The 42,318-nt window shown below is 59.0% G+C and carries 34 protein-coding genes and 1 pseudogene (1 of these 35 cut by a window edge); 7 read left to right on the top strand and 28 right to left on the bottom strand.

The annotated features are described in order from the left end of the window. Positions 1-432: 432 nt before the first annotated feature. The 9 genes from cas4 (U9R61_RS10590) to U9R61_RS10550 all read right to left on the bottom strand — a co-directional run bounded on the left by cas4 (U9R61_RS10590) (position 433) and on the right by U9R61_RS10550 (position 10,239). Positions 433-1,041, bottom strand: a complete 609-nt coding sequence (cas4, locus tag U9R61_RS10590; protein ID WP_322488786.1) for a CRISPR-associated protein Cas4 — start codon at positions 1,039-1,041, stop codon at positions 433-435. Next, positions 1,028-1,285, bottom strand: coding sequence for a CRISPR-associated endonuclease Cas2 (cas2, locus tag U9R61_RS10585; RefSeq protein WP_322488785.1), 258 nt, complete (start codon positions 1,283-1,285; stop codon positions 1,028-1,030). Before cas2 ends, cas4 (U9R61_RS10590) begins: the two co-directional genes overlap by 14 nt. Positions 1,286-1,297: 12 nt before the next feature. Next, positions 1,298-2,311 carry a CRISPR-associated endonuclease Cas1 gene (gene cas1 / locus U9R61_RS10580; RefSeq protein ID WP_322488784.1) on the bottom strand — a complete coding sequence of 338 codons (1,014 nt, stop codon included), beginning with the start codon at positions 2,309-2,311 and terminating at the stop codon, positions 1,298-1,300. Between the two features lie 192 nt (positions 2,312-2,503). Next, a complete protein-coding gene (gene cas6, locus U9R61_RS10575; protein WP_322488783.1) occupies positions 2,504-3,481 on the bottom strand; it encodes a CRISPR system precrRNA processing endoribonuclease RAMP protein Cas6 in 978 nt (325 codons plus the stop codon). Positions 3,482-3,483: 2 nt separating this feature from the next. Next, a complete protein-coding gene (cas3, locus tag U9R61_RS10570; protein ID WP_322488782.1) occupies positions 3,484-5,832 on the bottom strand; it encodes a CRISPR-associated helicase Cas3' in 2,349 nt (782 codons plus the stop codon). Further along, positions 5,810-6,547: a CRISPR-associated protein Cas5 gene (gene cas5 / locus U9R61_RS10565; RefSeq protein WP_322488781.1), complete on the bottom strand. Its 738-nt coding sequence runs from the start codon at positions 6,545-6,547 to the stop codon at positions 5,810-5,812. Before cas5 ends, cas3 begins: the two co-directional genes overlap by 23 nt. A gap of 232 nt (positions 6,548-6,779) precedes the next feature. After that, positions 6,780-7,871 (bottom strand): type I-B CRISPR-associated protein Cas7/Cst2/DevR, encoded by a 1,092-nt coding sequence (gene cas7i, locus U9R61_RS10560; RefSeq protein WP_322488780.1) that lies wholly within the window; start codon positions 7,869-7,871, stop codon positions 6,780-6,782. 100 nt (positions 7,872-7,971) lie between these two features. Next, entirely contained in the window at positions 7,972-9,471 is a 1,500-nt protein-coding gene (gene cas8a1, locus U9R61_RS10555) for a type I-B CRISPR-associated protein Cas8b1/Cst1 (protein ID WP_322488779.1), read from the bottom strand. 384 nt (positions 9,472-9,855) lie between these two features. After that, a complete protein-coding gene (locus tag U9R61_RS10550; protein WP_322488778.1) occupies positions 9,856-10,239 on the bottom strand; it encodes a hypothetical protein in 384 nt (127 codons plus the stop codon). 93 nt (positions 10,240-10,332) lie between these two features. Between U9R61_RS10550 and rlmN the strand changes: the two genes are divergently transcribed. The 6 genes from rlmN to U9R61_RS10520 all read left to right on the top strand — a co-directional run bounded on the left by rlmN (position 10,333) and on the right by U9R61_RS10520 (position 23,401). Beyond that, the gene (gene rlmN / locus U9R61_RS10545; RefSeq protein ID WP_322488777.1) at positions 10,333-11,430 is read left to right on the top strand and encodes a 23S rRNA (adenine(2503)-C(2))-methyltransferase RlmN; all 1,098 of its coding nucleotides are present in this window, start codon (positions 10,333-10,335) and stop codon (positions 11,428-11,430) included. 75 nt (positions 11,431-11,505) lie between these two features. Further along, positions 11,506-12,822, top strand: a complete 1,317-nt coding sequence (gene hisS, locus U9R61_RS10540; RefSeq protein ID WP_322488776.1) for a histidine--tRNA ligase — start codon at positions 11,506-11,508, stop codon at positions 12,820-12,822. A gap of 35 nt (positions 12,823-12,857) precedes the next feature. Further along, a complete protein-coding gene (locus tag U9R61_RS10535; RefSeq protein WP_322488775.1) occupies positions 12,858-14,123 on the top strand; it encodes a DUF58 domain-containing protein in 1,266 nt (421 codons plus the stop codon). A gap of 584 nt (positions 14,124-14,707) precedes the next feature. Next, the gene (locus tag U9R61_RS10530; RefSeq protein ID WP_322488774.1) at positions 14,708-15,766 is read left to right on the top strand and encodes a cobalamin B12-binding domain-containing protein; all 1,059 of its coding nucleotides are present in this window, start codon (positions 14,708-14,710) and stop codon (positions 15,764-15,766) included. Between the two features lie 134 nt (positions 15,767-15,900). After that, positions 15,901-22,212 (top strand): SdrD B-like domain-containing protein, encoded by a 6,312-nt coding sequence (locus U9R61_RS10525; RefSeq protein WP_322488773.1) that lies wholly within the window; start codon positions 15,901-15,903, stop codon positions 22,210-22,212. Positions 22,213-22,567: 355 nt separating this feature from the next. Further along, positions 22,568-23,401, top strand: a complete 834-nt coding sequence (locus tag U9R61_RS10520; RefSeq protein ID WP_322488772.1) for a hypothetical protein — start codon at positions 22,568-22,570, stop codon at positions 23,399-23,401. Positions 23,402-23,487: 86 nt separating this feature from the next. Here the strand turns inward: U9R61_RS10520 and U9R61_RS10515 are convergent, their stop codons facing one another. The 5 genes from U9R61_RS10515 to U9R61_RS10495 form a co-directional block, all read right to left on the bottom strand. After that, complete coding sequence (locus tag U9R61_RS10515; protein WP_322488771.1) at positions 23,488-24,531, bottom strand: NAD(P)-dependent alcohol dehydrogenase; 1,044 nt, start codon at positions 24,529-24,531, stop codon at positions 23,488-23,490. 13 nt (positions 24,532-24,544) lie between these two features. Then, positions 24,545-25,321, bottom strand: a complete 777-nt coding sequence (locus U9R61_RS10510) for an iron-sulfur cluster assembly protein (RefSeq protein ID WP_322488770.1) — start codon at positions 25,319-25,321, stop codon at positions 24,545-24,547. A gap of 12 nt (positions 25,322-25,333) precedes the next feature. Beyond that, entirely contained in the window at positions 25,334-26,380 is a 1,047-nt protein-coding gene (locus U9R61_RS10505; RefSeq protein WP_322488769.1) for an amidohydrolase family protein, read from the bottom strand. Positions 26,381-26,511: 131 nt separating this feature from the next. Beyond that, the gene (locus U9R61_RS10500; protein ID WP_322488768.1) at positions 26,512-26,772 is read right to left on the bottom strand and encodes a type II toxin-antitoxin system PemK/MazF family toxin; all 261 of its coding nucleotides are present in this window, start codon (positions 26,770-26,772) and stop codon (positions 26,512-26,514) included. A gap of 50 nt (positions 26,773-26,822) precedes the next feature. Beyond that, on the bottom strand, positions 26,823-27,068 hold the full coding sequence (locus U9R61_RS10495; protein ID WP_322488767.1) for a hypothetical protein: 246 nt from the start codon (positions 27,066-27,068) through the stop codon (positions 26,823-26,825). A 216-nt stretch (positions 27,069-27,284) separates the two neighbouring features. Here U9R61_RS10495 and U9R61_RS10490 point away from each other — a divergent pair, with 216 nt between their 5' ends. Further along, positions 27,285-29,540 carry a GAF domain-containing protein gene (locus U9R61_RS10490; protein WP_322488766.1) on the top strand — a complete coding sequence of 752 codons (2,256 nt, stop codon included), beginning with the start codon at positions 27,285-27,287 and terminating at the stop codon, positions 29,538-29,540. Positions 29,541-29,568: 28 nt separating this feature from the next. Here the strand turns inward: U9R61_RS10490 and U9R61_RS10485 are convergent, their stop codons facing one another. The 14 genes and pseudogenes from U9R61_RS10485 to pyrH form a co-directional block, all read right to left on the bottom strand. Continuing rightward, positions 29,569-30,789, bottom strand: coding sequence for an RNA-guided endonuclease TnpB family protein (locus U9R61_RS10485; RefSeq protein ID WP_322488765.1), 1,221 nt, complete (start codon positions 30,787-30,789; stop codon positions 29,569-29,571). Beyond that, positions 30,786-31,417, bottom strand: a pseudogene (locus U9R61_RS10480) (IS607 family transposase). The gene U9R61_RS10485 and the pseudogene U9R61_RS10480 overlap by 4 nt, the downstream one beginning before the upstream one ends. Before the next feature lie 374 nt (positions 31,418-31,791). Further along, entirely contained in the window at positions 31,792-32,100 is a 309-nt protein-coding gene (locus tag U9R61_RS10475; protein ID WP_322488764.1) for a hypothetical protein, read from the bottom strand. Continuing rightward, a complete protein-coding gene (locus tag U9R61_RS10470; RefSeq protein WP_322488763.1) occupies positions 32,097-32,348 on the bottom strand; it encodes a hypothetical protein in 252 nt (83 codons plus the stop codon). Before U9R61_RS10470 ends, U9R61_RS10475 begins: the two co-directional genes overlap by 4 nt. A 51-nt stretch (positions 32,349-32,399) precedes the next feature. Beyond that, positions 32,400-32,912, bottom strand: a complete 513-nt coding sequence (gene cas4 / locus U9R61_RS10465; protein ID WP_322488762.1) for a CRISPR-associated protein Cas4 — start codon at positions 32,910-32,912, stop codon at positions 32,400-32,402. Beyond that, positions 32,912-33,136: a hypothetical protein gene (locus U9R61_RS10460; RefSeq protein ID WP_322488761.1), complete on the bottom strand. Its 225-nt coding sequence runs from the start codon at positions 33,134-33,136 to the stop codon at positions 32,912-32,914. The genes cas4 (U9R61_RS10465) and U9R61_RS10460 overlap by 1 nt, the downstream gene beginning before the upstream one ends. Further along, a complete protein-coding gene (locus tag U9R61_RS10455; protein WP_322488760.1) occupies positions 33,136-34,302 on the bottom strand; it encodes a M50 family metallopeptidase in 1,167 nt (388 codons plus the stop codon). Before U9R61_RS10455 ends, U9R61_RS10460 begins: the two co-directional genes overlap by 1 nt. A 127-nt stretch (positions 34,303-34,429) precedes the next feature. Next, entirely contained in the window at positions 34,430-35,881 is a 1,452-nt protein-coding gene (locus U9R61_RS10450; protein ID WP_322488759.1) for a cellulase family glycosylhydrolase, read from the bottom strand. A gap of 21 nt (positions 35,882-35,902) precedes the next feature. Further along, positions 35,903-38,713 (bottom strand): alpha-L-rhamnosidase, encoded by a 2,811-nt coding sequence (locus tag U9R61_RS10445; protein ID WP_322488758.1) that lies wholly within the window; start codon positions 38,711-38,713, stop codon positions 35,903-35,905. Beyond that, positions 38,710-39,669 (bottom strand): alpha/beta hydrolase, encoded by a 960-nt coding sequence (locus U9R61_RS10440; protein ID WP_322488757.1) that lies wholly within the window; start codon positions 39,667-39,669, stop codon positions 38,710-38,712. Before U9R61_RS10440 ends, U9R61_RS10445 begins: the two co-directional genes overlap by 4 nt. A 59-nt stretch (positions 39,670-39,728) precedes the next feature. Continuing rightward, positions 39,729-40,568 (bottom strand): phosphatidate cytidylyltransferase, encoded by an 840-nt coding sequence (locus tag U9R61_RS10435; protein WP_322488756.1) that lies wholly within the window; start codon positions 40,566-40,568, stop codon positions 39,729-39,731. 4 nt (positions 40,569-40,572) lie between these two features. After that, on the bottom strand, positions 40,573-41,298 hold the full coding sequence (locus U9R61_RS10430; RefSeq protein WP_322488755.1) for an isoprenyl transferase: 726 nt from the start codon (positions 41,296-41,298) through the stop codon (positions 40,573-40,575). A gap of 25 nt (positions 41,299-41,323) precedes the next feature. Continuing rightward, positions 41,324-41,881 carry a ribosome recycling factor gene (frr, locus tag U9R61_RS10425; RefSeq protein ID WP_322488754.1) on the bottom strand — a complete coding sequence of 186 codons (558 nt, stop codon included), beginning with the start codon at positions 41,879-41,881 and terminating at the stop codon, positions 41,324-41,326. Continuing rightward, positions 41,881-42,318: the 3' portion of a UMP kinase gene (gene pyrH / locus U9R61_RS10420; protein ID WP_322488753.1), read on the bottom strand. It continues 297 nt past the right edge of the window; the window shows 438 of its 735 coding nt (coding positions 298-735); its start codon lies beyond the right edge, outside the window — the gene reads right to left on this strand; it ends in the stop codon at positions 41,881-41,883. The genes frr and pyrH overlap by 1 nt, the downstream gene beginning before the upstream one ends.

Below are 42,318 nucleotides of genomic sequence, written 5' to 3'. Positions count from 1 at the left end.
ATCGCACCAGACACGTTTCAGTGCTCTACCGTGAGCCGAAATTGTTGAAAGACAAAAAATACCCTCCGACCGCCCGCGTCCAGATGGCGGTTTCAGTGCTCTACCGTGAGCCGAAATTGTTGAAAGGGCCACTCTCTTTCTTCACCCACCCACGCTGTGATCACCCTCGCAACCTGCTTCCAGCTTCTCATAAGCCGTCCTACGCTGCCAGTATACTTCGTTTCGCGTCGCTTCGCAACCGCGATTGGCCATTTGCATCGCAAGTTGATGGCTGTTGCTAAACACCTGCGAGTTGCGAATGCCGTCCATCGCGCTCTGATGCGCATCGCGCCGATTCGACGGTTCTTTCAGGCGCGCCGGCAGCCGCTTGGCTCGACCGCCGGCGCGTGAGTTGCGAATGAACCGCTTAGCGCGCCCGTTTGGCCGCTGCTCTCAAACAACGTCGTTGCAGAAGCGGCGGAATTCGCAGTTGACGCATAACGCTCGACTGCTCGGCGGCGGCGGCAACGCTTCTGTCCGGATAGCTTGCTGTATCGCGTTGATCGCCTCGATCACGTTGCGCCGGAGTTGCGGACTGATTGGCACTTTTTCCGCTTTGCGCAGGGGAATGTGGTAGATCCAGCCTACTTCGACCGGGATGCCCCACACCTCTTCGATCAGCAGTGCATACGCTCCGACTTGCAGTTTGAAGTGCGGCCCCGCCGCCTGTTCGCTGTCTTTGTAGTCGATCACCACCGCTTTCGCCGCGGGGTCGCTCCGGTTGGGGACGGCAATCGCTAGATCGAGGATGCCTCTGACGCCGAGCCGCTCTGACCGCAGGTAGACGTTGAAGAACCGTTCGCCGCTTTTTAAGCCGTAGGTGCGCAGTGACCGCCGCGCTTCGCGATCTTCTTCCGCCCGATGGCTGGCCGCTCCCTGCCGCATGAGATCGGTCTTGGGCCGGATGGCCGGCAAGCAGTAGGCGTACCATACGATGCGCGGGCAGTAGCGCCATTGTTTGATGTCGCTGACTTCGATGGTGTCTAGATCAGGTATCGTCATAGTGTTGCTCCAGTGTCCGCCGTTCGCTCCACGTTTTGGCGTCGAAGGCGAAGAGTTGGACGTTGGCGGTGCGGCCTTTGACCCGGCGTGCGATTTCGCCGAACAGTGCGCGTTGGTGCGCGCGACTGAGGTTGCCGGCAAAGGCGCTGTACTGGATCCGTTGCAGGCCGTAGTCGAGACAAGCGTCGGCGACGCGCTGCCGCGCCCGGTCGTCGGGGATGTCGTAGATGACGAGACATTGCATGGCCGGCCTCGCTTACCAACCCATCACGAAGGGCGTGTAACTCTCGCGTTCGCCGCGCACAAAAGTGGCGATGTGGCGCGCTTGGCACTGGAGGATGTGCCGGAGCGGTTGCCGTTTACCTTCATACAGTTCGGTCGATTCGAGCCGTTCGAGCACTTTGCTGACGATCCGCTCGCGGGTGGCTTGATCGAGCCGCCCATCGTCTTCGCGCCCGATTTGCCAGCCGCGGGTAATTTGCCCTAACAACGGCCGGTCAACTACCGCTTGGCGGAATTCTTCGATCAGATCGAGCACCAGACTCGGTTTGCCCGGCCGGTCGGCATGCAAGAGACCGGCATACGGGTCGAGGCCGGCTAGAATGATGGCGTGTTCGACTTGGCCGTACAAGACGCCGTAGCCGTAGTTGAGTACTTGGTTGAACGGGTCGCTCGCGCCGCGGGTTTCGCGCCCCGGCCAGTTGAGTTCGGCCGGCACCAGTAGACCAATGGCTTGCCAATAGCGCGCCGCGTAACGGCCTTCGATCCCCATCAGCGCTTCACGCAGCTCGTCAACTGTCTCGCCCTGCAGCCGTTCAACCGCAATTTGATAGTCGACCACTTCGCCCGCAATCGCCATAAGCTGTTCGTAGACTTCTGGAGCCGTCTCTTTGCGGTTTTTTGCCGCGTAGCGCAAGAGGTTGGCTTGATTACCGAGTTTGCCCAGTGTGAAGGCGCGGGCAAGGGCGACGCCGGCCGGCCCCTCGTAGGCGCGCAATTGCGCGCGCCGGGTGAGGACGGTGCCGGTGAGGCCGGCGCTGTAGAGGCTGGCGTGCGGGGTGCCGTTGACGCTGATAAAGTGGATGGGAATACCCTCTTCACTGCACGCCCGCACGGCGTCGCTGCTGATCGCTACCCCGCCGCCGCAGATGATCACCTGCCGCAGGTGCATAATCGGCACCTCGCGTTTCTCGCCATTGTCGTTGGTAACTCGCAGCCGGCCTTGGTGTTTACCGACAAAACTGCCGCGTTCGCTAACGATGAGTTCCATGGCGCAGTCTTCCTTTCTGTACCGGCGTCGCCCGCAATGGGTGACATGCTGGTTGTTAAGGTGCAGAAACGATCATGTAGTGCGCTGATGGCTGCAATGCTGGCTCGGTTGTTGCGCACTGCCGGTGTGTTCACTGATACTCCGAAATGCCTGTCGTTGTCAAGTTCGCAAGGCAATGCCTCGCCGCTGGCGTTACGGCAAGACCTCCATCCCGACTGGGGTATACCAGCCGTCGCCTTTGACCGCGTTGCGCCCGACGTGGATCAGGCTACCCCAAACGATCAGCTCGCGCAGGGGCGCGAGCGGCCCGCTGAAGGTGGCGCTGCCGATCAGTCCGCCTACCGGGGTGCGCCGTTGCTGGCGCGACGAAACGCTTACCACGTCAACCCAGCGCGTCTGATCGACCGTCGTCGTGACCTGCTCGGCGATGGCGAGCAGGCCGCGAAAGTCGATCGCTAGCGGGCCGGCGCCATACGCCCGGCTGAGGTCGTCAAGCCGGCGCATGAGGCGCTGGATCAGCGGCCTCAGCGCGATCTGCTTCACCAGCCGGTCTTGGTCGATCAAGCGGGCCGGCGTATGAAAGGTGAGCGTGATCTGATCGGTCGGCAACCGCGCCGCGTAGTCTTGCACCGCCGTCGCATCGATCGGCAGGCTGGGAAAGTTGACGTTGCCGCCGGGCAGCGGGTAGAGCATCTGCCGCTCGCCGCTCAGCGGGTTGTACGCTTCAATCGCGTTGAGCTTGATCGTGCCGCGCCGGCGACCGAGTTCGGCCAAGCTGATGCCGATCCCGTCGCGTTCGAGTTCGCGCACGGCCATTACGATGAAGGGGAAGAAGATTTCGGCCTGACCAAAGAGGGCAAGGCCAAACCGGATGGTCTCGCCGGGTTGGTAGCGTTTCCCGCTGTCACGGGGCGGACGCACCACATACGGACGCGGGCGCTGCTCGCTGCCTTTTTCGTCTTCGCTGCGCATTGGCGCAACCAGCGCTGCGACCGGGCAATGCTGGAACAGCGGGCAGCCGGCGCAGGTGGTGGCGCTTTTGTTGGCGCAGAACCGGTTCCAGAGCGCGTTGGAAATTACGCCGCGCACGGCCGGCCCGCTGTGCGCGGCCAGCACGACCGGGGTGGCCGCGGTGGCGGTAAAGATGAGATGATGCACCGTCAGACTCATGCTTAACTCCAATCCGGATCAATCACGATGTCACTGAACGAGAGACCGTTACGCTCGTCGTAGGGAAGCTGCGCGACCCATACCCGCCGCTTGCCGGTCTCTTCTGCCGGACGCAGTTTGCCTTGGCTGCGCAAGATGGCAAACCGTTGTTTGCTGATGCTGACCAGATAGTTGTTTGCTTCGATAAATTGCTCCTCGACTAACCGCTCGATATAGTCGCGCTCGAAACAGTGCGGTACGACATCAACGGCGTCAAACATGCGCTCGAAGTCGTCTTCGCGCTGTTCGTCGCTCTGGAATGGGCGTAACCCGTTGATGATCAGCTCGACCTGCTGCGCCATCCGCCGGTAGGCCTCCGTCCATTGCTGGCTGAGCACAGGATCGGCGTAAATGCGGTCAAGCCACTCGTTGATCGCTGCCTCGTCGATAATCGCACCGTCATGCCGTTCGAGTTCGGCCAGCGTGACCCGCACGATATGGCCGGCGCGGGCCGGGTCGCGGTCACGACCATAGACGCCTTGCCCGTTATTGGGCCGGCGGAAGACGTAGACCGTGCAGATGCCTTTGGCGCCACGCCGGTTGGCGCGGCCAAACCGTTGCAAGAGGGCTTCCAGCGGGGCCGGGTCACTGTATACGGTATCGAGGTCAATATCGAGGCTGACTTCGACCACTTGCGTTGCAACCAGCGCCAGCGGCGGGCGCTGGCGAGCCTCGCTGGCGCACCGTTCCCGGATCGCCTGTTCGAGCCGGTTGCGGTCGCCGTAGGTAAACCGGCTGTGGATCACGATCAGTTGTTCTGCCCCCAAACCGGCTTGGACCAGTTTGCCGCGCAGCTCTTGCACCCGCGCTATCGTGTTAGCGCAGACCAGCACTTGCTGGCCGGCGCGCACTTGCGCCACGATTTCGCTGATCGTCGCCGGATCGGTCAGTTCGCCGTCGCGTAGGTGCAGGCGATGGCGGCGGAAGCGGGTAAAGGTTTCTGGCGTAGCACTGATGAACGCCGTCTCACCGAGCGCCTCGTCCAGACGGTCGCGGATGATCTGCGGAAAGGTGGCCGACATGACGAAGAAGCGGGCCGCGAACTGTTTGCGCAGATAGCGCATCAGACCGGTAATCAACGCCAGCCGCTCCGGTTCGTAGGCATGAATCTCGTCAAAGATGAAAGCGGCATGGGCGTAATCGGCCAGCATCGCCTCAAAGCCGCGCAGTTGGAAGAGCGCTTTGAGCAACTGGTAGGGACTGAGCACCTTGAGCGGGCGGGCATGCAGGATGTTCAGGTTTTTCTCCCAATGTACCCGCCGCGCCGCTGCCGCCGACCATTCCTCGCCCTCGCGGAAGCGGGCGTAGAGCGCCTGCGCCGCCCGGCCATGCTGCAAGCCAACCGCCTGATCGCCAAAACTGCGCCGGAGCCGGTCGTACATCGCGTTCATGCTGGCCTGATAGGGCAGGGTGTAAAAGATACGCGCCGGGGGTGCTGTGCCGTCACCGAGCGCCCAATAGAGTGCAGCTTCAGTTTTGCCGCTACCGGTTGGAGCCATGAGCAGCGCCGATTGGCCGCCGATCGCGCCGCTGCACCGCTGGTGCTCGTAGACCTGCTGCCCCGCCGGGACGAGGCGCTGCGCCAGCGCCGGCCACGCTTCGCTGATCGGCAGTGGTACGAGCTGCACATGCGCCGACGCCATGTGATCGGCGGTGGTGATCAGGCCGCGCAGCAAAATGCCGGGCAGGCGCGCGGCATAGTCATGCTCTAGCTCGGCTACCCAGTCGTGGTAGACCTGTAGCCAGTAGCGCACGCGCTTGGCGTTGACCGTCACCGGTTGCGGCGCGATTGACTCTGCCACCTCGGCCAATCCGAGTTGTTCGCGCCATGGGTTGGCGCAGGTCGCTAGCCACTCGGCCAGCAATCCGGCGGTCGCGGCATCCACTTCGTTGCACAGCTCAACCAGCGGGTCGTTGCGTATACCCAGCGGATAGGTCTGCGCAATCTCTGGCTCGTCGCGGTGATGGGAAACGATTGCAGCCACCAGCCACCGCTGCTCAGCGGCGCTGAACCCATGCGCAATCGCGTCCACAAAGGCCAGCGAGAGTACTTCGTGGCGGTGCGGCCACACTGGCCCGCTGCGTAGCCGGCGCTGAAAGCCGTGCGCCGCTTTGCCAAAATCGTGCAGAAACGCTGCCCAGTAGAGGCAGTGCCACAACCGGCTCTCGCCAGCGAGCTGCGGGCGCAACTGGTAGAGATCGGCCAGCCGGCAGAGCACCTGCCACGTGTGCGCCGCCAGCGTCTCGCCGCCGTGTTGCACACTCTTCGCCAGCAGATGATCGATAGCGTCAGGCCATGGTGATGGCTTCATCGGCGGCTCCCACAAAACTGTGAAACCATAACCCCAACGGCAACCCGTCTACCCGCGGTGCGGTCGGGTCGCTCCAATAGACCGGCTGCTGGTCGCCGAACCGCAGCATCTGCGCGCTCGTCACCCGCTCGGCCAGCATCAGATAGCGGGCAAAGGTTGGCCTCCGCCGGTCACGGTAGTTGATCCAGCGCGGCATCAGCGTCACCACGCCAGCCGGCACCTGCGCTGCCAACGCAAACGACAGCAGCGAGTGCTCGAAATAGACCTGTGCGGCCGGTTGCAGCTCGACGACCTCGATCTGGGTGTAAGCGGCCAAGTCTTGCGAACGGCCCAGTACGACTGGGTAGCGTGGCGAACGGAAGACGTCGATCCAGTCCGGCCGGTTCAGGTAGAGCACCAACCGTGGGAAGAGCAGAATATGGCGCTTGAACGGGTTGACGTTCCCTTCTAGCACCTTACGTTCGCCTCCCGGCAGCTTGCCCGATGCAGCGGATAGCACGTGGATGTGTTCGAGGTCTTGGCCCTCGCCGGCAACGGTGAAATGATAGGCAAACATCACCCCGTCTGGATCAAACCACTCACCAAGCGCACTGCATATATGGCCATAGATGGTCGCCGGTGGCGGTAAGGGGAACGTCGGCTGGACCCCCAGCATAAAATGCGGGTAGCGGAATGAGGTGGTGATCCCTTCGAGGACGATTTTGAGGACACGCATCGTTTCCTCCAAATGATTAACGCAAAGGTCTCTAACGCAGAGGCGCAGAGACGCAGAGATGTTAGGGCGCAAAGGGGTAAACGATGGAGTTTGTGAGCAAGGTTGGCGTCCAACAATATACAATTCTTCGCGTCTTTCGCGAACCCTGCGCCTTTGCGTTAACCCCTCTGCGCACTTTGCGCCTTTGCGGTTCAATCTTCGCGCCTCTGCCTACTCAGCGTCTCTGCGTTACCTAATCCAACCACTCTGGATGTGTATCACACGCGGCCACGAAACTCAAAAACGCCTCACGCGGATGGCTCAGCTCGATACGCGGCAAGCCATTCGCATCGGCATTCGCATTATGTTCGGCTACGAACTGCTCAAACGCCGCCCGTGCGTCATCGAGATACCCCTTCACCCAACCAACGTACACCGGTGAGCGGATACCATCGGCAAACACACGCAACGCCTCACGCAGGGCGTCGATTTTGATCTCAGGCTGACCAATACGATTCGCGCCTACGGTGTGGTGGAAGATATGATTCCCACCGTCGGTAACGGCAAACATGACCAATGCCGAGCTGACATCGGTATAGTGCAACGTTTGCTTAGCTCCACCCTCAAGCTGCGCCATCCCGCTGAACAGCGCCTTCACCCGTGTCAACCGTTCCTGCTTGGGTAAGCGGTATGACTTCTCTGCCTCTAAATGCTCGGCACCGGGATAGTCGCGGATCAGATTGAGTCGCTCGTCATCGAGATTGCGAAAACCGGTGCGATTAAGATACGAAAACGTGCCGCACGACCACAGATCAAGCGAGAAGAGACCCTTGAGCGTTGTGCGGTAGAACTGGTGCTCGTGCGGCACCGGATTCCCCTCGTGGCGCGACATCACGCCAAAATCGCTAGTCGGATTGACCGGCACAATCGAGACCAGCGTGCTCACCCGCAGCGGTGACGCCCGCGTGATCGTGTCCGTTACCGGCGTCGCATCTTCGAGCATCGACATCTGCTCACGACTCTTCTTAGCCGTATCCGACTTGCCCGGCGCGCGCATATACCCAAACAGGTCGTCATCCCAATACTTAATCGGGTTGGCATCGGTGTAGGCAATCTTCTCTTCACGGAAGATCGGCGATGCTTTCCATTCGGACACCCGCCGCTCGAGGGTGGTGCGCAACCAGTAGCGAAACGCTTGCGCCGAGACATAGGGAAAGTTACCGGCTTTGGTCGAGATCATTTTGACACCGACGGTGTTATCTTCCCGCTCACCGGGTGTCGAACCGAGATTGTTGAGTGCCGACGCCGGTGCGTCGATCAGAAAGAGACCGGTTACAAATGCCATTGGGTATCCTCCTTGTTGCTATCGTTTGTTCCTATCAAACAGTGCTTAGCGATCTTCGCGCCTTTGCGGAGCCAAACAGCCGTTCGGCTCTACCGCGCCGCTACGCCTCCACCACTTCCTCTTCGCTCGGAATGGCATCGGCGTTATTGGCGATCCAATCGCGCAACTGCTCAACCATGCGGATCAACACCAGATCGCGCATCAACCGCCAATCGCTGCGCAACACCTCCTCACCCTCCATAAACAGGGTAAGAAAACTATCGAGATCAAACAACGTCTCAGTTCCACGCTTATAACGTGTATAATCGATATTCGTCTTGTTCAGCAGGGTCAAAAAGTGATCACTCCGCTGCACGGTAAAGAATTGGCGGAAAAACCGCTTACCACCCTGATAGCGGGTATAATCGGCCAACTTATCGCCCAACTCTTTCAACTTCGCTACCCGATCATCGGTCATGAGCATTACCTCCTGCACAAAAAGTTCAACCAGCGGCCACGAAACAAGATCGGCTTCGCGACGCGTCGAATATTCGCGTCGCGGGTCATCGGTCGCGGTAGACCGATTGGGAATACGGAGAAAATAGGTACGGACAAACCGTGCTGCCTGCTGCGGCAACGTAAAGAGATCTTCGTACAGATAGTTAAACCGCGGTTCGGTTGGTTCAGCAACTTTTCGCCGCTTTGTCGGTGTTTCCAAACGTTGCCAGCTCCGCTGCACCAACTCATTCCAGATTGTGCGGTAGGCCGGAGTATGCACTGCCAGTAGAAAGCCGGTGATCTGCAACGGCAGATGGTAGATATCGAGCGAAGGTGACTGGCCGTTGTTGAAATAGTAAGCTGTCACCGTTGGCCGCCACTCGCGCCGCGCTTCCTCCTGCATTTGGCGACGGATAATCTCGGCCAGCGTCTCGATCAACAACGTCTTCAAGCTGCGCGCCGAGCCGGGCAGCTTCTCTTCGCCGGCGGCCTGCGCCTTGGCCACATCACTCAGGTTGCGTTCCAAGAAGCGCTTGGCGAAATCGATCGTCAACTGCTCGTCATCGCTATGCACCGCCAGCAAGCCGCCGCCAACCTTGGCGCAGCCGAGCGGCATCGCCTGCAAGGCCAAGATCGCTTCCGCCGCCATCGGCAAACCCGGATCGCCATTAATGAAGAAGTTGATCGAATCATCACCCTGCAACAACGGCATCTGCGCCCGTCCCACCCGGCCCGGTTGCAGCTTGCCCGACAACTCTTGCGGCGCTGCCGGCAAACCGGTAAAGAGACACGTCTCTAGCGAGGCCGCTGGTTGCGCCCACTGCCGCAAATGCCGCTCAGCCCAATACTGGCGCTTCTGGCGCGCTCCGGCCTGCTTTTCCGGCGTTAAGCCGGGCCGGTCAGGGTTAAACGCCGATTGGGCAAACCATGCGTTACTAGTAAACGCCATGGTCAGAAAGCTGCGCAACGGCTGCCGCACATAATTCGCTTCAATGTAATCGGCAACGCGCTGCAAATCGTTCGCATCAAGATCGACCAACCGGCACTTCCCCGCAAACGCGGCCATCGTCGCAAACCCTACATCGACAAATGGATGGCCGGTGTACGCTATCTGCTGCGCCATCGCTCTCCTCCCTCTTCCGATCTCCCCCCGCATCCGTTGCTGAGATTTATACCATCCCGCCATGACCAACTTGAACACTGCTAGTATAGCACATTACCCGTTCACAAATGTGGATTTTGTGACGCAAAGCAAACAAAGACGCAAAGGGCGCTAAGAGCGCAAAGAGTTTTGGCGTTGGCCTCAATTACGCTTATGCCTATCCGTCAACAATCCTTTGCACCCTCTGCGTCCTTCGCACCTTTGCGTTTGAATCCTTTGCGCCTCTGCCCCCTCTGCGCCTCTACCTCGTTTGCTCGACACTCATCAGGAACATAGAAACTCCCCCTTCTCCCGCGGGCGGGAGAAGGGGGTTGGTGGGATGAGAGCACTAAAGGGCTACACCCTCTAAATCGTCAACTGATACGCAGTGCCGTTCACAATGACTGTGTACTGGCCGGGGGAAAACGGCCCCTCCAGCGTTACTCGCTGATCGAGCAGCGGCGCAATCGCCGGACATACCTGCGCGCCGCTATGCGTCGCGCTTACCGTGATCGTGATCGTGTTGCCATCACGCTGCTGGGTCATACCGGCGAAGGTCGTGCAACCATCGCCGAGGTAGCCAACAATGTGCGCCTGTACTTGCGGCGGATTCGACTCCATCACCAGCAAATCAACCTTCTCAATCGTCACAATACCGGGCCGCGCCGTTGGCCCCGGGGCTGCGGTGGCGCAAGCGGTCAGCAGCAACATCAGGCTGGCGATGACGAGTAACATAATCCGGTGCAACATAATCGGTTCTCCTGTAGCAATCTGTCTGCAACTCATCTTCTAGACGGCGCCAAGCGCCGTCCAGTTCCATTGCGCTGGCCGCAACGTGGTACAATGCATAGTGCTATGGAACAACGTTGCCTGTATGACTACAACCTAACCGAACTCACCGAGTTGCTGCGCAGCTGGGGCGAGCCGGCCTTTCGCGCCCGCCAGTTCTACCGCCAACTTTATGCCAATCTCGCTGCCAGCACCGAACAGATGACCGACTTGCCGGCAACGTTGCGCGCGCGGCTGGCTGAAATGCCGCTCTCGACGTTGCGCCTCGAACGGGTGCAGATTGGCGACGAAGGTATGACTCGCAAGGCGCTGTTCCGCTTGCCCGACGGCACCGTAGTCGAGACGGTGCTGATGGTCTACCCCGACCGTTCAACCGTCTGCGTTTCCACCCAAGCCGGTTGCGGCATGGGTTGCGTCTTCTGCGCCACCGGCCAGCTTGGCTTGCTGCGCAATCTGAGCAGCGGCGAGATCGTGGCGCAGGCGATCTGGGCATCGCAAGAATTGCGCGCGATGGGGGCCGCTGGCCCCGCTGGCCGGGTGACGAATCTGGTCTTTATGGGTATGGGCGAACCGTTCGCCAATTATGACCGCTGGTGGCAAGCGGTTGAGCGGCTGCACGACCCGCAGGGCTTTAACCTCGGCGCGCGCAGTATGACCGTCTCGACCGTCGGCTTGGTGAAGGGGATCGAGCGACTGGCCGCCGAGCAGTTGCCGATCAATCTCGCCATCTCGCTCCACGCGCCCGACGATGCCTTGCGCAGCGAGTTGATGCCGGTCAACCGCCGCTATCCGATCGCTGAGCTGATGGCCGCCACCCGTAAGTACATTGAAAAGACACGGCGGCGCGTCTCGTTTGAATATGTGCTCTTGCAGGGCAAGAACGATCATCCGCACCAAGCCATCGCTCTCGCTCGCCTGCTCCGGCGCGAAGCGCCGCGCGGCCCTATGCTCTTTCACGTCAACCTGATCCCATGGAATCCGGTGCCCGGCACGCCGCTTGGTCGTTCCGAATGGGAACGGGTCACAGCCTTCCAGCAGATTCTGACCGATTACAGCATCCCTTGCACGGTACGGGTCGAGCGCGGGGTTGAGATTGCCGCTGCCTGCGGCCAGTTGGCCGGACAGCAAGTGGTACTGGTACCGCCAAGCTAAGTATGGAGTGCGGCAGTTCCAATGCCGTATCCTTATAATAAGGATGACGTTTTCTACAGCGCAATTGAGAACACTATGCCCGTGATTCAAAATGTCAAAGGAATGCGCGACCATCTGCCGGCAGATATGATGCTGCGGCAGTATATTGTCAACACCCTCACCCGCATCAGCGAAGCCCACGGTTTTGAGCCGCTGCAAACGCCGGTGATCGAATATGCCGAGACGCTGGAAGGTAAGTTGGGTGATGACGAGAAGCTGATTTACCGCTTTGAAGATCACGGCGGGCGCCGGTTGGCATTGCGCTACGACCAAACCGTACCGCTGGCCCGCGTCACCGCCCAATACGCCAGCCAACTGGCGCTGCCGTGGCGGCGCTACGCCTACGGGCCGAGCTACCGCGGCGAACGGCCCGCCCGTGGCCGCTACCGCGAGTTTTACCAGTTCGATCTCGATATTGTCGGCAGCGCCTCGCCGCTGGCCGATGCCGAGATCGTCGCGATTCTGTGCGAGGCGCTGGCGGCCCTTGGCTTCCCCGGCTTTGTTACGCTGCTCAACCATCGCCAGATCATCGGCGGCATCGCCCGCGTCAGCGGTTTGTCGGAAGAAGCCGCCGGCGGCGTCTACCGCGCGATCGATAAGTTCGACAAGATCGGCGCCGAGGGTGTGCGCGCCGAGTTGCTTAAATCGGGGGTGGATGAAGCCGCCGCTGACCGCATCCTCGAACTGGTGCAGATTGAAGGCGCACCAGACGAGGTGCTGGCAGCGTTGGAACAGCGCCTTGCCGGGGATGAGCGCGCGCTGGCCGCGATCGCGAATCTGCGCGCCGTGATCGCCGGCCTAACTGCGATGGGAGTGCCGGCTGAGCAGTATCGGGTTGCGCCGCGCTTGGCCCGCGGCCTCTCGTATTACACCGGCGTTGTCTTCGAGGCGATCACCCCCCACTGGCCAGAGGGTTCGCTGCTCGGCGGCGGACGCTACGACGATCTCATAGGTCTGTTTGCCGGACGCAACATTCCCACCGTCGGCCTCGCTTTCGGTATCGACCGCCTGCACGACGTGATGCTCGAACTCAACCTCGGCCCGCGCCCGCGCACCACTGCCGTTGCCTTTGTCACCCTGTTCGGCCCCGAACAGGTCACCGACAGTCTGGCACTGGCCGCCGAACTGCGCGCCGCCGGGATCAATACCCTCATCGCACTCGAACCCGGCAACCTTGGCAAGCAATTCAAAGAAGCCGACCGGCGCGGCGTCCGTCTCGCGCTCGTGCTCGGCCCCGACGAGATCGCCCGCGGCGAGGTGGTAGTAAAAGATTTGCAGCGCGGCGAACAACGCGCCTTACCGCGTGCCACCATCGCCAGCCTCCTCGCCGAAGCGTTGACCGAAGGCGCGTAGGGGCATTGCCCGCAATGCCCCACCAAAGGTATCCCATGAACTTCACCCGCCCGTTGCTAATCTTGCTCCTCGCCGGCGCGAGCTATCTCGCCGCCCAAACTACCGGCCAGCGGCTCTTCTTCCACCTTAGCTATATTCTGGCCGGCCTGCCGCTGGTGGCGCTCGTGTGGACCCTGCTCAACCTCTATGGTCTCAGGATCGAGCGTGAACACGCTAACTTACGCGCCAGCGTGGGCGAATCCACCCGCGAGCGGATCACGATTGAAAACCGCTGGTGGCTGCCTAAACTGTGGATCGAGCTGCAAGACGAATCTGACCTGCCGAACCACGAATCCGGCTTTGTCACCTATTTGGGCGCTCGCGAGGCGACCCGCTGGACGACCCGCACCCTCTGCACCCAGCGCGGTCGCTTCCGGCTCGGACCAACCCGTATTATCAGCAACGATCCGTTTGGCCTGTTTCGCTTCTCACGCCTGATCCCCGGCAGCGGCGAAATCATTGTCTATCCGCCCACTGAAGAGCTTACCACGTTTCGCCTCCCCGGGGCTGAATTATCAATCGGATCGAGCAGTCTGATTCGCGCCCATAGTATCACCCCCAACGTCGCTACGATCCGTGACTACCAGTCCGGCGACAGTTTTAACCGCATTCATTGGCGCAGCACAGCCCGACACGGGCGGTTGATGGTCAAAGAATTTGAGCTTGATCCCGCCGCTGATATCTATCTCGTGCTTGACCTCAACGAACGGGCCGTCGTGCGCATGCCGACCGAACCAGCCCCCATCGACGAACGCGCAATCGTGCCGTGGTGGCAACACCAGCCGCCGGCGCGCCGCCGTCCACCTCCTGATTCAACCGAAGAGCACGCCGTTAACGTCGCCGCTGCGCTGGCCCGCACCTTGCTGACCCAAAACCGGATCGTCGGCTTGCTGGCATGGAGCGAACGGCTGGAAGTCATTCCTGCCGAACGCGAAGAGCGCCAACTGTGGAAGATGCTTGAACTGTTGGCCGTCGTGCGCGCCGCAGGCCAACACTCGCTCGCCGAGCTGCTGATTGCCGAAGGGCAGCGGTTTGGCCGCGACACCACCCTGATTATCATCACTTCTGACCTCGACCCGCGCTGGGTGACGGCGCTACAAAACCAGCTCTACCGCGGCATCCGGGCCGCCGTGATCTTCATCGATCCGCTCAGCTACGGCGGCTGGAATGATCCGGAACCATTGCTCAACCATCTCGCCGGTTTGAAGATCGACGTGTACCGGCTGCAACGCGGTGACACTCTCGCCGATGCCTTGCGCTAACCGCTAGTGCTGGTAGCATAAGGACAACCCTTCCTCGTAGCGTGGGTGAGGTGCGCGTATGTCCTTGCGAGGGTGCGGCGCGCCCGAAGCAATCTCCCGCTCAGGCGAGCGGGAATGCGTGCAGGGATGGCTCCCGTGCTCGTGGGAAATTGCTTCTCCGCCTGCGGCGGCTCGCAATGACAACCGGTGATCCGATCGATCACAACCGTTGTTCGCGGTACGATGCCTCAGAGCCTAACACTCCGCTCCCCGCTCCTAGTGGCGTGGAAGAGGGGCTAGGGGTGAAGGCAAACCCGCGCCCCCGCTGTCCTTGCGAGGGTGCGGCGCGCCCGAAGCAATCTCCCGCTTCAGCGCAAACGAATGCCGCAAGAAAAGCGTCCACTCCCGCACTATGAACGGGGAAGAGGTTAAAGGATTAGGGGCATGTATGCCATCAAATCCATTTGTTGGCACAATGCCGATTCGTTAACCTTGCCCCAAAGTAACCATTTCTTCTCTTGTTATCGCGCTCATTTCACTTTACACTACAACAGAAGTTCGTTGGGACAGGTTTTGCCGCTCTTATAGTGCAGAGGACAACTGCAATGACACCTCTGATTCCCTCTGATCTACAGCATCGCTACCTCGAAGCAATGCTGCAAGGTAGCGGACGAGCGGCTGACCGCGTTGTTGAACAGGCGCTGGCGCAAGGCATTCATGCACCGCGCATCTATCTCGATATCTTCCAACCGACGGCCTACGAAATCGGGCGGCTATGGCAATCAAACCGGATTGGCGTCGCCCAAGAGCATCTAGCCACCGCCATTATTGAGCGTCAGATGGGCGAGCTGCACCCCTACTTTCGCCCCAAAACGCGCCGCAACCGGCGGGTAGTGCTCGGCTGCGCGCCAGAAGAGTGGCATCGGGTTGGTGTGCGCATGGTAGCCGACTTTTTTGAAGCTGAAGGGTGGGAGGTCATCTACCTTGGCGCGGCAGTACCTATTCCGGCTTTGATCGATGCCATCAAGACCGCCCAACCTGATCTGGTCAGCATCTCAATGTCAATGGTCTTCAATGTACCCCATCTCACCAATCTGGCGTGCTCGTTGGCCGCCGCCGATCTTGATGGCATTCCCTTAATGGTAGGAGGATTGCCGTTTACCCGCCAACCCGGCTTGCACCAAGCCTTGAACATTCAACTCAGCGCGCCGAATGCCGCCGCTGCCGTCGTTGCGGCAAATAACGCCTTTCCGCCGCCGGCTCGCTTACCCCACCCAAACCATAGCGCCGAAACGTTACCGGTTCTCCGCGCGCGCCGCCGCCAGATCATCGACCGTGCGACCGAATTGGCGCTCCAACACCCCACCGACACCCTCACCTTGGGCGAACGCGCGCCAGAGGTGATTCGCGCCGGATATGAGTTTGTCACCCGCATGTTTGAGACAGCCCTCGCTGCCGGACGGCCTGAGTTGCTCGATGAGCAGATTCTGTGGGGCAACGAACGGCAACCACACGACGGCGTTCTGCCTGAACACATGCTGCACCGGTTTGAAATCTATGACGCCGTGCTCCAGCAGTTCTTGCCGGCAGAGATTGCCACCATTGCCCGAGAATACACCGGTAGAATGATCGCGCTGCAACGATCGTTGGTCGGGCACGAGTAATCACGCTCTGAAGCAGTACTAAGCGACAGAGGTATCAATTGCCTATTGCTGGACTAATCTGAAAAAGTTATGATATGGTTGTTGTATTGTGTGTCATAAACCCATCGCACTAGTTCTATCAAGAGAGCATTGTTATGACTCACTACGTTTCTGAAGCACAGCGGATCTGGCGCAGTAGAAAGCACGTCTTTACCCTCATTCTGATCGCTCTCCTCATCTTCACCGCCCTCTTTGGTGCCGTATTGACAGTCTTTGCTGCCGGCACCTTGACCGTGCGCGTCTACATTGACACCAACCGCGACGGTCTCGATAACGACGGGCCGGGCAATGGCGTCGCCGGCGTGTTGGTCTCGGTCTACACCGCCGACAGCGTGATCGTTGGTCTCAATACGACCAACAGCGACGGTGAGGTGGTGTTTCCCGCCCTGCCTGACGGCAACTACCGGATCGAAGTGAGCAATCTCGGCGCACGGGTGGTTTCAGTACCGGGAGCGGGCAATGCCGGGTTGCTCTCGTTTGTGACCATCTCTGGCAGTGCGGTAACGCAGCGGGTCGGCTTACGTCCAGCCACGCCGACAGATAACAACGCGCCTGTTGGCACCCGCAGCATTGCAGCGCGAGTGTGGGATGATCTTGACGCCGACGGGATTCAAGATGCCGGTGAGCCGGGTCTTGGCGGTATACCGGTTGCTCTCGTCGATAGCCTTGGCAACGTTGTAACCGGGCCGGTCAACACCGATAGCCAAGGCCGCGCGATCTTCAATACGGCCCCCACTGGCGCCGGTTATCGATTGCGCATCGTGGCTGCAACCTTCCCCAGCGGCTATATCCTGACGCAATCGTTTGTCAATGATGGCGCGCCTAACCCCGGCATTCGCGATTCTGATGCAGTGTTGGTGAGCGGCAACGCCGAAGCGTCGCTGCCCAACACCGGCAGGGGCGTAAACATCGACAACATCGACATCGGCTTTGCCCGCGGTGCAGTCAGTGGCTTTGTCTGGCGTGATAACAATCGCAATGGCTTGTGGGATGCCGGCGAGCCGCGGCTGAATGGCGTGACGGTAGAGTTGGTCAATACCGATACCAGCACCACCGTTGCGACCACCACCACCCGCCAGCGCATCGGATCGAGCGAGCCGGCTGACGGCGGATTCTTCGTCTTCACCGGCGTGCCGCTCGGTGTGAATTACCAAGTGGTTATTCCAGCTAGCCAATTTACGAGCGGAGCTGTTCTTTTCGGCGCTGCCAATTCGCCTAATGCTGCTGGTGGCGATGTTGGCTCGCCCAATGGCGTGCCTACCGGTAATATCGCCGGATCGAGCCTTTTGATTGCCAATGGTAATAACACCCGTACCGATCAGCTCTTCGGCTTTTACAAAGGCGGGATCGGCGATTACGTCTGGCTGGATGATGATGGCGATACAGTGCAAGATCTCGGTGAAATCGGCATTAACGGCGTGATTGTCTTTGTTGACGACGGGCGCGGCGGCGGCATTGCCAATAATGGTATCCGCGACGGCGGCGAAATTTCCACTTTCACAACCAATAATCCTAACAACGGCCAACCCGGCTACTACCTGTTCGATGATCTGCCCCTGAGCGCGACGCCGACGACGTACCGGATTGTACTCGATGAAGACAACTTCTTAACTGGCGGCGCACTCGTTGGATTAGGAACGTCAACCGGCACGGAAGCGACCAATGGCAGCGGTAACCGCTATATCTACCGTCAGGCGACGATCAGCGAGAGCAATCCAGAAGATACAGCGGTTGACTTTGGTATGACCCGTGCCCGCATTGGCAATCAGGTGTTTGAGGATCTCAACGGTAATGGCCGCCTAGATAGCGGCGAGCCGGGTATCGAGAACGTGATTGTGCGTGCCTATCGTGCCAGTGATGATGTATTGTTAGGTACTGCAACCAGTGATGGGAACGGTATTTATGCCATCCCCGGCTTGCCTGCCGAGCCGATCTACGTCACTTTCGATGTTACGAATGCGTCCTATTCTTTTGTGGGTAGCCTCCGTCCGTCCGGCACGCCAGTTGATCCCGACGAAAACACCTATCTTGATTACAGCGACCTTGACACCCAAGTTTCACCGAATGTCTGGCGGACTGAAATCTTTACGCCAGTTCAAGGCGCTGATAACCCTGGCGTTGATGCAGGGTTTTACCTGCCGGTGAGAATTGTGGTGCAAACGTTCGCTGAAACAGTGACCGTAAACAACACGCAAGACAGCGGTGAGCCTCTCCTTGGCGGGGCAAGTGTGAACGTTACCGGAACCGAGACCGCCACTGGGACCACAAGCACGCTGAGTGGTAACGTTATCTTCTTACTTCGTCCCGGTTCGTATACAGTGACGGTAACGCCTCCTGCAGGTTATTTAGCTTCACCCGGCAATACCGGTAACGCTAATTTTACCAATTTAGAAAGCCGTGATAATCGTAATGCTGATTTCTTCTATTACTTGCCGGGCCAAATCAGCGGTACGGCTTTCTTCGACGCGAATGGCGATGGGCTAGCCAACAGCGGTGAGCCGCGTATGCGCAGTGTGACGGTGACGCTGCTCGATTCCACAAGTAACGTCGTGAGCACAACGACGACCCTCAATAATGGCACTTACAGCTTCGCCAATGTTGTGCCCGGTAACTACACGGTGCAGTTCACCAACCCTGACACCACCAATTATACTTTTATTACCGGCGGCGATAGTGATGTCACCACTGCAGGGAACGTGGGAACTAGCAGCACCGGTACGCTTACGGTGCCGTATGACGGTTCGCTGACGAACATTGACGCCGGTTTCCGTGGTCAAACGACGGTCGGCGGGCGGATGTTTGAGGATAACAATGCTGACAACCTGCAAGACGCCGGTGATGTTGATCTGCCCGGCGCAACGGTGACGTTGACGGTCACAGCGAACCTGCCGAACCTCGTGGCGACCTATCAGGCGACACTCACGACAGCACCGCCGAATTACCAATTTACCGGCCTGCCCGGCGGCAATACCGACACGATCACCTATACCATCGCCTTTGCCCCGCCAGCTGGCGGCTACGTTGCCAGCGACGCGAATGTGGGCAGCGATGATGCCATCGATAGCGATGGCCCCACGGTCACCGTGGCTGGGCCGGCTACCGGCGGTACACTCGACTTCGATCAAGGCTATTTCCGTAATGTCACCATCACGGCACGTGTCTTCCGCGAACCGTCGGCTGGGCGCAACAACGTGTGGAATAATGGCGAAAACGGCATCCTCGACGTGCGCGTCTGGCTCGAACGACCCAATAGCACCCGCGTGCTGACCGGCACAACCACCACCGGCGGCCTCGTGACCTTTACCGTCCGCCCCGGTGATTACCAGTTGAATGTGGATGAAGGCTCGGCGGCGCTTAGCGGACTGTTGCCATCATCTGGCTCAACCGCAGCAGTTGCGGTCGCTGGATCACCACTGACAAGCGGCGGCAGCTCGCTGACTGAAACGAGTCCTCCCGGCACGACCAATGTCTTCGGCTTCTACACCTTTGGCACGGTCAGCGGGCGCGTCTTCTTTGATGGCGCGAATGGGCCGGCTGATAATCTCGCCACCGGTGAGCCGGCGATGAGCGGGGTGACGGTGCGGCTGCTTAACGCATCGGATACAGTCGTTGCTACTACTACCACTGATGGCAGCGGCACTTTCACGATCACCAACGTTGAAGGCGGCAGCTACCGGCTAGAGTTTCTCAACCCGGCGGCGGCCAACTTCAGCTTTGTGCCTGCCAATACCGGTGATAATAATGTGGCTGCGATCGTAAGTGACAATGGCCGCACTAATCTCTTTACCGTCACCGATGGCTCGACCACGACTCGCCGAGCGGCGATGGTTGGGCGCAGCACCGTGAATGGCATCGCCTTCGTTGATCGAGCGTATGATGGCCAAAGCATCGGCGATCCGGGCTTGGCCGGGGTAACGGTCAATCTGAGCGCGACCGTTAATCTCGCCAACCTCACCACAACTATCACCCGTACGGCGACCACCGATAGCACCGGCGCATACAGCTTTGCCGGCCTCCCCGGCGGCGCTTCGACAAGTGAAGTCAGCTTCTCGCTCACCTTCACCCCACCTGCTGCGACGCCACCGTATCAGGTGACGCAGGCCGACGAAGGGTCGGATGATACGGATAGCGATGGTGAGCTGACCAACCAGTGGCTCAGCATCGGTGCCACCGCCAGCCGCGACCAAGGCTATTACCAGAACGTCACCGTGCGCGCCCGCGTCTTCAATGAGACGGTGACGATCAACAACAGCTTCGAGACCGGTGAGCCGGGCTTTCGCGCAGTTACCGTGAGTGTGAGCGGGCCGGTCACGAGCAGCCAATTCACCGACCTGAATGGTATTGTTGCATTCAGCGGCCCTCCCGGTACGTACACCTTCACGGTGCCCACGCCGAGCGGCTTTACCCCCTCGCCGGGCAATACTGGCTCGGCCAGCACTGGGTTGGTGTTGAGCGGTGCGACGCCTGATTCAGTACCGTTTGGCTATTACCGCACGGCCCAGATCGATGGCATGATCTGGTTCGATACCAATAGCAACGGTTTGCTTGATAGCGGCGAACCGGGGATGGAAAACATCAGTGTGCGATTGGTTGGCAGCAGCAGCGGGCCAAGCGCGCCGGTTATAACCAATGCTAGCGGCGAGTTCTCGATCACCAATATCGAACCGACCGGGCTAACCAACGCGACCTATCAACTCTGCGTCACGGCGCCAACCGGATTTGTCTTCACCACCCGCGGTACAACCTTGACCGACGACAATAATAGCGATGTCGATCCAACCACCAGTTGTACGGCCAGTTTCACCGTCGCATCGAATGCAACGATTACCTATATCGACGCTGGCCTGCGCGGTACTTTGTCGATTGGCGATCTGGTGTGGGAAGATGCGAACGCCAATGGCATTCAAGAGAGCGGTGAGCAGGCGCTCGACGGAGTGACGGTGACGGTGCAGGTGGCAACGAGTGGCGGCGTGATCAACTCGACCAACCCGTCATTTACCTTCAGCGCCGTTTCAACCGCTACCAGTGGCTTGAACCCCAATTACACCATTGGCAACATCCCGCCGGGTAGCACAGTCACGATCCAGTCGGTGAGCCGGTTTGGCTATCTGCTCTCCCCTGCCAATCAGGGTGGCAATCCGGCGACCGATAGCAACGCTATCGGTGAGAGCTTTACCCTCAACGTGAGCACAACCGCGGTTGATTTCGGTCTCTATCGCACCACTGCGATCGGCGATACGGTCTGGTTCGATGCTAACGGCAACGGCCTGCGCGATACCGGTGAGCCGGGAATTCCCGGATTGACCATCGTCCTGCGCGATAGCAGCGGCAACACTATCACGACCACCCAAACGCTGGTTGATGGTAGTTATGCCTTCAGTGGGCTAACGCCGGGTGTCTACTCGCTGCGGCTGACGTTACCGGCTGGCTATGCGACGACCAATGATGGTAGCGGATCATTGACGACCGATAATGACAACGATTTCCACAGCGACGGCACAACGGCTGTCTTCACCATTCTCAGCGGACAGGCGCTTGGCAGCATTGATGCCGGTCTGCGCGGCTCCGGCGGCATAAGCGGTATCGCATGGTTCGATACCAATGAGAATAACCAACGCGATCCAACTGAAACCGGACGGCTCGCCGGCGTGCAAGTGAAGATCATATACACACCGACGTTGCTGCCCGGCAATCCGCAAACGGTGCAAACCACGACCGACGTCAACGGGGCATACAGTGTAACCGGTTTGCCGCCGGGAGAAGTGACCGTGACCTTTACTAACCTAAGCGGTTACTTGCCGGCCCAACCCAACATCGGCAACGATGCCACTGATAGCGATGGCCCAGTTGCTACCTTTATTCTCAGTGCCGGCCAACAAGCCGTGGTTGATATGGGCTACTACCAGCGGGTGCAGGTCTTTGTGCCAATGGCCATTGTGCAAATCCCGCCGGATCTGATCGTCAGCATTCAAGCTAACCCGGCCAGCGCAAACGCCGACACACCGGTGCGATACCAAGTAACAGTTACGAACACCGGGCGTGAACCAGCTAGCAACTTCTGGGTCGATCTCTATATCAACCCATCGCGTCCGCCAGAGGTCAACGAACCGTGGAATGAGTTAGCGCAACAAGGGTTAGCATGGTACGTTGAAGGCACGCTCCAACCCGGTGAGAGTGTGACGCTGAACAGTTTCCCCCGTAGACCAGCGAATCCTTTTGGCTACGATCCGGCGGCCAGCTCACCAACATGGAACGGACGGCTACCGCGTGGGGTCAATACTATCTACGTCTATGTGGATAGCTGGAACCGAAGCCCCGATGGTGGCCAACGCAGCCCCTTTGGCGCCGTGGAAGAGGGTAATGAAACCAATAACCGGGCTCAAGTGACCGTCATAATCAGTGATTGATGAGTGATCGGCAAAGTGATACGAGCAGGGAACAATACGTAGAACCGTGCTGGTATCACCTTCGCCATTCTTATCTCGGATGGAGTGTGGCAGGGTACTGCCACACTCCAAGAAAGGGTGGCAGGTTTTACGCGGTAGCAGACTTGCACAATGGTTTGATCGCACTCAAGCGTGCATTGTGTTACGCTTGAAGATAGCAACAAAACCATGATGCTACTTGCGCGATCAATTATTTGAAAACCAAAAATAATACTATCGTGTGCAACGGAGATATTTTTGCTATAATGGTAATCACGGCGATGGTTGGGTGCGTTTGCTGGAGTAGAAATTGCGCAAAACACGCAAGGAGTTGCGTATGCAACGTCGAATGATGAGCTATAGTATGATGATCTGCGGTGTGCTTGCGATGGTCATTGGGTTTACCCTCTCGCCGCTGCCGACGCCAGCAACCGCCGCGCCAGCGCTGCAACCGTCGCCGCGCCCGACTATTCCACCGGTGACAATTGTACCGGCAAGTTCGCCCACCCCCGTTCCGATGGGTCGCGTCACCGGCACCGTCATCGATCTGCGCACACACGCGCCAGCGACCCAGATTGCGGTCAAGATTGGTGATGCGGTTGTGTATAGCGATCAAAATGGCAATTACGATCGTTGGGTTGAGTCCGGTTTCTATACCCTCGCCCTGCAACTCACCGACGAGCAAGGCTCGCCAGCGCAGGCACCGTTGACGATTGCAGTTGGTCCCGGCGATACGGTGGTTGCCCACCTGTTCTTCACCAGTCGGGGTCAAGCCGAACCAGCAGCGCCGGCATTCACCATCGAAGCGCCGACCGCCGTGCCAACAATTGCGCCAGTGGCGGTGGCACCTGAGCTGCCGGCAGTGATACCGCCCAAGCTACCATATACCGGCATTGCAGATGATCCCGCTGCCGCAACTAACCAGCAACCTGCCTATTTGCCACGCACAGCGACCACGATCCCGTTTAATGCCCAATTCTGGTTTGTGGTTGGGTTCCTCTTGTTAGCGGGCGGGCTTGGGCTTCAGTTCTGGCCCAGCCGGCGGCAAGTAACCCCAGTGCCGGCAGATGAGCAATTCCTTGCCAAGCTGCTCAATACCCCGCCACCAGCGACCGATGAGGAGTTGCTGCGCGCGTTGTTGACGGGGAAAGGTTCTGCCGACGAGAAATAGGCATAGCTAACGTAGACGGGCAGGTGTGCAACCTGCCCATCTATGAAGTATACGGCAGCTATGCTATCGCAGGCCTATCATCTCGCTTACGGCACAATCACCGCCCGCCCGGCAATCCGCCGGTTCTTGAAGTCATCGATCGCTTGATTGATCTGATCCAGCCGGTATTGCTGGCCGTGCAGCTTGACTCGCCCCTCGGCATTGAGTTCCATCAGCTCGACCAGCTCAACGTAGTTGCCGACGAGGCTGCCTTCAATCGCGATTTCGGTGATGATCATGTGAACGGTGGGTACTTGCACCGCGCCGCCGTAGCCGACCACATAATGGGTGCCGCCTTGGCGCAGCATCTGCCACGAGACCTGCTCGGCCCCCAATTCACCCACGAAGTCGATCACCACATGCGCCCCGCCCCGTGTCAGCTCTTTCACTTCTGGCACAATCGTGTCGCCACCGTCGAGCACGTAGTGCGCGCCAAGATCGCGCGCTAGCTTGCGGGCTGATTCCGACCGGTCAACCGCGATGATCCGCGCGCCGCACAGTTCGCGCACCGATTGCAGCGCGATGTGACCAAGACCGCCAACGCCAAGGATGACGCAATACTGACCGGGGGTCAGCTTGCGGGCCGCTTTCTTGGCGACCCGGTAGGCGGTAATGCCGGCATCAGCCAGCGGCGCGACCTCGACCGGCGCCACGTTGGGGTTGAGCTTGATCAGCGCCCGTTCGTTGGTCAACATGTACTCGGCAAAACCGCCATCGCAGTTGAGGCCGGGGAAGCTGCCGTGCTCGCAGTACATGTCCTCGCCGCGCCGGCAGCCGAGACAAACGCCGCACGAACGCAACGGATGGCAGATGACCGGATCGCCAACTTTGACCGAGGTGACGCCGGGGCCGACCTCTTCCACCCAACCCGCATTCTCGTGACCGAGGATGTAGGGCAGCAAGGTGCGTTGCGGGTCTTGGATGTCTTTCCACACCCCTTCGATAATGTGCAGATCGGTGCGGCATAGCCCTGCTGCGCCGACGCGCACAATCACTTCGCCGGGTTTGGTAATCTTGGGCAGCGGCACATCGTCGAGTTGGAGCTGGACGTTGAGATGTTCATCGTACTCGTGCAGACGAGCAGCGCGCATAGGTTTGTCCTCTCTATCCAATCATCAGGCGGTCACCAACGCTAGAGTAGTCGTGTTGCCGTTCAGGGAAGAACTGCGCGCGCAACAACCCTTCGCATAAACTGGTGTTGAAGGCGATGTTGAGACGGGCCGAGCGCGAGTAGCGCAGGTAGGCGGCCAATTCCGCTTCGGCAATCGGTTGACCGTCAACGGTCGTGAAGAGCGGTGTATCCGCGCTCACCGGAAGCTGTAAGCGCCGGCGTTTGTGTAGGTAACGGAGCAGATCGGCAGCCGCTAGCGGCACCCAACGCGGCGGCGGCACGTTCAGGAAGAGATCGTCACCTTGCACTATCACATCGCTGATCTGCAGCGCCAAGATCGCGCTATCGGCCAAACCGGCTTGGCGCATCCGGCGGATCAACACATCCTGCCGGGCCAGAAAACCCTTGATAGTGAAAGTATGGCGCAATGCTGCCAGATCAGCGTTCTGATCGACATCGGCAGGGAACGTCTCGGCAAAGCTGCGCCCGGCATTGACGCCCCGGTTGATCTCGTCTTCGAAGCAGTTGTTGCGGACGAGCACCGTCACCTGTGTGACTCCCGGCACTCGCCCGACTTCATCGCGAATGTCTTGCGACATCATAAAGACGAAGTTGGGCGCGCACCAAAAGGTGGGGACAGTGTAGGTAACGGTGACGTGACCGTCAGCGATCTGCACCTCGTTGACGAAGCCCAATTCGGTGATCGGTGTGTCGAGTTCGGGATCGTAGACTTCAGCCAACGCGCGATTGATCTCGGCAAGGGTCGGCATCGGCAATTCCTTTCAGACGGTAGCCGGCGCGGCGCCGTCGAGCATGACCGGCATATTCCGCAACTGCTCTTTCTTCGCTTCCACGTCGATCCCGTAGAGGCGAGCCGCATTCAGGCCGAGAATCTTCTCTTTGGTCTCCATCGTCAGTTTGACGCCAAACTCGGCCTCAAGGTCTTCCGGCAGCTCAAAGGCCATAAACTTCTCAACCAGCCAACCCGGCGTCCACAGCGCATAGTCGCTGGCAAAGGTCAACTTGTCGGGGCCGAGCCAGTAGAGCAGGTTCGCCATCACTTCGGCGAAGTAGCGCGGGCGGGAATGGATGAAGGGCAGGGCCACGGCCAAACCGCCCCAAACATTCGTCTCTTGGGTCGCGATCCAGCAGAAGTCTTCGAGGCGCGGCAGGCCGCAATGCTCGATGATAAAGGTGAGGCCGGGGAAGTCGGTGGCCGCATAGTCAACGTCGGCCACATCGAACGAGTCGCGGTCGAGCGGCCAGATGGTCGGCCCTTTGTGAATATGAATGTTGGTGATGCCGAGCGTTTCACACTCTTCAAAGAAGCGGTAGGCTTCGGGGGTATTCAGCTTCCACCCCCGCGAGCCGTTGTGCCACTCGGCGGTATACAGCTTGACACCTTGAATGCCGTACTGTTGCTTGGCTTGGCGCAACGCATTCAGGCCGAGCGGGCCGTCTTCGCCGTGGCGCGGGTCAAACGAGCCGTTGAGAATGACGCGCTCCGGGAAGGCTTCTTTGAGCTGGGCATTGCGCTCGATCGGGTTGAAACCGGTGTGGTAGAACTCGAACAGATTGGTCGATTGCAAGATGCACATATCGACATAGCCCTCGACAAAGAGGTCGCGAGCCATATCTTCGACCGAGTAGCGCTCGTAGTGTTCGAGCGTCCACACTTTATCGGGCGGCGAGAGATTCTTGTGGTAAGCGTAGAAACAGTCGATCCAACCTTTGCCCAACTTGCCGCGCTGATTTTCCGGGCTAGCGTCCCACAGATGGGTATGGGCGTCAATGACGAAGATCTCGCGGCCATCAGCAGTGCGGTACATACACTCCTCCTGTCTCCGATGACATGCCGGTCACCACCATCGTGACGGTTGATTGGCTGCATGTGGGGTTGAGAGCATCGTAACAGGAGAAGGGCGGGGGTGCGGTGAAAAAGCGGTGAAAAACCGGCGGCCTACAATTCGAGCAGAATCCGCAGCGCGTCATCCACTTTCCGCAATGTGGCAGCCGAGACAGTTCCCCATAGGCGCGGGCCAAACCGATCTTTCACGATTGAGCGGATAGCGTCGCACAAGATAAAACTACGCGCCACGACGCCGCCTTCCGGCGGATCAATCGGGATGTGCAGCGGAATGCGGCGATCGGTACGAGTGAGGGGTAGAACGAAGCCCGTCTGTAGTTGCGCATACGATCCGTTGGCCAGCCTGCTGACCACGAGCCGGATTCAGATCAGCCAGATTTCGCCGCGATTTGGCAAGAGTACGGTCATACGTGATCCGCTAACCCATCAGCAATGGTTTGATCCCAAGCTGCCCGTTCGCGTTCCAATTCAGTCCATTGCGCCGGATCGGTGCGCAATGCTGCATAGGCCGCATTGGTTGCGGCAAGCAACTGTTGGCGGCGATAGTGTTCAAGCGCCGCTTCAAGCACAGCTTGCATCGAAACCCCACGCTGCTGAGCGAGATCACGAAGTAAGGCATGAGTTGCGGCTGGGACACGAATCGTAGGCATAGCAACACAACCAGATGACTTTTTTGTGGGCCGATCTATCGACACTGTAGCATTGCCGGCTCTTCTTATCAACCAAGTGCGTCACTTTCGACCCAACTGGTTGTGCGGTGAAAAAGTGGTGAAAAAACCGGCGGCACGAGTAGACGGGCGCGGGTGCAGCATGGTATAACCAGAATATCCACTCCGACATCAAACGCACTGGCGCAGGGAGGCGCTATGAGCGAAGCACCGCTGCACATTGCCGCTCCGGGAGACCTTGAGACGCTGGTTTGGCGGATGGCTACGTTGCGCGAGCAATTCCTCGCCAGCGGCGAGGTTGATCTCTCGCCGATGCGCGCGGTGATCCGCGATTCGTGGCAGCGTTGCCGGACGCTGGCGGTCAATGCCGAGGTGCAGCTCGCCCACTTTGCTACGGCCAGCGATCGGCAATTGGCCGAACTCCGTGAGCGGCACACCACCTTGTTGCGCGCGGCAAGCGCAATCCTCGCCCGGCTGCGGGTCACGCTCGGCGATGCCGGGTATGTGATCGCGCTCAGTGACGCCGAAGGCACCTTGCTGGAAGTGGACGGCGATCCGCACTGCCGCCGGCGGCTGGCGCGCAAAGGATTACTGCCCGGCAGCAACTGGAGCGAAGCGGTGGCCGGCACCAATGCAATCGGGGTCGCGCTGGCAACCGGACGGGTAGTGCAATTGGTGGGGGCCGAACACTACTGTAGCGGCTGGCAAGATGTCACCTGCACCGCCGCGCCGGTCATTCATCCCGATGATGGCAAGCTGATCGGCGTACTCGACATTACCGGCGATTACCGCTTGGCACACCCGTTCCTCACCGGCGTGCTCGCGGCTGCCGCCGCCGAAGTGCAGCGCCGCTACCGCTTGGAATGGGCCAGACAACCGGCCCGCCCGCGCACCTTTCCCGGCTGGACGCCACCCATCGCGAGCGAGACTCCCGCGCAGATGGCGGCTGCCCGGCCCGATCGCGCCACCCGGCTCGCGGCGGCGATGCGCGCCATTAGCAACGCCTTTGATCCGCTGTACACGCCGGCGGTGATCACCGAACAGATGGGCTGCCTGCTCGACGCCACGGGGGTGGCGTTGGTTGAAGGCGCATCGATTGATCGCCCGCAAGCCTATTTCTGGACTGTACCGGGAGAAGCGGGGGAGCAGGCGATGGTGCTCTTGCAAGCGGCGGTGCGTGATCCTATCGCGTTAGCGTGGCGTTCGCGCCCCGAACCGTTTGTTCACATGCCGCATCTGCTGCCGAAACTGGCCGGATTCCCGCTCCCTGATATTGGCGGGGTCATACTGGTAACGCGCCCGGCCCAAGCATGGCCAGTGACTGAGCAACAATGCGGCGCGACGTTAGCGGCGCACGGCGCGGCGATGCTGCGCTACGCCCGGCTTTACACCGACTTGCAAGCCTATGCTGCCCAAACCGAGGTCATGAACTCGCTGGTCTTTTTCCTCAGCACCCTGCTCGATCCGGTGCAGCAACTTGACGCGGTTGTCCAACGCATCCTCGCCCTCACCCGGCTCGATACCGGCTTCATCGCGCTGAAAGAAGACCAGCGCATCACCGTTGCCGGCCCACCGCTGAGCGCCATCGATCAGGCGCAGATGGCAGCCCTTATCGAGACTGTCTTCGCCACCGGCCAGCCGGTGTGGCTCTGCCGGCGCCATGCTGCACCCGAACCGCTGCCGTGGCCATTGGCCGATTTTTGCGATCTAGTGGCGCTGCCGCTGGTAGTGAATGCCACCAGCACCGGCGTGCTGGTGATCGGCAGCCGCACGCACCGCCATATCAGCGGCGAAGATTTGAGCTTATTGCTCACCATCGCGCAGCAATTGGGGTTGGCGCTGAGCAATGCGCGTCTGCGGCAAATGGCAAGCGAGAACGAAGCCTTACGGCAAGCCAACCAGCTCAAGAGCGCCTTTCTGACCAGCGTCTCGCACGATCTGCGCTCGCCGCTGACCGCCATCCGCGCCTCGGTTGAGGATTTGCTCGACCGCCAGCACGCCGTTTCAGTGACGGAAAACCGGGCCTTGCTGTGCAATATCGCCCGCGAAACCGCCCGCCTCAGTCGGTTTGTCGATCAACTGCTCGATCTGTCGCGGATCGAAGCCGGCGCCTTGCCGATCGACCGCGAGTGGGTTGAGCTGGCGGTGCTGGTGAAGGATGTGGTGACGAGTTTTGGTCAGCACGATCCGGTGTGCCGTATCGAAATCTTCATCTCGCCCACCTTGCCGCTGCTCTACATTGATCCGATCTTGCTGGCGCAAGTGCTGTGGAATCTGATCGAAAACGCGCATAAATATGGCCCGCTGGCGGGGCCGGTCACGGTTGAAGCCTTCTGCACCAGCACCCATTTGGTGATCAGCGTCAGCGATCGCGGGCCGGGGATCCCGCCAGCCGAGCGACAGCGCATCTTTGACCGGTTTTACCGGTTCGTCTCGCCCTTATCATCCTCATGACCGTTCCATCAGACTTACCCATTCCTGCTCAAACAGGAACAAAGCTGACTTCCTGCTTCACAGAGGCCGGTTTCGCCTTGGACTTGCACCCAAAGCCAGAGCCTTCCTCTCCACAGGCTTTACATCCGGCGGAACTCGCCGTAGGGCCGCTTAGGGCGGCCAGTCCATACGCCAAGAGATTCTTGGCAGCATGCACATCGCGGTCGTGCGCCGCGCCACAGGCCGGACACGTCCACTTGCGCACCGACAGCGGCAGCATGTCCAGCACATGCCCGCAGTCCGAGCAGGTCGTGCTCCTGGCAAAGAACCGGGCAGCGACGACGATGTGGCCGCCGCGCCGTTCGGCCTTGGATTCCAGTTGCCGTCGGAACTCGTAAAAGCCCATGTCGGCAATGGAACGAGCCAAGCGCCGGTTCTTCACCATGCCACGCACGTTCAAGTCCTCAATGACGATAGTGTGACACCGTCGCGTGCGGTCGGACGTGAGCTTCTGCAAGGCATCCTGCCGGATGGTGGCAATGCGGGCATGCAGCCGCGCGAGCTTGGGGTTCGCTTTGGCGCGGTTGCATGAGCCTTGTTGCTTACGACTGAGACGGCGAGCGAGTCTGCGCAGCCGATCCCGCAGCGCCTTGGGTGGCTGTGGGCCGGTGATGGGGTCTCCCGTCGAGCGCGTTGCCAGTGCCGAGACCCCCAGGTCCACGCCGACCGCGCCTTGGTGTTCGGCGCAGCGTTGGGGTGTGTCTTGGGTATCGACGGTGATGCTGCCACACCGGCGGTCGGCCACGCGGGAGATGGTGGCGACCAGGATGTTGCCAGTACAACGCAAGGACTCCCGCATCCGCACCCGGCCAAGATGGGGGATGCGAATGCGGCAGCCGTCGATGCTGAATTGGTCGTTGGTGAGCGTGAAGCGGTCGTCGCGTCCTTTCTTGCGCGCCTGCGGGTAGCTGGCGCGGCCAGCAAAGAAGTTCTCGAAGGCATCACCCAACTGGATGATCGCCATCTGCGGGGCGCACTTGGTGACTTCGAGCATCCAGGGGAACCGCTCGCGCTTGATGGCGTTCAATTGGCGGCGCAAGGATTGTTGCGACGGCTTGGGTAAACTGTTGTCGGCTTTCCAGGCTTCGTACTGCCGTTGCCACTCGGCCAGCGCCCAGTTGTAGGCAAACCGTGCCGTGCCCGCCGCCTTGGCGAAGGAGGTGGCCTGCACGTTGTTCGGGTCAAGCGCAATCTTGTGGGCGATGATCATGCCTGCGCCTCCTCGACGGCCTTTTTCACTCCGTCCAGAAGTTTCTGGTTCTTGCGCGACCGACTTCCGTAGCGCCTGGCACTCCATACCGTGATGATCGCCACCACGTCCTTAGCGAGATCGTCCTCGAACGTGGTGTCCTCGCCCTGGTTGAGAATGATGACTTCCACCTGCTTCGCCTCGCAACTGGCGAACACCAGTTCCGCGCCACAGCGCAACAGCCGATCCGTGTGGGTGATCACCAGCCGCCCGACCTGCCCACCGATGATGGCGTCCAGCAGGCGTTTGAGACCCTTCTGGTGATAGGTCATGCCGCTTCCAAGGTCGGCAATACCCTCGAACGTCCAACCTTGGCGGGCGCACGCGCGTTCCACCACCTGCTTTTGCCGCTCCAGATCATCCTTCTGGTCGTGGCTTGAGACACGGGCGTAGGCAATCGTGCGGCGCGGTCCATGCTCTTGCGCACGGAACAGCTCCGGCTTGCGCTTGGCGAGGTTGTCGCGCCTGCGTCCTCCCATCGTGCGCTCGGCGGGCTCAATGCGTCCCTCACGCTCCCAGTGACGCAGGGGCTGCGCGAGACACCAAGCGCTGGAGCGGCCTCATGGATCGGAACGAGCGTGCGATTCATACACAAATGATACATGAATGCGCAATGGTGAGCAATTGCATTGCGACCAGGTTAAGCCCTGCGTCCCGCGTCGTGGATGGCTGCTCCGGGATGGCGCGATGGCTATCGGAAGCGGGCGGTGCCGACCACCACAACCGCCTCACGGGTCGGGAGGAAGCCGAACCCGCGCACCGGCACCGTGATCCGCACACACGCCTGCGGAATCCCCTATCCGACCCGTGGACATCCGTCCCATCCGTTTTAATCCGTGTCCTCTTTCCCAGGGCCCACAGATACTGACGGATGCGACGGATGCGCACGAATGGGGGAAGCTGGTGAAGCTGTACGACCCGTGGACATCCGTCCCATCCGTTTTAATCCGTGTCCTCTTCCCCCTATACCTCCCCACTTTCTGGTACACACGTTGTACACACCCGAAACGGGATGCCATTCTCGCTGACGACTCGCACCTCAGCACGCGCGCCGCAATAGCGGCACACCGACAAGTTCTCGATCTCATCAGCGCGCCACAACTGGGGGGTATGGCTCAACTCCATTGGTGTCTCAGTGGTAAGCACGCCGATCCGGACACACACTGCGGCGGGGAAAATATCGGCGACACGGGCAGCCAGATGGTAGTGATGCGAATAGACCTCGTCGCCGATCATCATACCGTGTAAGCGGGGATGCGGTTGAATCTTCATACCTGTGCCAGCCGATCCATCAATTGCCGTAATTCATGCTCACTCAGCACGAATGGCTCATCATCAGCAAACATCAGCTCATCGAGTGCGTCGCGGATGATCGCTTCTTCGTCAAGCGGTACGATCAGCTCACCCTGTTCAAGTTCGTAAAACCGGTCAAATGCCCACGCCGCCAATTGACCACGCGAGATTCGTCCGGCCAGATGTTCGGCAATCGCCGCTACCAGATCATCGCAGGCAAGATCCATAAAGCTGCTTCCCGTTGCGTTTCTATGATCGTCTTATCACGAGCCAGTCGCTTATGCGAGGGCATCATCGCAGTGAGCGCGAAACCCGCAGCCGCGGCAGCGGGCTGCTTCATCGTGGTTGCGCGCGACATCATCGTCATCGAGCAGATCGCGCATTTCGGCCAGCGTTGCTACCACTTCATCACGTACCGCAGCAGTGTACCGCAATTGAAACGTCTCATCAGCGTAGCGCAGTAACCCATACGGAGGCGCGACGCCAGTCGTTTCTTCAATCAATACTAGATAGGCCGCTAGTTGGATGAGATCTGACGGATATGGCTGTGCTGTGCGCCGGTTCGGCTTCACTTCCACTGGAATCAGCGCCTGCCCGCGTTGCAGAATATAATCTGGTTTGCCGGTGAGGCCAAGCCGGGCGCTAAAAAGAGGTCGTTCGAGCGTGCGCTGTACCCCGGTGTCTGCGCCTACCACTCGCGCCCACGGCAAACCGCTGCGCCGGCGCAACATCATCGCCAGCGCCAAAACCACGACCGCGCAGAGGATCAGCGCAATACCGAGCCACGCCATCAGCTTGCCCAGATCACCAAGCCAATCCCGCCCACGAACAGCCCCAACCCGATCCAGAGGAGGCGCTGGCTGGCGGCCACCAAGTGGCCATGGCGGGCATGGCTAGCCGTCCCGGCGGCGCGCCGTTCCGCGCCGTCCGGCTCTTGCCCGGCGACGCGGCGCAGCCACCATGCCCGCGCACAGTAGTAATACTCACCTAGTTCACTTGCCCGAATGATATCCATCAGCGACCAAAGATCGGCGTACCCTGCACCGCGTTAATCACATCATTCACCGTCAGCAGCGCCATTAATCCCATCAGCGCCATAAAGCCGAAGGCATGCACCAGTGCTTCTTTCTCTGGTGGTAGCTTCTTGCCGCGCACCCACTCGATCAGCGCAAACAGAATGTGACTGCCGTCAAGCGCCGGAATGGGCAGCAGGTTAAGAATGAACAGATTGAGACTCAGCACTGCCGTGAGCGACCAGAACGCAATAAAGCCATCGGATTGGCGGATCACCTCGCCGGTAGCGCGGGCGATCCCAACCGGCCCCAACGGTTCGCCAGCCGGGGGCGGCGTGGGGCTAAACAGGCCGGCGATCGCTGCCGGCAGGTCGGCCAGCATCATGATCATCCGTCCGGTCAATTCGACGCTGTGGGTCAAACCCGCGCCAATGGCCGCGATCGGGTTAAGGGCCTGCCGGCTCACCTGCATGCTGTAACTAAAGCCAAGACCGGCACTGAACTCACGCCCGTCGGGCGCTGTCCATGGGCCGGGCACGACGGTTAATGTCACTTCAGCGCCCTCGCGGAGCACGACGGCTGTGATTGGTATCCCCAATCGCCGCTGGCCGATCTCGCGCACCGTATTCTCATCAAGCATTGTTTGGTCATCGAGCTGGATCAACTCGTCGCCTGCCTGAAATCCGGCGGCAGCAGCCGGGGTATTAGGGTAAACGGTGCTAATTTGGATCCGGCCAGTTGGAATCGGCACTCCGACTGTCGCAAAAAGGATGGTAAAGATCACCACGGCCAGTGCGAAATTCATCAATGGCCCGGCCAGCATGACGGGGATCTTGCGCCATGGCGGGGCAGCAGCGAGGCTACCGGCGCCATAAACGGCGTCTTTTTCGCCATCCATCCCGGCAAAGCGGACAAAACCGCCTAGCGGCAGCCAGTTGAGCGTATACTTGATCCCGTTACGCTCGAATAACACCAGCGCACGCGGCGGGAAGCCAATCCCAAACTCCTCGACTTTGATCCCCATGCGCAAGCCAGCCCACAAGTGCCCCAACTCGTGGACGAACACCAGCAGGCTGAGCATCAGAAGAAAGACGAGCACAGTCAATAATGGGTCAAAAATCCCGGTTGCAACTTGTTGCCAGATGTTGTTGAGTGTTGACGTGAGCATAATCCGCTCCAGCAGATAAGAGGAATAGCGGCGACGAGCTGATCGCCCGCCGCCGCTCGTGTCTACAGATAGTGTACCGGATCGACTTAGTCAAGTCAAGGGATTCAGATATTGACCCGTCGGTAAGTTACGGTTGTCGCTTCAGATAAATGTTTTCAAAACCGACATTGATGGTTGCCATTGTGCCGCTGATAGTCGGCGTAATCGATGTGCCATCGCGCGTGTAAGCGGCAATAACCGATGTAGCCGGTAACGTAATCTGGCGCAGTGTTCCGTCTACCGACCAGACCACATCGAGCACAAAGCCATTACCTTGGAAGCGATAGGCTTCGATGCCGGTACCATAGCCGGTAAATACTCGTGGTGGCACGCGCACCTCGTTCAGCCGTTGAATGGCGAATTGCATGGCGTTGTAGGCCGGCAATGGTTGCTGATCGCCAGTTAGCAAGCTCGTATAGCTCCACCCGGGACCTTGCAAGGTATACCAAATATACGCTTCAACCCCTTCGGTCATCGCTCGCACCGCTGTACGGATCAGATGGTTGGCTTTTGCCTGTTCAAACTGGGTTTGTATGGCATTACAATTGAAATATTCAGTCATACATCGCAAACCGGTTTCATTCAGAAAGAGTGGTTTGTTAATGCCGTAACGTTGCATCACGTCACGGAGGAAGCGAATTTTGCCGATTGTTGTACCTCCCCGTGTATACCAAGCACCGCGAAGGCTGTATTCATGGAGATCAAAATCGACATTGGGGACTCCCGGGAGATTGGCAATATAGCTCGGATAGCTATGAAACGCTAAAATGTCAAAATACGGGCCGGCACCGGCGCGTAGCGCACCCTCTAAGAAATTAAACGGTTTGCCATCTGTATCCGATGGTTTGTTCTCGGGACGGGCCAGCAACAAACCACCAAAGATGACTTGTGCGCCCGGATCGGCAGCCCGAATTGCGGGGGTTACTACCTTTAACATCCGGCCATACCGTTCCCCGCCGTAATACTCATCGGTAATATTGCCCCAACAACCAAATGCAGAATTAGTAGGAACAAGACTGGGATCAACATCTGGTTCGTTACCCAATTCCCAGTAACGGACTAAATATGGGGCTTGGCTGTATTTTGCAACAACTGCTCGTACAAATGTGGCAAATTCATCATGGTATTCGTCAAGAATGGCCGCGCAGATATGGCTGCTCCCGGTAGCCCACGATGGGTGATCGTCAATAATGGCCATTACTTGCAAACCGAGGGCATTGGCTGCCAGCACCTCTTGCTCAAACCGCTGGAAACTGGACGCACTCCAGTTGATCGAGCTAGTTGGAGTAAGTTGTGCTTCACGCCAACTCAGGGTGTTAAGCCGTACCCAATGCGCATTGAGGGCTTGTGCACGTGGTTTAACTTGTGAAGAGTACAGCCAACCTGTATTTGTTTCAAAACCGAGCGGGCGAAGGTTGTTTGTCGCCACAACCGGCACATAAACGGTTGTGATGGTGATAGGTTGTTGGGCCGTGACCGGCAGCGTAATGGTGAACAAACCAAGGATGAAGAGTACGATAATCACGCGATGTCGGTTCAAGGTGACACCTCATTGTAAGTCTTAAGGCCGGTAGGTGATGATGGGCAGCCAAATAGTTGTGCAAATGCGGCGTTGTTCCACCGTATATTCCTGTCCCCCTATTAGTGGAATCCGTAAACGACCATCACTCGTCTGATCAATGGTGAGTGTGCGGTTTGTTGGCGTCCAAATCTCAGTGCCATTCAGGGTTAGAACGGTCGATGCCGTAGGTGGCGGCATCCACAAGCTACCGTGCGTCCCTTGTGGCGCACTAATAGCAACCCGGCTCAGTTCACAACTCGGCTGTTGCCATGCTACGCGAAGCGAACCGGTTGGCAAAGGTAATATTCCCGCTGCGCTGCTTACTCCCTGCCAGGCGGGAGCAACTTCCCATGTCGTTGGTCCAGTCTGGCGCGCGCCGAGGATTGTCGTCGTGAGGAACCACGTTGGCGAGGCGCTCCAACTATGCGAGAGGCTGCCACTCCAGTGGTAGTTCGCATTAACATTTTCCCACCACGTAGTGGCTCCCTGTGCCAATTGCCAGCCGTAGAACTCTTTGATCAATTGAATTGCTTCGTTAATCCGGCCAGCCCGGCGTAGTCCTTCTAACGCCCAAAACATCCCGTAGAGCTGGAGATTGGGATGGGTGAGATCGCGCGAGATCAGGCTTGATAAAGCATCGGCCACCGCCGAGATTTCGGTAGGCGGCACGAGATCATACGCGAGCGCGAAGGCCTGCGCATGTGGGCCGGCTGCTATCGGTTGGCTATTGATGATCGTGGTAATGTAGCGATGTCTTGGTTGGTCATAGAGGTACTGGTTGATTCGATTGCGCAGCAATGCTGCTTCGCTTTCCCAATGGTTTGCTGCTTCTGTCTCGCCAAGCGCGATAGCAATCGCGGCTGCGGCGCGCAGGGTGCCGTAATACATTGCATTCACCGGTGTGGACTGACCATAGCGCGCAACGGTTACACTGCTGTCGAGATAAGTCGTTTGTGACCAATGCCCTGCCGGCAGGTCGAGCAGACCAGTGTCGTTACGGCGATACGTTGCAAGGTGGTTGAGAAAACGGATGATGGTCGGCCACAATTCACGCGCCAAGGCTGGATCATCGGTTCGCTGCAAATCTTCAGCAATGGCTTGTAGCCACAGCATGCCATAGTCGCGCATCCATCCACCGATATGAGGTGGCATTGCTACCGGGATGCCATCAGGAGTAAATTCGTCAGCCATTTGCCGCAAGCCACGGTGGAGCAACCAGCGATCACCGAAGGCAACCCGGTTGATATGGTCAGACACATAAGCATCACCCCACCATTGTCCACGTTCGCGCCATGGCGTGTCGGTGTAGGCGTCAGTCATATTGGGAAGGAGAGTGTCAACCCCTACTTGCCAAATTTGGTTCAGCAGGGGATCGTTACTGGTGAACGAACCAAGTTGGGTGACTGGATAGCGTTCTTCACGAACGTGCAGATGACGAAGAATCACTGGCTCTTTGCTCCAGACAGCAATGAGAATATATCTGCCAGCCCGTGCATCGATGGTTGTGATTGGATGGATCCGTCCATCAAGCCGCCACGAGTCAACTTGGTTCCACTCAGGATGCAGAATGCCGGGAAATGGTAGCGGAATGATTTGCTGCCATAGCCGTTCATCCCAGCCAATATCAACGATAGCACCATCTGATCCTTGGACTTCGGCGTATAGCCGGCCATGCACTGTCCGACCTAAATCGAGGATAGCGTAGCTGGCCGGCGGCTGAAAATGGAGAACGAGCGGCAATTCATTCTGCACAACCGCTGCTTGCTGATCAGGCTGCGGTGCTGCTAATAAAACCCGCCGTCCAGCCTGGGCAGAAGGAGCAAATACAGGAACTGTTGCTAACCCATCTCGTGAAAGTAAAATTGTCCAGCCTTCAGGGTGGTCACTCAAGCCGCGCAAACTCAGGGTATGTACTCCAACCGGAACATGAAAAGAGGCTGTCACTATGCCCGGTGGCCGGTTTGGTACCGTATTCCAGCTTAGCGACTGGCCGTTGATCGTTAACCGGCTCGTGAGTTCACTCTGTAAGCTTATTAGAGTGAGGTTCGTCGCGCGTTGCGTTTGCACCGGTACACTAGCTTGATCAACCCCGCCGGGAAATTCAATGGGCGTGAATCCCGGTGCAAGCCAACCCGTATCTAAGACATGGATTGGCATATCTACTTCTACCAGTTGTGGGATAGAACGTGGCGCGAATGCTGCTGGTTGGACCGTGACCGCCACTGCTGGATGCCATGCTGTTATTCCGCCATCGAGCATCCATTGGGGAGAAAGCAACGCCAAATCAACAATTTCGGTCGGACCAATCAATCCCCAGCGATGTACTGGAGCAGCGTCGCTACGATAGGCAGCTAACGGTTGCGCTTGCCAGTGTGGCCCGCTACTGATGAGCGGTTGCCCATTACTGTGTAGCAGCGCCCAAAGGAACGGTCGTTCAGAGACGCTACGCCGATTATTTGGCGCCCATTGCACACGAACGGTTAGGGTATGTCGGCCAGCAGCAAGATTACCAATCGCCAGTTGGTCGTATTCGCGCCGCAGCCGCGAGAACCGGGATGGGCCACGGCCAATGAGTTGACCATTCAAGTACGCTTCGTAACGAGTATCGGCGAAAATGACCAATGTTGTTGCTGGCGTCGGCGCAACCAAATCAACGGTTGTTCGAAATAGTGCTACTTCATGAGCAGCAGGCGGATCGGTATACGTCCAAATGGGAATTGCAGCACAAAAGCAGATACCGGAGGCTTGGACCGGCCATGGCCAAAGCAGCGGAACGAAGATAGCAAATAGCAGGGTAAGATAGCGCTTCATGCCGTAACCGTTACTTCCTCCAGCCATCCCATCAATTCAGCAACATACTGCTCGCGGACAGGCTTGGGCGATAAGGCTAAATCGTGCAAACCGCCCTCAATTGCAATCATCGTTACATCATCACCCAGCATTGGGCCATCGCGCCGCATGTGAGCCACATCGAGCACAATATCAGCTCGCCTGATTTCGGGACTGCCGGGGATAGGCCACGCTGACCGCGCCGAGTGCAAGATCAAAATCGGGCAGCGGATGCCGAGGCCGCGTCGCAGCCGGCGTTGGGCCAGCAAGATGGCCCGCGCTGTGCCGGCTCGCATCGGGATGCCGTTGATCGGCTTCCAGCGTTGGTCAAACTCCCATTCGCCGCCGGTGCCGCGATAGATCGTTTCGCCGTAGACCGATGACAACTTGCCCACGATGCGAGAGGGTTTCAGCCGGCCTAAGAGCATCACCAGCGGGATCGAGGCCCGCGTGGCGCGGTCGACCATAAAATCGAAAAACGGGCTATTCAACGCCAGCACACCTAGCCGATCACGCCGGCTACCTTCAGCCGCGTAGAGCGCCGTCACCAACCCGCCTGCCGAATGGCCGTGCAAGACCAGCCATGGCCGGTTGTGAGCCGCGTCGATTACCGCAATTGCCGCATCGATGAACGGGTAAAACTCGGCAATGTCGCGATAAAAGCAGGGAATTTGACCGGGTTGGATAGCGCGCCCGTGGCCGGGCAGATCGATCGCGTAGAACGCATAGCCATGCGCGCGGAAGACATCAGCCACGTGGGTTTGGAAAAAGTAGTCAGAATAGCCATGCACATACAGCACGGCCCGGCCTGTTGCCGGCGGATCGCACTGGCGCACCAAGACTGCGCGGCCATCGGCCAGATCAAGCGGCAGCATCTCAAAACCGGCCAATGTAGGATCAGGAATCCATTGTTGTTGGGTGACAGTTGGTGAAATCATAGCGTCAGCAACACCGCTTGATCGGTACGATAGCACTATAGCAAAAGAACAACGCCGGCTCAATGGGAAAAAAGCACTACAAGGTAGTAGATCACCGGTCCGGTGAAGAGAATACTGTCGATTCGATCAAGAATTCCGCCGTGGCCGGGGATGATAAAGCCGGAATCTTTCACCCCAACTTGTCGTTTAATCAGCGACTCGGCCAAATCGCCAAGCGGGCCAAAGATGCCGGCGGCCACGCCGAGAATCGCCGCTTCGACCAGTGTAATTGGCAAGCCCAACAGCGGCACGCAGAACAGCGCGGTTGCAATCGCGGCAGCCATCCCGCCGAAGAAGCCTTCCCAACTCTTTTTGGGGCTGAGCACCGGCGCCATCTTGGTACGCCCGAAGGCGCGCCCGACAAAGAATGCGCCAGTATCTTGCAACCACGTGATCGCCAGCGTAAAAAAGACCCATGCCGCGCCGGGCGGGATATGCGCGAAGGCCAGCCATCCGCCCTGCAACGGCGATTCAAGTTGACGTAACAAAAGGTAACTACTTAAGAGACCGCCGACGTAATACGCTCCTGCGAAGGTCAATGCCCAACTGAGCAGACTGGTCTGGCGATCGCGGCGGGCGATTTCGGCAATGAATGCGCCGATAATCGACCCAAACACCACTACCAATGCGAGATCGATCGTGGTGAGTGGTTGGAAAAACGTGGCTGCGCAGATCAACCAACCGATCGCAATCCCCTCGATCAACCGCGGCGCATACCCACCGTGACGAAAGATTACGAACAGCTCGCCGATCGCCAGCGCGATCACCAGACCGGCTAACAGCGCGGTGGTTGGCGGCCACCACACGCCGGCAATGATCAGAGGCAACAGCACCACCACACTGGCGATGCGCGTAGCCAAGGTATTAGCTCGACTCGGGGAGCCCGCCGAAGCGGCGTTCGCGCCGTCCATAGTCAAGAATCGCCTGATGCAGATGTTCGGGCCGGAAATCGGGCCAGAACACCGGCGTAAACCAGTACTCGCTATAGGCTGACTGCCAGATCAGAAAATTCGAAAGCCGCCGTTCGCCGCTGGTACGAATGATCATATCTGGATCGGGCAAACCGCGGGTTGACAGATGGGCGCTAATCACCTCATCAGTAATCTGGTCGGCGGTGATGCCACTGGCGACGATCGAACGCACTGCATCGACAATATCGGCGCGACCGCCGTAGTTAAACGCGATCGCTAGCGTCAGACCGGTGTTATGGCGGGTCAATTCAATCGCGTAATTAACCTTTTCGCGCAGATGGGGGCTCAGGCCATCGAGCCGGCCCAGATGGCGCAGATGGACATTTTGCGCATGTAGATTCCGGATCTCGCGATCGATAAACTCGCCCAAAATCTGCATCAAGCCCTGTACTTCCAGCGATGGCCGGTTCCAATTCTCGGTCGAAAAGGCGTACAATGTAAGCACGCGCACACCGAGCCGGGCGCATTCGGACACAATCGGGCGGATATTTTCGGTGCCGGCGCGATGGCCGGCAAGGCGTGGCAGACCGCGCTGTTGCGCCCAGCGCCCGTTGCCATCCATAATCACCGCGATATGTTGCGGAATTTTTGTGCCGGACGGTACACCATCCTGACTCATACAATAGCGCCTCTCAGCGACAGCGTTAGACCGCCATCACTTCCGCTTCTTTTTCCGCGCCGATCTGTTCGAGCTCGCGGATGCAACGGTCGGTCAACTGCTGGATCCGTTCTTGGCCGCGATGAAAGTCATCTTCGTTGATCAATTTCTCGGCTTCCAACTTCTTGAGATCATCGATCGCATCGCGGCGTTGATTACGCACCGAAATTTTGACTTCCTCGACGCGATGGCGTACCATTTTCACCAATTCGCGCCGGCGCTCTTCGGTGAGCGGCGGCACTGGCAGGCGAATGATCCGGCCATCGTTGCTCGGGTTGAGGCCAAGATCTGACTGCTGGATCGCCTTCTCGATCGCTTTGATCATGCTGGCATCGTAGGGTTGGATCACGATCATCCGCGCTTCAGGAACACTAATATTCGCCAATTGATTGAGCGGCATCGTCGTGCCGTAGGCTTCGACATGAAGATGCTCAACCAACCCTGCCGAGGCGCGTCCGGTGCGGATCGACGCCAGATGATGGCGCAACGCTTCGGTCGCTTTCTTTAAATGCGCCTCATACTCGGTTATTACATCGTTCAGCATTACGCGCCTCCTCGCTGACTACTCACAAGCGTGCCAACATGCTCACCCATCACAATCCGTTCGATGGTGCCGGGTTCTAGGGCATTAAAGACAATAATCGGCAAGTTATTATCCATACAGAAGGTCAGCGCCGTGCTATCCATCACGGTCAGACCACGGTTAAGCGCATCGAGGTAGTGAATGTGATCGAAGCGGGTTGCTGCCGGGTTCCGGCGCGGATCGTCATCGTAGACGCCATCAACGCCATTCTTGGCCATCAAGATCACTTCGGCATGGATCTCAGCCGCGCGCAACGCCGCTGCCGAGTCGGTGGTGAAGTAGGGGTTGCCAGTGCCAGCCGCGAGAATGATCACCCGCCCCTTCTCAAGGTGATGGGTAGCGCGCCGGCGGATGTACGGTTCGGCCACTTCATCCATCTTAATCGCGGTCATGGCGCG

The sequence above is a fragment of the Chloroflexus sp. genome (assembly GCF_034431535.1).
In the GTDB taxonomy this organism is placed as follows: domain Bacteria; phylum Chloroflexota; class Chloroflexia; order Chloroflexales; family Chloroflexaceae; genus Chloroflexus.
The sequence above is the reverse complement of the archived record's forward strand: the minus strand, read 5'-3'. Positions and strand labels throughout refer to the sequence as shown.

Bases quoted from the DNA above. Each gene is read 5' to 3' on its own strand.
- cas4 (WP_322488786.1), bottom strand. From the start codon at position 1,041: ATGACGATACCTGATCTAGACACCATCGAAGTCAGCGACATCAAACAA.
- cas2 (WP_322488785.1), bottom strand. From the start codon at position 1,285: ATGCAATGTCTCGTCATCTACGACATCCCCGACGACCGGGCGCGGCAG.
- cas1 (WP_322488784.1), bottom strand. From the start codon at position 2,311: ATGGAACTCATCGTTAGCGAACGCGGCAGTTTTGTCGGTAAACACCAA.
- cas6 (WP_322488783.1), bottom strand. From the start codon at position 3,481: ATGAGTCTGACGGTGCATCATCTCATCTTTACCGCCACCGCGGCCACC.
- cas3 (WP_322488782.1), bottom strand. From the start codon at position 5,832: ATGAAGCCATCACCATGGCCTGACGCTATCGATCATCTGCTGGCGAAG.
- cas5 (WP_322488781.1), bottom strand. From the start codon at position 6,547: ATGCGTGTCCTCAAAATCGTCCTCGAAGGGATCACCACCTCATTCCGC.
- cas7i (WP_322488780.1), bottom strand. From the start codon at position 7,871: ATGGCATTTGTAACCGGTCTCTTTCTGATCGACGCACCGGCGTCGGCA.
- cas8a1 (WP_322488779.1), bottom strand. From the start codon at position 9,471: ATGGCGCAGCAGATAGCGTACACCGGCCATCCATTTGTCGATGTAGGG.
- U9R61_RS10550 (WP_322488778.1), bottom strand. From the start codon at position 10,239: ATGTTGCACCGGATTATGTTACTCGTCATCGCCAGCCTGATGTTGCTG.
- rlmN (WP_322488777.1), top strand. From the start codon at position 10,333: ATGCATAGTGCTATGGAACAACGTTGCCTGTATGACTACAACCTAACC.
- hisS (WP_322488776.1), top strand. From the start codon at position 11,506: ATGCCCGTGATTCAAAATGTCAAAGGAATGCGCGACCATCTGCCGGCA.
- U9R61_RS10535 (WP_322488775.1), top strand. From the start codon at position 12,858: ATGAACTTCACCCGCCCGTTGCTAATCTTGCTCCTCGCCGGCGCGAGC.
- U9R61_RS10530 (WP_322488774.1), top strand. From the start codon at position 14,708: ATGACACCTCTGATTCCCTCTGATCTACAGCATCGCTACCTCGAAGCA.
- U9R61_RS10525 (WP_322488773.1), top strand. From the start codon at position 15,901: ATGACTCACTACGTTTCTGAAGCACAGCGGATCTGGCGCAGTAGAAAG.
- U9R61_RS10520 (WP_322488772.1), top strand. From the start codon at position 22,568: ATGCAACGTCGAATGATGAGCTATAGTATGATGATCTGCGGTGTGCTT.
- U9R61_RS10515 (WP_322488771.1), bottom strand. From the start codon at position 24,531: ATGCGCGCTGCTCGTCTGCACGAGTACGATGAACATCTCAACGTCCAG.
- U9R61_RS10510 (WP_322488770.1), bottom strand. From the start codon at position 25,321: ATGCCGACCCTTGCCGAGATCAATCGCGCGTTGGCTGAAGTCTACGAT.
- U9R61_RS10505 (WP_322488769.1), bottom strand. From the start codon at position 26,380: ATGTACCGCACTGCTGATGGCCGCGAGATCTTCGTCATTGACGCCCAT.
- U9R61_RS10495 (WP_322488767.1), bottom strand. From the start codon at position 27,068: ATGCCTACGATTCGTGTCCCAGCCGCAACTCATGCCTTACTTCGTGAT.
- U9R61_RS10490 (WP_322488766.1), top strand. From the start codon at position 27,285: ATGAGCGAAGCACCGCTGCACATTGCCGCTCCGGGAGACCTTGAGACG.
- U9R61_RS10485 (WP_322488765.1), bottom strand. From the start codon at position 30,789: ATGATCATCGCCCACAAGATTGCGCTTGACCCGAACAACGTGCAGGCC.
- U9R61_RS10475 (WP_322488764.1), bottom strand. From the start codon at position 32,100: ATGAAGATTCAACCGCATCCCCGCTTACACGGTATGATGATCGGCGAC.
- U9R61_RS10470 (WP_322488763.1), bottom strand. From the start codon at position 32,348: ATGGATCTTGCCTGCGATGATCTGGTAGCGGCGATTGCCGAACATCTG.
- cas4 (WP_322488762.1), bottom strand. From the start codon at position 32,912: ATGGCGTGGCTCGGTATTGCGCTGATCCTCTGCGCGGTCGTGGTTTTG.
- U9R61_RS10460 (WP_322488761.1), bottom strand. From the start codon at position 33,136: ATGGATATCATTCGGGCAAGTGAACTAGGTGAGTATTACTACTGTGCG.
- U9R61_RS10455 (WP_322488760.1), bottom strand. From the start codon at position 34,302: ATGCTCACGTCAACACTCAACAACATCTGGCAACAAGTTGCAACCGGG.
- U9R61_RS10445 (WP_322488758.1), bottom strand. From the start codon at position 38,713: ATGAAGCGCTATCTTACCCTGCTATTTGCTATCTTCGTTCCGCTGCTT.
- U9R61_RS10440 (WP_322488757.1), bottom strand. From the start codon at position 39,669: ATGATTTCACCAACTGTCACCCAACAACAATGGATTCCTGATCCTACA.
- U9R61_RS10430 (WP_322488755.1), bottom strand. From the start codon at position 41,298: ATGAGTCAGGATGGTGTACCGTCCGGCACAAAAATTCCGCAACATATC.
- frr (WP_322488754.1), bottom strand. From the start codon at position 41,881: ATGCTGAACGATGTAATAACCGAGTATGAGGCGCATTTAAAGAAAGCG.